The organism is Sphingobium sp., from assembly GCF_032153725.1.
GTDB lineage: Bacteria > Pseudomonadota > Alphaproteobacteria > Sphingomonadales > Sphingomonadaceae > Sphingobium.
This window is the reverse complement of record NZ_JALDYQ010000041.1, coordinates 1-43702: the sequence shown is the minus strand read 5'-3', so window position 1 is coordinate 43702 and position 43702 is coordinate 1. Positions and strand designations below refer to the sequence as shown.

At 64.7% G+C, this 43702-nt stretch carries 46 protein-coding genes; 29 read left to right on the top strand and 17 right to left on the bottom strand.

What is annotated here, in order from left to right; genetic code table 11:
- Window positions 1–62 precede the first annotated feature (62 nt).
- The 8 genes from RUH75_RS14170 to RUH75_RS14135 all read left to right on the top strand — a co-directional run bounded on the left by RUH75_RS14170 (window position 63) and on the right by RUH75_RS14135 (window position 8906).
- Entirely contained in the window at window positions 63–602 is a 540-nt protein-coding gene (locus tag RUH75_RS14170; RefSeq protein ID WP_313807021.1) for a tail tape measure protein, read from the top strand.
- On the top strand, window positions 602–2956 hold the full coding sequence (locus RUH75_RS14165; protein ID WP_409592363.1) for a DUF2460 domain-containing protein: 2355 nt from the start codon (window positions 602–604) through the stop codon (window positions 2954–2956). Before RUH75_RS14170 ends, RUH75_RS14165 begins: the two co-directional genes overlap by 1 nt.
- Window positions 2953–3771, top strand: coding sequence for a DUF2163 domain-containing protein (locus RUH75_RS14160; protein WP_313807017.1), 819 nt, complete (start codon window positions 2953–2955; stop codon window positions 3769–3771). Before RUH75_RS14165 ends, RUH75_RS14160 begins: the two co-directional genes overlap by 4 nt.
- Window positions 3768–4139 carry a peptidoglycan endopeptidase gene (locus RUH75_RS14155; RefSeq protein WP_313807016.1) on the top strand — a complete coding sequence of 124 codons (372 nt, stop codon included), beginning with the start codon at window positions 3768–3770 and terminating at the stop codon, window positions 4137–4139. Before RUH75_RS14160 ends, RUH75_RS14155 begins: the two co-directional genes overlap by 4 nt.
- 8 nt (window positions 4140–4147) lie before the next feature.
- Entirely contained in the window at window positions 4148–6346 is a 2199-nt protein-coding gene (locus RUH75_RS14150; RefSeq protein WP_313807014.1) for a phage tail protein, read from the top strand.
- Window positions 6347–6385: 39 nt separating this feature from the next.
- Window positions 6386–6889 (top strand): DUF2793 domain-containing protein, encoded by a 504-nt coding sequence (locus RUH75_RS14145; protein WP_313807012.1) that lies wholly within the window; start codon window positions 6386–6388, stop codon window positions 6887–6889.
- Window positions 6890–7067: 178 nt separating this feature from the next.
- Window positions 7068–8144 carry an OmpA family protein gene (locus tag RUH75_RS14140; protein WP_313807010.1) on the top strand — a complete coding sequence of 359 codons (1077 nt, stop codon included), beginning with the start codon at window positions 7068–7070 and terminating at the stop codon, window positions 8142–8144.
- A gap of 204 nt (window positions 8145–8348) precedes the next feature.
- Complete coding sequence (locus tag RUH75_RS14135; RefSeq protein ID WP_313807008.1) at window positions 8349–8906, top strand: superoxide dismutase family protein; 558 nt, start codon at window positions 8349–8351, stop codon at window positions 8904–8906.
- A 159-nt stretch (window positions 8907–9065) separates the two neighbouring features.
- Here the strand turns inward: RUH75_RS14135 and thpR are convergent, their stop codons facing one another.
- Complete coding sequence (gene thpR, locus RUH75_RS14130; protein WP_313807006.1) at window positions 9066–9599, bottom strand: RNA 2',3'-cyclic phosphodiesterase; 534 nt, start codon at window positions 9597–9599, stop codon at window positions 9066–9068.
- A 117-nt stretch (window positions 9600–9716) separates the two neighbouring features.
- Between thpR and RUH75_RS14125 the strand changes: the two genes are divergently transcribed.
- Window positions 9717–10460 (top strand): Bax inhibitor-1/YccA family protein, encoded by a 744-nt coding sequence (locus tag RUH75_RS14125; RefSeq protein WP_313807004.1) that lies wholly within the window; start codon window positions 9717–9719, stop codon window positions 10458–10460.
- 57 nt (window positions 10461–10517) lie between these two features.
- On the opposite strand, the gene RUH75_RS14120 is transcribed toward RUH75_RS14125, so the two are convergent.
- The 3 genes from RUH75_RS14120 to RUH75_RS14110 form a co-directional block, all read right to left on the bottom strand.
- Window positions 10518–11147: a glutathione S-transferase family protein gene (locus RUH75_RS14120; RefSeq protein WP_313807002.1), complete on the bottom strand. Its 630-nt coding sequence runs from the start codon at window positions 11145–11147 to the stop codon at window positions 10518–10520.
- Window positions 11148–11243: 96 nt separating this feature from the next.
- Window positions 11244–13565, bottom strand: coding sequence for an ATP-dependent Clp protease ATP-binding subunit ClpA (gene clpA / locus RUH75_RS14115; RefSeq protein ID WP_313807000.1), 2322 nt, complete (start codon window positions 13563–13565; stop codon window positions 11244–11246).
- Window positions 13566–13722: 157 nt separating this feature from the next.
- Window positions 13723–13920, bottom strand: a complete 198-nt coding sequence (locus tag RUH75_RS14110) for a DUF1192 domain-containing protein (RefSeq protein WP_313806998.1) — start codon at window positions 13918–13920, stop codon at window positions 13723–13725.
- 96 nt (window positions 13921–14016) lie between these two features.
- Here RUH75_RS14110 and RUH75_RS14105 point away from each other — a divergent pair, with 96 nt between their 5' ends.
- The 7 genes from RUH75_RS14105 to RUH75_RS14075 all read left to right on the top strand — a co-directional run bounded on the left by RUH75_RS14105 (window position 14017) and on the right by RUH75_RS14075 (window position 20788).
- Window positions 14017–15036, top strand: coding sequence for an NAD(P)H-quinone oxidoreductase (locus RUH75_RS14105; protein WP_313806996.1), 1020 nt, complete (start codon window positions 14017–14019; stop codon window positions 15034–15036).
- Between the two features lie 241 nt (window positions 15037–15277).
- Window positions 15278–16156: a UDP-2,3-diacylglucosamine diphosphatase gene (locus RUH75_RS14100; protein ID WP_313806994.1), complete on the top strand. Its 879-nt coding sequence runs from the start codon at window positions 15278–15280 to the stop codon at window positions 16154–16156.
- 29 nt (window positions 16157–16185) lie between these two features.
- Window positions 16186–17214, top strand: a complete 1029-nt coding sequence (locus RUH75_RS14095; RefSeq protein ID WP_313807031.1) for a glycosyltransferase family 1 protein — start codon at window positions 16186–16188, stop codon at window positions 17212–17214.
- Between the two features lie 114 nt (window positions 17215–17328).
- A complete protein-coding gene (locus RUH75_RS14090; protein WP_313807029.1) occupies window positions 17329–18012 on the top strand; it encodes a DUF1013 domain-containing protein in 684 nt (227 codons plus the stop codon).
- 137 nt (window positions 18013–18149) lie between these two features.
- Window positions 18150–19856 (top strand): long-chain fatty acid--CoA ligase, encoded by a 1707-nt coding sequence (locus RUH75_RS14085; protein WP_313806992.1) that lies wholly within the window; start codon window positions 18150–18152, stop codon window positions 19854–19856.
- Window positions 19857–19912: 56 nt separating this feature from the next.
- A complete protein-coding gene (msrA, locus tag RUH75_RS14080) occupies window positions 19913–20446 on the top strand; it encodes a peptide-methionine (S)-S-oxide reductase MsrA (RefSeq protein ID WP_313806990.1) in 534 nt (177 codons plus the stop codon).
- Between the two features lie 75 nt (window positions 20447–20521).
- Window positions 20522–20788 carry a hypothetical protein gene (locus RUH75_RS14075; RefSeq protein WP_313806988.1) on the top strand — a complete coding sequence of 89 codons (267 nt, stop codon included), beginning with the start codon at window positions 20522–20524 and terminating at the stop codon, window positions 20786–20788.
- Window positions 20789–21021: 233 nt separating this feature from the next.
- Here RUH75_RS14075 and RUH75_RS14070 read toward each other — a convergent pair whose 3' ends face one another.
- Complete coding sequence (locus RUH75_RS14070) at window positions 21022–21978, bottom strand: L-threonylcarbamoyladenylate synthase (RefSeq protein WP_313806986.1); 957 nt, start codon at window positions 21976–21978, stop codon at window positions 21022–21024.
- Window positions 21979–22086: 108 nt separating this feature from the next.
- On the opposite strand from RUH75_RS14070, the gene RUH75_RS14065 reads away from it, so the two are divergent.
- Window positions 22087–22905, top strand: coding sequence for an ATP-binding protein (locus tag RUH75_RS14065; RefSeq protein WP_313806984.1), 819 nt, complete (start codon window positions 22087–22089; stop codon window positions 22903–22905).
- A gap of 12 nt (window positions 22906–22917) precedes the next feature.
- On the opposite strand, the gene RUH75_RS14060 is transcribed toward RUH75_RS14065, so the two are convergent.
- On the bottom strand, window positions 22918–24246 hold the full coding sequence (locus tag RUH75_RS14060) for a sorbosone dehydrogenase family protein (protein WP_313806982.1): 1329 nt from the start codon (window positions 24244–24246) through the stop codon (window positions 22918–22920).
- 66 nt (window positions 24247–24312) lie between these two features.
- Entirely contained in the window at window positions 24313–24480 is a 168-nt protein-coding gene (locus tag RUH75_RS14055; protein WP_313806980.1) for a hypothetical protein, read from the bottom strand.
- A gap of 291 nt (window positions 24481–24771) precedes the next feature.
- Between RUH75_RS14055 and RUH75_RS14050 the strand changes: the two genes are divergently transcribed.
- On the top strand, window positions 24772–24975 hold the full coding sequence (locus RUH75_RS14050; protein ID WP_313807027.1) for a hypothetical protein: 204 nt from the start codon (window positions 24772–24774) through the stop codon (window positions 24973–24975).
- A 24-nt stretch (window positions 24976–24999) separates the two neighbouring features.
- On the opposite strand, the gene argC is transcribed toward RUH75_RS14050, so the two are convergent.
- The 4 genes from argC to RUH75_RS14030 all read right to left on the bottom strand — a co-directional run bounded on the left by argC (window position 25000) and on the right by RUH75_RS14030 (window position 28676).
- Window positions 25000–25944, bottom strand: coding sequence for an N-acetyl-gamma-glutamyl-phosphate reductase (gene argC / locus RUH75_RS14045; protein WP_313806978.1), 945 nt, complete (start codon window positions 25942–25944; stop codon window positions 25000–25002).
- Window positions 25941–26849: an NlpC/P60 family protein gene (locus tag RUH75_RS14040; RefSeq protein WP_313806976.1), complete on the bottom strand. Its 909-nt coding sequence runs from the start codon at window positions 26847–26849 to the stop codon at window positions 25941–25943. The genes argC and RUH75_RS14040 overlap by 4 nt, the downstream gene beginning before the upstream one ends.
- Window positions 26809–27216: a MarR family winged helix-turn-helix transcriptional regulator gene (locus tag RUH75_RS14035; protein WP_313806974.1), complete on the bottom strand. Its 408-nt coding sequence runs from the start codon at window positions 27214–27216 to the stop codon at window positions 26809–26811. Before RUH75_RS14035 ends, RUH75_RS14040 begins: the two co-directional genes overlap by 41 nt.
- Before the next feature lie 62 nt (window positions 27217–27278).
- Window positions 27279–28676, bottom strand: coding sequence for a leucyl aminopeptidase family protein (locus RUH75_RS14030; RefSeq protein ID WP_313806972.1), 1398 nt, complete (start codon window positions 28674–28676; stop codon window positions 27279–27281).
- Between the two features lie 143 nt (window positions 28677–28819).
- On the opposite strand from RUH75_RS14030, the gene RUH75_RS14025 reads away from it, so the two are divergent.
- Entirely contained in the window at window positions 28820–29023 is a 204-nt protein-coding gene (locus tag RUH75_RS14025; protein ID WP_313806970.1) for a hypothetical protein, read from the top strand.
- The gene (locus tag RUH75_RS14020; RefSeq protein WP_313806968.1) at window positions 29023–29883 is read left to right on the top strand and encodes a DUF4163 domain-containing protein; all 861 of its coding nucleotides are present in this window, start codon (window positions 29023–29025) and stop codon (window positions 29881–29883) included. The genes RUH75_RS14025 and RUH75_RS14020 overlap by 1 nt, the downstream gene beginning before the upstream one ends.
- Before the next feature lie 9 nt (window positions 29884–29892).
- On the opposite strand, the gene chrA is transcribed toward RUH75_RS14020, so the two are convergent.
- Window positions 29893–31284, bottom strand: coding sequence for a chromate efflux transporter (chrA, locus tag RUH75_RS14015; RefSeq protein WP_313806966.1), 1392 nt, complete (start codon window positions 31282–31284; stop codon window positions 29893–29895).
- Window positions 31281–32240: a chromate resistance protein ChrB domain-containing protein gene (locus RUH75_RS14010; RefSeq protein ID WP_313806964.1), complete on the bottom strand. Its 960-nt coding sequence runs from the start codon at window positions 32238–32240 to the stop codon at window positions 31281–31283. Before RUH75_RS14010 ends, chrA begins: the two co-directional genes overlap by 4 nt.
- 138 nt (window positions 32241–32378) lie before the next feature.
- On the opposite strand from RUH75_RS14010, the gene RUH75_RS14005 reads away from it, so the two are divergent.
- Both RUH75_RS14005 and RUH75_RS14000 read left to right on the top strand, forming a co-directional pair.
- Window positions 32379–33149, top strand: coding sequence for an NUDIX domain-containing protein (locus RUH75_RS14005; RefSeq protein ID WP_409592360.1), 771 nt, complete (start codon window positions 32379–32381; stop codon window positions 33147–33149).
- 137 nt (window positions 33150–33286) lie between these two features.
- Window positions 33287–33559 carry a DUF4242 domain-containing protein gene (locus RUH75_RS14000; RefSeq protein WP_313806962.1) on the top strand — a complete coding sequence of 91 codons (273 nt, stop codon included), beginning with the start codon at window positions 33287–33289 and terminating at the stop codon, window positions 33557–33559.
- Window positions 33560–33600: 41 nt separating this feature from the next.
- On the opposite strand, the gene trpE is transcribed toward RUH75_RS14000, so the two are convergent.
- Both trpE and RUH75_RS13990 read right to left on the bottom strand, forming a co-directional pair.
- Window positions 33601–35103 (bottom strand): anthranilate synthase component I, encoded by a 1503-nt coding sequence (gene trpE, locus RUH75_RS13995; protein WP_313806960.1) that lies wholly within the window; start codon window positions 35101–35103, stop codon window positions 33601–33603.
- A 28-nt stretch (window positions 35104–35131) separates the two neighbouring features.
- Window positions 35132–37081, bottom strand: coding sequence for a peptidylprolyl isomerase (locus RUH75_RS13990; RefSeq protein WP_313806958.1), 1950 nt, complete (start codon window positions 37079–37081; stop codon window positions 35132–35134).
- 217 nt (window positions 37082–37298) lie between these two features.
- On the opposite strand from RUH75_RS13990, the gene tpiA reads away from it, so the two are divergent.
- The 3 genes from tpiA to RUH75_RS13975 all read left to right on the top strand — a co-directional run bounded on the left by tpiA (window position 37299) and on the right by RUH75_RS13975 (window position 40251).
- A complete protein-coding gene (tpiA, locus tag RUH75_RS13985) occupies window positions 37299–38039 on the top strand; it encodes a triose-phosphate isomerase (RefSeq protein ID WP_313806956.1) in 741 nt (246 codons plus the stop codon).
- Between the two features lie 120 nt (window positions 38040–38159).
- Window positions 38160–38528, top strand: a complete 369-nt coding sequence (secG, locus tag RUH75_RS13980) for a preprotein translocase subunit SecG (RefSeq protein WP_313806954.1) — start codon at window positions 38160–38162, stop codon at window positions 38526–38528.
- 91 nt (window positions 38529–38619) lie between these two features.
- Window positions 38620–40251, top strand: a complete 1632-nt coding sequence (locus tag RUH75_RS13975; RefSeq protein ID WP_313806951.1) for a CTP synthase — start codon at window positions 38620–38622, stop codon at window positions 40249–40251.
- A 35-nt stretch (window positions 40252–40286) separates the two neighbouring features.
- Here RUH75_RS13975 and RUH75_RS13970 read toward each other — a convergent pair whose 3' ends face one another.
- Together RUH75_RS13970 and RUH75_RS13965 are read right to left on the bottom strand one after the other, a co-directional pair.
- Window positions 40287–41024 (bottom strand): hypothetical protein, encoded by a 738-nt coding sequence (locus RUH75_RS13970; RefSeq protein ID WP_313806949.1) that lies wholly within the window; start codon window positions 41022–41024, stop codon window positions 40287–40289.
- A 41-nt stretch (window positions 41025–41065) separates the two neighbouring features.
- Window positions 41066–41263, bottom strand: coding sequence for a hypothetical protein (locus RUH75_RS13965; protein WP_313807033.1), 198 nt, complete (start codon window positions 41261–41263; stop codon window positions 41066–41068).
- Between the two features lie 6 nt (window positions 41264–41269).
- Between RUH75_RS13965 and RUH75_RS13960 the strand changes: the two genes are divergently transcribed.
- From RUH75_RS13960 to RUH75_RS13945, 4 genes are all read left to right on the top strand, one after another.
- Window positions 41270–41470: a hypothetical protein gene (locus tag RUH75_RS13960; protein WP_313806947.1), complete on the top strand. Its 201-nt coding sequence runs from the start codon at window positions 41270–41272 to the stop codon at window positions 41468–41470.
- Window positions 41449–41973: a ribosome maturation protein RimP gene (rimP, locus tag RUH75_RS13955; protein ID WP_313806945.1), complete on the top strand. Its 525-nt coding sequence runs from the start codon at window positions 41449–41451 to the stop codon at window positions 41971–41973. Before RUH75_RS13960 ends, rimP begins: the two co-directional genes overlap by 22 nt.
- Before the next feature lie 13 nt (window positions 41974–41986).
- Window positions 41987–43558 carry a transcription termination factor NusA gene (gene nusA / locus RUH75_RS13950; protein ID WP_313806943.1) on the top strand — a complete coding sequence of 524 codons (1572 nt, stop codon included), beginning with the start codon at window positions 41987–41989 and terminating at the stop codon, window positions 43556–43558.
- Window positions 43559–43564: 6 nt separating this feature from the next.
- Window positions 43565–43702, top strand: a 138-nt coding sequence (locus RUH75_RS13945) for a tautomerase family protein (protein WP_313807023.1), incomplete at its 3' end; no start/stop codon positions are given.

Here is a 43702-nt window from a genome sequence, read left to right as displayed (position 1 = left end):
GGGTGATGCCGGATTGAGGCTGGGGTGTGGGGCTTTTTCTTTTCGGTTGTGAGGTGAGCGGGATGGACGAGGAGATCGACAATCTGGTCGTGCGGGTGCGGGCGGATACGCAGGGTTTTGCTCGTGATGTGGAGGCCATGCGGGGGGAGTTGGAAGGGCCGCTCGCCAGTGGGGCGGAGCGGGCGGGGCGGCGGATCGAGCAGGGATTGTTGCGGGCGGTTCGGACCGGGCAATTTGGGTTTGAGGAGCTGAAAAGCATCGCCTTGCGCGTGTTGGATGACATCGCGGCCAGTGCCATGCGCGCCGGGATGGGCAGTGTCGGCGGGGATGGGCTGATTGCGCTGGCGGCGTCGGCGCTGGGCTTGCCGGGGCGGGCTACCGGGGGGCCGGTGGCGCCGGGGCGGGCCTATGTCGTGGGAGAGCGGGGGCCGGAGGTCTTTGTGCCGACGGCGAGCGGGCAGGTCTTGCCGAACGGCAGTGGCGGCGCGCGGGATGTGCGGGTCAGCATCGCGGTGCAGGGGCAGGGCGCGGATAGCGCCCGGTTGCTGGCGCGCAGCGCGCGGCAGGTGGCTCGGGCAGTCAGGGGAGCGATTGGCGGATGATGTGCCAAAAACAAAAGCTCGGTTACTGGCTGGCGGATGCGCGGCGGGGGCAGGAGGCGCGGTTCATGAAGCGTTTTGCGCCGACGCATTGGACCGTCAATTTCCCCCGGCCGATGATGGCGAGCGTGGTGACGACGGCGGCGGATGCCCCCTCTGGACCTGGATTGCGGGTGGATGCGGTTTTCCATGGATCGGGCGATCTGGCGGGGCTGATCTGGGAGGCAGAGGACAAATGGAGTCATGCCCTGCTGGCCTATGAGACGGATCGCGATTTTCGGGATTGCGTGCTGCGCTTCCGCTGGCGGAGCGGGGGGCTGCGGCGGCTGGACGAGACGCATGGGCCGACGCTGACCATCGAGGGACGGGATGCGGAGGGCGCGCCGCGAAGCTGGTATGTACGGCTGTGGAACTATGCGAGCGGCGCGGCGGAAGATGCTGTCATCACGCTCGATTTTTCTGGTCTGGCGGGCGGGTTCCTGTTGCCGGGCGAGGCCGATCCCGTGTGGGCGGGCGATGTGGACCGGATGTTCATCTCACTCGCGCCGCCGGATTATGATGGGGGGAGTACGGCCTTTGCCGCAGGCGTGGAAGGGTGGTGCGAGCTGTCCGATCTGCGGTGCGATGGGGCGGGTTCCGTGCTGGCCGTGGGCGACGTGGTGCTGCCGGAACATGGCCTGTCGATGGCGACGGGTTATGACGATTGCTTCAACCAGACGCCGGAGCGGATCGTCGCGTCGATCCATGCGCTGGGTTATCGCGGGGACATCAATCATTATGTCGGGATGAGCCATTATTTCCGGCTCGAACCGCTAGGGGGCGGATTTTACATCAGTCTGGCGGGCGGGGTGCTGAATGCGCCTTGCGCGGCCTGGCATGCGGATTTCGCCCGCAGGGCCAAGGCGATGGGGCTGGGGGTGATCTGGTCGCTGTCCTATGAGCTGTTCGACGCGCATTGCTGGAACGACTGGAAGCAGCGGGCGGAGAATGGCGATCCGGCGCTGACCGGGTGGTCGCCGCCTTCGACCCTGCTGTCCCCGGCCCATGACGGGGCGATGAGCTATTTGCGGTTGGTGGCGGGGGCCTTTGTTTCCATCGGTTTGGCGGCGGGCCTGGAGATTGGCTTTCAGGTCGGGGAGCCATGGTGGTGGGTCATGCCCGCGGATGGGCGCATATGCCTGTATGATGATGCGGCGCGGGCGGCTTTGGGCGGGTCGCCGGTTTCCATTCCGGATGTGCGAGGGGTTTTGAGCGCGTCGCAAAAGGCGTTGCTGGATCAGGCGGGGGCCGTGCTGGCGGCGTCGACGGCGGCGCTGTGCGCCTGGGTGAAGGGGGTGGCGCCGGGGGCGGTGACGCATTTGCTGGCCTATCTGCCGACGGTGCTCGATCCGCTGGCGCCGGAGGCGAAGCGGGCGAACATGCCCTTGGGGTGGGCCTCGCCCGCCTTCGATGTGTTGCAGTTGGAAGATTATGACTGGGTGACGGAGGGGCGCAAGCGGTTGACGGCGCGGGGCGTGGCGCTGGCGGCGGAGCGACTGGGCTATCCGGTTGAAGAGCAGCATTATTTTTCGGGCTTCGTGCTGCGCGGCGAGGATGCCTTGCAGTGGCGGGAGATTGCCGCCGCGGCGGAGGCCGCGGTGAAGCGGGGGACGGCGGCGACCTTTATCTGGGCGCTGCCGCAAGTGGCGCGGGACGGCTTCACCTGCTTCAGGCTGGATGGGGAGAATGATGTGCAGGCCTTTGATGATGTGGCTTTTCCACTGGCGATCGGGCGGGAAGCGAGCGTGGCGCCCACCTTTTCGACGCAGATCGTGGAGAGCGTGTCCGGGCATGAGCAGCGGAGCAGCGACTGGGCGGATGCGCGGCTGTCCTTCGATGCGGGGCCGGGGGTGCGGTCGCAGGCGGACATGGCGGCGCTGATCGCCTTCTTTCGGGCGCGGCGCGGCGCGGCGCGGGGGTTCCGGTTCAGCGATCCCTATGATGACCGCAGTTGCGGCGTGGGCGAGGCGCCGGGACCGCTGGACCAGCATCTGGGCGTGGGGGATGGCGTGCAGGCGGAATTTGGCTTGCAGCGCTTTTACGGGCCTGGCGAGGAAGCGCAGGCGCGGCGGATCACGCGGCCGGTGGCGGGGACCATCCGGGTCGCCGTGAATGGGGTCGAGATGGTCGGAGGCTGGAGTCATTCCGGACTGGGGGTGATCGCCTTTGACGTGGCGCCGGTGGAGGGAGCGGTGCTGACGGCAGGCTTCCGGTTCGATGTGCCGGTGCGTTTTGCCGAGGATCGGCTGGAGATCAATCGTGCGACCTTCGCGGCCGGGGAGGCGCCTTCGGTGCCATTGGTGGAGATCAGGGAATGAGCGGGATGGAGGCTCTGGAGAAGCCGCTGGCGACGCTCGCCTTTTGCTGGCGGATCGAGCGGCGGGACGGGGTGGCGATTGGCCTTACCAGCCATGATCGCGATCTGGAGATCGGGCAGATGCTGTATCGCGCGGCGCCGGGGATGACGCCCTGCGCGGTGCGGAGCGGCATCGGCGTCGAGGGGAGCGATGCCGATGTCGAGGGCGCGCTGGTGGCCGATGCGATCAGCGAGGCCGATCTGGCGGCCGGGCGCTGGGACGGGGCTGCGCTGGAATTGCGGCTGACGGAGTGGGAGGAGCCGGGCGTCCTTTGGCTGCTGCTGGCGCGGGGGGGGATAGGGGCGGTCGCGCGCAGGGCGGGCGCTTTCACGGCGGAGTTGGTGGGGGCGATGGCCGCGCTGAAGGCGCCGGTTGCGCCCTCGACCTCGCCGGATTGCCGTGCGGTGCTGGGGGACCGGCAATGCCGGGTCGATCTGGCGGGGCGGCGGCGGGTGGTGGCTGTCGGGAGCGTCGACGACGCGGTCGTGACCCTGCCGGGGCTGGAGGCGGGAGCCTATGCCTTTGGGACGTTGCGGTGGTTGACGGGACGCAACGGGGGGATCGTGCAGGCGGTGATCGATAATGACGGGGATGGGGTGACTTTGGCCGATCCGCCAGCCTTTGCCGTGGAAGCAGGGACGCTGGCCTTGCTTACGGAGGGGTGCGACCGGCAGCTTGCGACCTGTGCCGATCGGTTCGGCAATGCCGTGAACTTTCGCGGCGAGCCTTATCTGCCGGGGACGGATTTGCTGACGCGCTATCCGGGGGCGGCTTGAGCGACGTCGTCGCGGCGGCGCGGGCGCTGGTAGGGGTGCGCTTTCGCCTGCACGGGCGGGTGCCGGAGCGGGGCCTGGATTGCGTGGGCCTGGCCGCACTGGCTTTGGGGCGGGTGGCGCCGGAGGGCTATGGGCTGCGGTCCGGGGATGAGGGGCGAGCGACGGACTGGTTGCGGGCGGCGGGCCTGCGGCGGGTTGAGGATGCGCGTGACGGTGATCTGGCGCTGGTGCGGCCGGGGCCTTTGCAGCTGCATCTGATGATCGTCGTGCCGGGCGGGCATGTCCATGCCCATGCGGGCGTCGGACGCGTGGTGGAGATGCCGGGGGATTCGCCCTGGCCGGTGCTTGGCCATTGGCGGGCGGAATAGGAGATGGCATGGCGACGATATTGTTGAGCGCCCTTGGCACGGCCATTGGCGGGCCGCTGGGTGGCGCCATTGGCGGGCTGATCGGCAATGCATTCGATCATGCGGTGTTGTTCAAGCCTAAAGGCGTCGAGGGGCGCCGGTTGACCGACGTGCAGGTGCAGACATCGACCTATGGGTCGCAAATGCCCAGGTTGTTCGGGACGTTGCGAGTGGCCGGGACGGTGATCTGGGCCACGGACCTCAAGGAAAGCAGGCACAGGAGCGGCGGAGGCAAGGGGCGACCCAGCGTCACGACCTACAGCTATTCGGCGAGCTTTGCCGTGGCCCTGTCCGCCCGGGCGGTCCGGTCGGTGCGGCGCATCTGGGCGGACGGGAAGCTGCTGCGCGGGGCGGCGGGGGACTTCAAGACGGAGTTGGGCGCTTTCCGGCTGCATTCGGGAGGGGAGGATCAGGCGATCGATCCGTTGATCGCCGCGGCGGAGGGCGTGGACCGGACGCCGGGGCATCGGGGGATTGCCTATGTCGTGTTCGAGGATCTGGCGTTGGCCGATTATGGCAATCGCATCCCCTCTCTGACGTTCGAGGTGGAGGCGGATGAGGACGCGGTGCCGATCGCCGGTCTGGCCGCCGATCTGAGCGCGGGGATGTTGGCCGGCGAGGGGCTGGGCACCGTCAATGGCATGGCGGCGGGCGGGACGGATGTGGGCGATGCGCTTTCGCCGCTGGCGGATGTGTTCGGCCTGGCCTTCGTGGCGGAGGAGGCGGGGTTGCGCCTGCGTGCCGCAGCGGCAGGGAGCGAGGGGATGGTCGAGGTTGCGGGATCGTGCCGGGCCGTCAATGGGCGACCGCTGGACGGGGTGGAGCAATCGGCCGCCGCCGCCGATGGCGTGCCGGTGGCCCTGTCGGTTCGCTATTACGACCCTGAGCGCGACTATCAGGCCGGCGTGCAACGCATCGGCAGGCCGGGGCCGGGGCGGCTGGAGCAGGGCGTGGACTTGCCCGTGGTCCTGTCGGGCGATGACGCGCGGGCTCTGGCGGCGCGGAAGATGGGCATGGCCTGGACGGGCCGCACGACGATGACGCTGCGTTGCGGCTGGAGCGCGCTGCGGCATGCGCCGGGCGATGTGGTGACGGTGGAGGGGGCGGCTGGTCTGTGGCGGATCGAGGAGCGTGAATGGGAAGCGATGGCGGTGCGGCTGACCCTGCGGCGCGTGCCGGGGGCCGGCGCGGCCATGCCGGGCGGCGCGTCTTCAGGCGTGGTCGTGCGGCAGGTGGACAGGCCGCATGGACCCACGACGCTGATGCTGGCGGACGTGCCCTCGATCGGAGGTGGTCTTGCGACGGCGCCAGCCATCGTGGCGGCGGCGAGCGGTGGCGAGGGGTGGCGGGGCGCGGCGCTGTTCGCGATGAGCGCGACCGGGGAAGCTTCCCCCATCGGGCGGTCTGCCGGCCGGGCAGTGATGGGCTCGACGGACACGGCCCTGCCTGCGGGCAGCACGACCCTGATCGACGGCATCAATGCCGTTCAGGTCACTCTGCTCGCGGAAGACATTGAATTGAACGGGACGGATGAAGCTGCCCTGGCGCTGGGGCGCAATCTGTGTCTGGTCGGGCAGGAGTTGATCCAGTTCACCCATGCCGTGCAGACCGGCGCGGCGAGCTTCCGGCTGGAAGGGCTGCGCAGGGGGCTGTTCGGAACCGAATGGGCCATGACGTCCCATGTTGAAGGGGAGGATTTCCTGCTGCTGGAAGAGGACCGGCTGACCGAACCGCTCGTCGCGCAGGGAAGCATGCCGGAAATTGGCGGCGGCATCCGCATCGCGGCGATCGGCGTGGGAGACGGCGAGCCGGCCGAAGCCCTGTTGACGGTTGCGGGGGAGGCCGTGACGCCGCCATCCCCGGTCCATGCGACGGCGCGGGCCGATGGGGCGGGCGGTTGGATCATCGGATGGACGAGACGGAGCAGAAACGGGTGGCGCTGGACCAGCGGGACCGATGTTCCGCTGGGTGAGGATCGCGAAAGTTACGAATTGCGCGTGGTGGCGGGGACGGACGAAGTGCGCCGGATCGTCACCGATCAGCCCGGCTGGACCTATGACGCGGCGTCGGTGGCCGAGGATATGGGGGATGCGGACGGGCTGGCGATCGAGGTCCGGCAGGTCGGCACCTATGCATTGGGCCGGCCCGCGCGCATCGTTCTTGCCTGATCACTCTCCCTTCTTCCAAGCGAAAAGGACAATCGAATCATGACGATGGATGCGACCATGCGCTGGGTTCTGCCCCAGATTTTCGCCGGGCAGGCGCAGAAGGAGCTTTTCCACAATGAGGCGCTGACCCGGATCGACATGCTGCTGCATGGCGCGGTGGAAAGCGCCGATGAGGGCACCCCACCGGTTTCCCCGGCGGTGGGAGAATGCTGGATCGTGGCGGCCGATGCCTCCGGGGCGTGGGAAGGACAGGATGGAGGGCTGGCATGCTGGACCGAAGGGGGGTGGCGTTTTGCCGCTCCGCGAGCGGGGCTCGTCCTGTGGGTTGCCGACAGGGGGCACGCCATGGAGCATGACGGCGCCAACTGGCGGAATTCTGCCGTTCGGGAAGATGGATTTTATGTCGGAGGCACGCGGGTCGTCGGTCCCCAGGCGGGGGCGATTGCCAGCCCTGCGGGGGGCACGACCGTCGACACGGAGGCACGCTCCACCCTTGCGGCGATCTTGAGCGCGCTGCGGGCACATGGCCTGATCGCCGCGTGACTTGCACAGGCTTAGCGTTTTACCAGAGGGCGATTTTCATTAGCCTCGCGCAAGCTGGTAACAGGGTTAACTGCGTTATTTTTGCAACAGTTTTGGCAAATGTGGACTTGCCATGAAACTTTCTAGCCGATACAGGGTTTCAGCAGTCCTTCGTGACATTTTTGAAAGGGGAATTCAGATGCGGAAGCTTGCCCTCGCGGCTGTGCTTGCGACCAGCGCCCTGGCCACCCCGGCCCTGGCGCGTGACAATAGCTGGTATGTCGGTATCGACTCCGGCGTTGTTCTCGTCGAAGATCAGGACATCACTTTCACCCCCGGGAATGCCGGTGCCGCCAGCAACACTGTTGCCGGCGTGGACTACCACAAGGGCTGGGATGGCGATGCCAATATCGGCTATGACTTCGGCGGTTTCCGTCTGGAAGCCGAGGCGGCCTACAAGCGCGCCAAGGTCGACCTCGACAAGAGCGGCTTCGGTGGCGCTGCTTCGGCCCTGTCGTTCATGCTGAACGGCTTGCTGGACTTCGGTCCCGATGACGGCCTGCAGGGCTTCGTCGGCGGCGGTGTCGGCGTGTCGCGCGGCAAGCTGGCCAACGACCTGGTCAACGATTCCGACACCGGCTTCGCCTGGCAGGCGATCGCGGGCGTCCGTTACCCGCTGACCAGCCATGTTGACGTTTCGCTGAAGTATCGCTTCTTCAACCAGGACGATATCAAGCTGGTTCCGGCCTACACCACCATCGGTGGCCCGGCTGGTTCGTCGGTTGACACCAAGCTGCGTACCCACAGCCTGCTGCTGGGCCTGAACTACAACTTCGGTGGTGAACCGGCTGCTCCCCCGCCGCCTCCCCCGCCGCCGCCTCCCCCGCCGCCGCCTCCCCCGCCGCCTCCGCCGCCGGTCGCCGAGTGCAGCCCTGGGCCGTACATCGTCTTCTTCGAGTGGGACAAGTCGGACATCACGCCTGATGCTGCCACCATTCTGGACAACGCGGTTTCGGCTTACAGCAACTGCGGCAGCGCCCAGGTCATGCTGGCGGGCTATGCGGACCGTTCGGGTTCGTCCTCGTACAATGTCGGCCTGTCGCAGCGTCGTGCTGACAGCGTGAAGGCTTACATGGCTTCGAAGGGCATCCCCGATGGCGTGATGACGACCCAGGCGTTCGGTGAATCGAACCCCCGCGTCGAAACCGCCGACGGCGTCCGCGAACTGCAGAACCGTCGCGTGGAAATCACCTACGGTCCGGGTTCGGGTCAGTAAGCTTTTCTCTCCTTCGGGAGGGAACAGGATATGGGGGCCGGTCGAAAGACCGGCCCCTTTTTCCATGGTCATGACGCGGGAATTTTGGGCGGGCCGTTGGTGCAAGGGGCGGGAATCGCGTGACAACCCGGCTCCGATGGGCAACAAAAATGTTTCTGTGGCGTTCGCCGTTGCGCCTTCTTCTGTCGGGAGTTCCCCATCGTGATGAAAATAGCCGCTGTCGCCATGGCGCTGCCTTTGGCCCTGCTTTCTCAGGCCTGTGCCACCCCTTCGGCATCGACGGGGGTTGGCCCCTCCGGTTCGGCAAGCGCGCCCACGGCCCATGCGAAGCTGCTGGCTGGCGATGGCGCTGCGCGGGGCGAGGCGATGGTGACGGAAGGGGCCGACGGCCTGCATGTCGTCGTGCGGGCGCAGGGGCTGAGCCCCGGCATGCATGCCGTGCATATCCATGCGACCGGCGTCTGCACCCCTCCGGACTTCGCCAGTGCCGGAGGGCACTGGAACCCGACGGGACACAAGCATGGGAAGGACAATCCGGACGGCATGCATATGGGCGATATGCCCAATATGATCGCAGGCACCGATGGCACGGGTGAGATGGAATATGTGATCCCCGGCGGTACGCTGAAGAGGGGTGCGATGCCCTTGTTCGATGCGGATGGGGCGGCGGTGGTGATTCACGCCCAGGCTGATGACAACAAGAGCGATCCTGCCGGCAATGCAGGCGGGCGGATCGCATGCGGCGTTTTGTCGGCAGGATGATCGTTTGAGGTGAGGGGAGTGGAGACTGCTCCCTTCCCTAGAGTCATTCCCGTTCAGATGGGACCGGAATGACTCTAGTTTGATTTGTTTTCAGTGATTTCCGAGTCGCCAGATGATTGGCTTCGCCGAACTGGCGTTTCCATCTGGCTCGAAATCGCTCTAGCCGGCGCTATAGCGATCCATCATGTGATAGGCGGCGCCTTCATGGCTCAGATGGCTTTCGAACAGGGCGAAGCCGTCAACGGTGAAGGGAGCGCTCGTCAGGCCGCCATGGCGCGTCATGAAATCCGCGGTCGACCCGGCCAGGCGCCCGAAGCGGGCGAGCGTGATATGAGGAAGATAGGCCCGCTCATCCGGTGGAAGGCCGACGCTGACACAGGCGCGGTCGACCCTCTGATGCAATTGAGTGAGCGGCTCGCGCGGCTGAACCCCGGCCCAGAGCGTGTCCACCCGTCCCTTTCGGTCGAACTGGCCAAGGCCCGCAAGCGCGATGTCGAAGGGGTGAAAGTGGATTTCGCTCAGGGCAGCCGCCAGATCGTTGGCGCAATGCCGCTCGATCTCTCCGACAAAGCGCAGGGTGATGTGCAGTTGCTCGTCATCCTGCCAGCGCGCGCCGATTATGCCGCCCATGCAGGCGTGCAGCGTCCTGCGTATCGCGATGGGAGGGCGAATGGCGACGAAAAGGCGATGCATGGCTCTTTATAGAATGTTTTTTGAAGCAAGTCAGTTCACGCTCTTCGCTTGAATTGACGGCGGGATGGGCCGATAATGGGAAAGCTGGCGAGAATGAGGCCGGCAAAGGAGATACTCATGGCCAATTGGTCCGATCCGCGTTCCGATATTGCGGGCTTTGGCGGCACGACCGTCGCGCGCGGGGAGGCGTTCGACGCCGGCCTGCGCAGCTACATGCTGTCGGTTTACAATTATATGGCGAGTGGGGTGCTGCTCACCGGCGTCGTTGCCCTGTTGTTTTCCCGTGGCGGGATGGCATCGCCGGCGGCGCAGATCCTGTTGCAGCCGGGTATATTGAAATATGTCATCATGTTCGCGCCGCTTGTTTTCGTGATGGTGTTGAGCTTCGGCATCGGCCGGCTGTCGACGGTTGCCGCTCAGGCGATCTACTGGGCCTATGCAGCGGTGATGGGGCTGTCGCTTTCCTCGATCTTCCTGATGTACACGCAAACGTCGATTGCGCAGACCTTTTTCGCGACGGCGGCGGCCTTTGCGGGGCTTAGCCTCTGGGGTTATACGACGAAGCGCGATCTGTCGGGTTTCGGGACGTTCCTGATCATGGGCGTCGTCGGTTTGCTGGTGGCGTCGCTCATCAATCTGTTCCTGCGGTCTAGCGCGATGGACATGGTCGTCAGCTTCATTGGCGTGCTGCTGTTCGCGGGCCTGACGGCCTATGACACGCAGAAGATCAAGAGCATCTATGTGCATGTCGCGGGCACGGAAATGGTGGGCAAGTCGGTGGTGATGGGGGCGCTGAACCTCTATCTCGACTTCATCAACATGTTCCTGTTCCTGCTGCGCTTCATGGGCAATCGCGACTGAGGGCAGTCTTGCCAAAATGGGAAAGGCCCGGCGGAACGATCCGCGGGGCCTTTTGCCTTATGAGGGCTTATGCATCTGAGCGATCAGGGCGCCGTCGAGTTCCTTCTGCCGCTTATAGGCCGGGCGTTCGCGCAGGCGGGCGGCATAGGCTTCGAAGGTGGGGCGGCTGGGGATGGTGCCGAAGCCGAGGCCCCAGTCGATCTGGGAGCCGACATAGACGTCGGCAGCGGTGAACTGATCCCCGCAAATCCATGCGGGGCCTGAGACGGCGCGTTCGAGCGCGTCGATCGCATGGTCGAATGTGCCATAACCCGCCATGCGTTCGCGGCCTTCGGGGACGATGAAGCCTAGCGCTTTGTTGGTGACGGCGGACTCGACCGGACCGGCGGCGAAGAAGAGCCAGCGATAATAGTCGGCGCGGCTGTTGGTGGAGGGGGCAAGGCCAGCGGCGGGAAAGGCATCGGCCAGATAGGCGCAGATGGCGGCGCATTCCGTTACCGTCTTGCCGGCATGGACGATCGCGGGAACCTTGCCCATCGGGTTGATCGCCAGATAATCGGCGGATTTAATGCCGCTCTCATAATCCAGTACCACCATTTCATAGGGCTGGCCGACTTCCTCCAGCATCCAGCGGGCGATCTGCCCGCGCGACATGGGGTTGGTGTAGAAGGTGATTTCAATCGGCATCGGAACTCTCCCGGGGTTTTGAGCTGCCATGGAAGAGCTTCAACGAAAAAGGGCGGCCTGACCAGACCGCCCTTCCGCATTTGGCCTTTCCCAGCGTTACTTGGCCGATTCCGCCGGCTTTGCCTTGCCACCCTTCTTGCCCTTCTTGGGGGCCGCCGGGGTGATCTCGAAGGCGAGGGCGTCGTCCTTCAGCCGGACATGGACCTCGCCGCCATGGACCAGCTTGCCGAACAGCAGTTCCTCGGCCAGCGGCTGCTTGATCTTCTCCTGCATCAGGCGGCCCATCGGGCGGGCGCCATAGAGCTTGTCATAGCCCTTTTTGGTGAGCCAGCCCTTCGCCTCGTCGTCCAGCGTGATGTGGACATCGCGGTCGGCCAGTTGCAGTTCGAGCTGGAGCACGAACTTGTCGATGACCCGCGCCACGATTTCCGGTGGCAGATAGCCGAAGGGCACGACGGCATCCAGGCGATTGCGGAATTCGGGGGTGAAGAGTTTCTTCACCGCGTCTTCCTGCACATCCTCGCGGGTGAGTTCGCCGAAGCCAATGCTTTCTTTCGCCATGTCCGAAGCGCCGGCGTTGGTGGTCATGATGAGGATGGTGTTGCGGAAATCCACCGTCTTGCCATGGTGATCGGTCAGGCGGCCATTGTCCATCACCTGCAACAATATGTTGAACAGGTCGGGATGCGCCTTCTCAATCTCGTCCAGCAGCAACACGCAATGCGGGTTCTGGTCGACCGCATCGGTCAGCAAACCGCCCTGGTCATAGCCGACATAGCCCGGAGGGGCGCCGATCAGGCGGCTGACCGAGTGGCGTTCCATATATTCCGACATGTCGAACCGCTGGAGCGGGATGCCGAGCAGATGGGCGAGCTGCCGGGCAACCTCTGTCTTGCCGACGCCGGTGGGGCCGGAGAAGAGATAGTTGCCGATCGGCTTGTCCGGATCGCGCAGGCCCGCCCGCGACAGCTTGATCGCGGAGGACAGTACTTCGATCGCCCGGTTCTGACCGAAGACGACGCGCTTGAGATCGGTATCGAGCGATCCCAGCACCGACTTGTCGTCCGCCGATACGGTCTTGGGAGGGATGCGGGCCATGGTCGCGATGACCTGCTCGATCTCCTTGGGTGTGATCGTCTTCTTGCGCTTGGACGGCACCACCAGCATCTGCATCGCGCCGACTTCATCGATCACGTCGATGGCCTTGTCCGGCAGCTTGCGGTCGTTGATGTAGCGCGCCGACAGTTCCACCGCCGCCTTGATCGCGTCGGGGGTATATTTGACGTGGTGATGCTCCTCGAAGGCGCTGCGCAGCCCGGCGAGAATCTTGATCGTGTCCTCGATGGTCGGTTCGTTGACGTCGATCTTCTGGAACCGGCGCAGCAGGGCGCGGTCCTTCTCGAAATGGTTGCGGAACTCCTTGTAGGTGGTGGAGCCGATGCAACGGATCGTGCCGCCCGACAGGGCGGGTTTCAGCAGGTTGGACGCATCCATCGCGCCGCCGCTGGTCGCGCCTGCGCCGATCACCGTGTGGATCTCATCGATGAAGAGCACCGCATGCGGCATTTTTTCCAGTTCGGTGACGACCGCCTTCAAGCGCTCCTCGAAATCGCCGCGATAGCGGGTGCCCGCGAGCAGCGCCCCCATGTCGAGCGAGTAGATCACGGCTTCCTTGAGCACGTCGGGCACCTCGCCCTCGACGATCTTGCGCGCCAGGCCTTCGGCGATGGCGGTCTTGCCCACGCCCGGATCACCCACATAGAGAGGGTTGTTCTTCGACCGGCGGCAGAGGATCTGGATCGTCCGGTCGACTTCGGCCGCGCGGCCGATCAGCGGGTCAACCTTGCCCCGCATCGCCTTCTCATTGAGGTTGACGGTGAACTGCTCCAAGGCACTGTCCTTCTTGCCCTTGCTGTCCTGCGCCTTCTTTTCCTCTTCGGCAGCGCCCTTCGTCTCGCGCTGCTGCTCAGGGGTGGCCGTGCCCTTGCCGACGCCGTGGCTGATGTAGCTGACGGCATCCAGACGGCTCATGTCCTGTTGCTGGAGGAAATAGACGGCGTAACTCTCCCGCTCGGAGAAAAGCGCGACGAGTACATTGGCTCCCGTCACTTCATCTTTTCCGGAGGACTGGACGTGCAGGATGGCCCGCTGGACCACGCGCTGAAAGCCGCTGGTGGGGGAGGGGTCACTGGCCCCTTCCACCTTCAGGCTGTCGAGTTCGGTGTCGAGATATTGCGTCACCGCATCGTTAAGCTCGCCCAGCTCCACGCCACAGGCCTGCATCACCTTCGACGCATGCTCATCATCGATCAGCGCGAGCAGCAGATGCTCCAGCGTCGCATATTCGTGACGACGCTCAGACGCGTGGGTCAGCGCATTATGCAGGGTGGTTTCAAGGGCGGGTGCGAAAGATGGCATGTCTTTTATACTCCTGACCCCAAAAAGGGGCTGTACTTGAACCATATGTCGGCATTGCTCGACGGTTGATCAAGATGGACATCCCGACCAATGGAATTACCAGACTGCCCATGTCCAGTGAAACTCCCGATGGAGTCGCAGCGGGCGGGGCGGGGGTTCATCGCTTGAATAACGCCTCGGCACTTGCTTTGTGGTTAACGGCGCTTTCAATCTTCGATCGGGTTCGGGCGATCTCGCCCTCCAGCGCGGTGATGCGCGCGTGAAGATCGGTCACGGAAAGCGGGCCCAGATCCTGTCGGAGCAGTTGGGCCAGCGGATCATCAGCCTTTCTGGGCAGATCGTCATCCATGTCCATGACGTGCAATGTTGACCCTGCGGATCAGTCTGTCAATAAGGCCTTCATTCCGCCCGTCGATTTAGGTGCGGTGCAACATTTGCCGCGGGGGCAGCGATGGCGATTAAAGGCCCAAAGCCGAGCGAAACAGTGCCGGGCGAGATGATGGCGATCGGCATAGCGGTCCCCGGCGGACCCGAAGCGCTGGTGCCCGAGCGGAGGCCGGTTCCCGTGCCCGGCCCCGACGAAGTGTTGATCAAGGTCGCCGCGGCCGGAGTCAATCGGCCGGACGTGATGCAGCGGCAGGGCAAATATCCGCCGCCGCCGGGTGCATCCGACATTCCGGGGCTGGAGGTGTCGGGCGTGATCATCGCCGCTGGGGGAAGCGCGGAATTGCTGGTCGGTCGGCGGGTATGCGCCTTGCTGTCGGGTGGAGGTTATGCCGAATATGCGGTGGCGCCGGCCGGGCAATGCCTGCCCGTGCCGGATGATTATGATCTGGTCGAGGCGGCGGCGCTGCCGGAGACGCTGTTCACCGTATGGAGCAATCTGTTCGAGCGCGCCTATGTGGTGGAGGGCGACACGGTGCTGGTTCATGGCGGCACGAGCGGCATCGGCACCATGGCGATCTCGCTTTGCAAGCTGTTCGGCATCGGCATCATCGTGACCTGTGGCAGCGATGGGAAATGCGAACAGGCGAAGGCCTGGGGCGCCGATCACGCCATCAATTACCGCACCCATGATTATGTCGAGGAGGTGAAGCGGATCACCGGCGGACAGGGGGTGCAGGCGGTGCTGGACATGGTCGGCGGCGATTATGTCCCGCGCAATCTCCAGTGCCTCGGCGAAGATGGCCGTCATGTATCGATCGCGGTAATGAGCGGGCCCAAGGCATCGGTTTTCATACCCGCAGTCATGAGCAAGCGGTTGACGCTGACCGGATCGACGCTGCGTCCGCGCTCCGTGGCGTTCAAGAGCCTGGTGGCGGATGAACTGATGCAGGTGGTCTGGACTTTCGTAGAGCAGGGCAAGCTGCGGCCCGCGATGGATATGCGCTTCCCTCTGGCGGAGGCGGCCCGGGCCCATGCGCGCATGGATGCCGGCGATCATTTCGGGAAGATCGTGCTGACGGTTTGAAGATTTGCTGCGGGTAGGTTCCAACCATGACAGCTTCTGAAAAGGCAGCGGGACCCCGGATCAAGTCCGGGGTGACGAGGGTGGTTATGTCAGCAAAATGGCCATCCCAGCCCTCCTCGCATCCGCATGGAACGGACCCGCGCACCCCAAAACCGTAGCATTTCCGTCACATTCGCTGCGGAGTTGTAACATAGACCCGCTAGAGATTCGCTTCTGAGGGAAACAGCTCAGGGGTCGCATCATGAACGCCATCACGCGCCTGCCCTTTCTGGCAGACGTTGGTTTGTCGGAGGGGGGTGACGCCACCGACGACAAATTCGCCATTCCCGAGCGGGAGGGCAAGCGTCGCCGCTATCGCACCATATGGATTTCGGACATTCACCTCGGCACGCGCGGCTGCAACGCGAAGATGCTGATCGATTTCCTCGACAGCGTCGACAGCGACACCATGTATCTGGTGGGTGACATCATCGATGGCTGGCGGCTCAAGCGGCGCTTCTATTGGCCCGCGGCGCATAATGACGTGGTCTGGCGCGTCATGAAGCGCGCCAAGCGCGGCACCCGCGTCGTCTACATCCCCGGCAATCATGACGAGATGTTCCGCCAGTTCACGGGCCTTAGCTTTGGCGGGGTGGAAATCCGGCGCAAGGCGATCCACGAAACCGCCGACGGCCGCAAGCTGCTGGTCCTGCATGGCGATGAGTTCGACACGATCATGCTCGCGCATCGCTGGCTCGCCTTCATCGGGGACGCCGCCTATACCATGCTGATGCGCGTCAACCTGGTCGTGAACGCGGTGCGTCAGCGCATGGGCCTGCCCTATTGGTCGCTCAGCAAAATGGCCAAGCACAAGGTCAAGAACGCCGTCGAGTTCATTTCCCGCTTCGAGGAAGTGGTGGCGCACGAGGCCGGATCGCGCGGCGTCGACGGCGTCGTCTGCGGCCACATCCATAATGCCGAGGTCCGCGAGATTGCCGGTGTCCAATATTATAATGACGGCGACTGGGTGGAAGGCTGCACCGCGCTGATAGAGCATTTCGACGGCCGGATGGAAGTGCTGCACTGGGCCGATGAGATCGCGAAGCGCGCCGCCGACGAACCGTCGCGGATCGCGGCCTGACGGGAGGGGAGCCGATGCGCGTCGCCTCCATGCGCATAGTCGTCGTCACCGACGCCTGGACCCCGCAGGTCAACGGCGTCGTCCGCACGCTCCAGACCATGCAGGCGGAACTGGAGAAGATGGGGCATCAGGTGAAGGTGATCTCGCCCGATCTCTTCGGGTCGATTCCTTGTCCGACCTATCCCGAAATCCGTCTGGCCTTCGCCCGCTCGACCGTCATGGGGCAGATGATCGCGTCTTTCCGGCCGGACGCGATCCACCTGGCGACCGAAGGTCCGCTCTGCCTCGCCGCGCGGCGCTGGTGCCTGCGCAGCGGCATCCGCTTCACCACCGCCTATCACACCCATTTCCCGGATTATGTCGCGCAGCGCACTGGCCTGCCCGCATCCTGGTTCTGGCGCTATATCCGGTGGTTCCACGGTCCGGCCGAAGCCGTGCTGGTGTCGACCGGCTCAGTCCGGCAGCAGCTTCGCGCCCATGGGCTGGCGCAGGTCCGCGCATGGGGCCGGGGGGTGGACCTGGGCGCCTTCACGCCGCAGGCCACGCCGCCCGCCGCCTTTGCCCGCCTGCCGCGCCCGATCCAGCTCTATGTCGGTCGCGTCGCGGTCGAAAAAAATCTCGAAGCCTTCCTCGCCAGCAACCATCCCGGCACGAAGCTTGTCGTCGGTGATGGCCCCGCCCGCGTCCTGCTGGAAAAGGCCTATCCGCAAGCCCGTTTCCTGGGCCCCATGTTCGGCGCGGACCTCGCGGGAGCCTATGCCGGCGCCGACGTCTTCGTCTTCCCGAGCCGCACCGACACGTTCGGCCTCGTCATGATAGAGGCGCTGGCCTGTGGCACGCCTGTCGCCGCCTATCCGGTCACCGGGCCGGTGGACATCGTAACGCCTGAAACCGGCGCGCTGTCCGACCGGCTGGAGCAGGCCATCGCCGCCGCGCTTTCCTGCGATCGCGCCGCCTGCGCCGCCTATGGCCAGAGCTTCAGCTGGGAACGCAGCGCGCAGGAATTCCTGGCTGGCCTCCACAATATCGATCCCGAAATACTGGATAGCGCCGCCTGACGCTTTTCCTTGCCCGATGGGGCGGGATGCATTATCTCAGGACGGGCGTGGCCGCCCTGCTTGGGCGGCCCTTGTTGTTTTCAGTGCCGGAGAATTCCCGTGTCCCAGCCTCTCATGCCCCATGCGACCGCCAGCTGGCTGGTCGACAACAGCGCTCTGAGCTTCGATCAGATCGCGGAATTTTGCGGGCTGCACATCCTGGAAGTCCAGGCGATCGCCGACGATACCGCCGGCACCAAATATACCGGCCGCGATCCGGTTCGCGCCCATGAAATCACCATGGAGGAAATCCACAAGGGCGAAGCGAACCCGGATTACCGCCTCAAGATGCTGAAAGGGCCCGAGCCGGTCCGCCGCACCAAGGGGCCGCGCTATACCCCGGTTTCCAAGCGTCAGGACAAGCCAGACGGCATTGCGTGGATTTTGCGCAACCATCCCGAAATCTCCGACGGCGCCATCGGCAAGCTGATCGGCACCACCCGCACCACCATCGCCGCGATCCGCGACCGCACGCACTGGAACATCTCCAACATCGTGCCGAAGGACCCGGTGACGCTGGGCCTCTGTTCGCAGCGGGAACTGGATGCGCTGGTGACGAAGGCGGCGAAGAAGGCAGGCATCGAGGCGCCGACCGATTCGCGCCTCGACGGCGATCGCGAAGCCCTGATCAACGAACTGCGCCGCGAGCGCGAGGACGCCACCCGTCGCGCGGAAGAGGCGTTGAAGAGCGAGTCCGACTTTATTTCGGGCGCCGCCAGAATACTCGATCCGTTCAGCGGCAATAAGGGTCACATCTGAAGCCGTAACGTCATTCCACTGCCAGCGGAGTGACCATTGCCAGGACCTGCAAGGGGCCGCGCCGGGACCATCCCGCGCGGCCCCTTTGCTGTGCTTTACGCTTGCGTAAAGGGAAGGGCTAACTTACATCTGTACAAATGGAGAGCAGCGAAAATATCTGGAAAACCCGCTACAACCACCCCTCCGCCTGGGAGCAGACATTCCCACCATTATCGATGGTGGACATGGTCGCGAACAGCGCCACGGCCAATCCGCACGCGGTGATGATCGACTTCATGGGGCGCAAGACGACCTATGGAGACATGCTCCTCACCATCAGGCGGATCGCCAGGGGATTGCAGGATCTGGGCGTCCGGAAGGGCGATCGCGTCGGTCTTTATCTCCCCAATGTCCCCCATTATGTCGCGGCCTATTATGGCGCGATGATGGCCGGGGCCACGGTCGTCAACTTCTCCCCCCTCTACACCGCCGCCGAACTGGAACATCAGGTCGAGGACAGCGGCACGAAAATCCTCTTCACTCTGTCGGCCAAGGCGTTGCTGCCAACGGCGCTGGAAGTGCTGGGCAACAGCAGTCTCGAACGGCTGGTCGTCGGTTGCGTGGCGGAGGTGCTGCCGCCTGCCAAATCGGTCCTCTTCCGCATCTTCAAGCGCAAGGAAACCGCGCCTGTTCCGCACGACCCGCGCCTCACCAACTATGCCGACCTGCTGCGTCATGGCGAGGACCCGGCCCCGGTCGCGATCGATCCGGAACAGGACATCGCGCTGCTGCAATACACAGGCGGCACTACCGGGCGGCCCAAGGGCGCGATGCTCACCCATCAGAACCTCACCGCCAATGCGCGGCAGGTCTTTCTGATCGATCCGCATCCCGAAGCGCCCGATCGCATCGTGGCGGTGCTGCCCTTCTTCCATGTCTTCGCCAATACTTGCGTCCTCAACCGCACGGTGCTGCACGGTGGGGAGATGGTCATGCTGCCCCGCTTCGACGGCACGCAGGTTCTGGCCGCGCTTCAGCGGACCAGGGCGACCTCGCTGCCCGGCGTGCCGACCATGTACCAGGCGCTGCTGGATCATCCCGCGACGCCCAATATAGACTTCTCCTCGCTGCGCCTCTGCATTTCCGGCGGCGCGCCCCTGCCGGTGGAGGTCAAGCAGCGGTTCGAGGCGGCGACGGGTGCCAAGCTGGTGGAAGGCTATGGCCTCACCGAAAGCAGCCCGGTGGTCTGCTCCAACCCCTATGAGGGGCTGAACAAGGCCGGCACAGTGGGTCAGCCCGTTCCGGGCACCCGCGTCAGGCTGGTCGACCGGGAGGACCCGACCCGTCCGCCGCCCGAAGGCGAACCGGGCGAGCTGGTCTTTGCCGGGCCGCAGATCATGAAGGGCTATTGGCAGCGCCCCGATGCGGACGCGGAGGTGTTCGTCGATGGCTGGCTGCGCACGGGCGATGTCGGCCTGATCGACGCGGACGGCTATGTGAAGATCGTCGATCGCCTGAAGGACATGATCGCGGTCGGCGGCTTCAAGGTCTTCCCCAGCCAGGTCGAAGCAGTCCTCTACCACCATCCGGCGGTCAAGGAAGCGCTGGTGATCGGCATCCCCGACAGCTATCGCGGCGAATGCCCCAAAGCCTTCGTGACGTTGCAGGAGGGGGCAACCATGGACGGCGCCGCGCTCAAGGACTGGCTCAATCCCCAATTGGGCAAGCATGAAAAGGTGTGCGAGGTCGAAGTGCGCCTGAACCTGCCCAAAACGCTGGTCGGCAAGCTGTCCCGCAAGGAACTGGTCGCGGAGGAGCGCGCCAAAGCGGAAGCGGCGCGGCAACAGACTGGAACCGCGGGCTGATCTTTCCTATCTGTGTTGGCCATGCATGATAGGCAGGGCAGTATAAGGACGCGCATATGGCCGAAGAGATCGCAACCCTGGCTGGCGGCTGCTTCTGGTGCACAGAGGCGGTATATCAGAATCTGAAAGGCGTGAAGGCCGTGGAAAGCGGCTATATCGGCGGCGCGCTGCCCGATCCGGGCTATGAACAGGTCTGCTCGGGCGCGACCGGCCATGCCGAGGCGATCCGCATCACCTATGATCCGGCGGTGATCGGCTATGGCGACCTGCTCGATATTTTCTTCGCCACCCATGACCCGACGACACTCAACCGTCAGGGCAATGACGTCGGCACCCAATATCGATCGGCCATCTTCCCCCATTCGCTCCGGCAGGCGGCGGAGGCGAGGGCGGGGATCGAACGCGCGCAGGCTGATCAGGCGAAGCCGATCGTCACCGCGATCGAATCCGATGCCCCCTGGTATCCCGCCGAGGACTATCACCAGAAATATTGGGAGCGGGTGGGGGATCGGAACCCCTATTGCATGGCGGTGATCCCGCCCAAGCTTGCCAAGCTGCGCAAGGGTTTTGCGGCGCGTATTGATGGCTGAACCGTTCGTCGCCCGCGACTTGCCCTTGTCGCCGGCGCCTCTAAGCTGGTCGAACCCGCAAGCCTGGGAATGGTTATGAACAAGATTGGATTGATGGCCGCGCCGGCCTTGTTGCTGTTCCTGCCGGGCTGCATCGCCCGGACCGCGGCGAATATCGTGACGATGCCGGTCCGCGCGGGCAGTCAGGTGGTCGACTGGAGCACGACCAGCCAGGAGGAGTCCGACCGCAATTACGGTCGCAAGATGCGCAAACAGGAAGCGCGCGAGGCCCGCGAACGCAAGAAAGAGGAAGAGCAGCGCCGCCGCGAATGCCGCAACGCGGGTTATGACAATTGCGGATGAGCGGCTTTAGCGGGCGGTTGGTCTGACCTGAAAATGGCCATTGCCGGTCATTAAGCGTAACGTGCTCCTGCGAAGGCAGGAGCCCAGTTCAGACGTTGCAATGATGAGGTGAGGGCGGGACTGGGTTCTCACGAGCCACTCGTCTCGTTCGAATGCCTGCGCAGGAACATGGTGCGCTTCAAGGAACGCGCAGCTAAGCGGCCCCCGTCCGCCTTCCACCCAATTTCGCGTCCCTAAGCCGCAGCCCGCCTCAGCCGATCGTTGATCGCCACTCCAATCCCTTCATTCGGGACCGGCGCGACCGCGATACGGGCCTCCGCACTTGCATCCGCCATGTGCAGCGCCGCGAAAAGATGCGCCGCGGCCTCCCGCATATCCGCGTCCGGGCTCAAATTCACATGACAGGGCATCAGCCCGAAGCCGATCAGATACTCATCCTTCTCGGCCTTCAGCGCGTTCAGTCGAACCGGCTTGGACGGCGCATAATGGCTTTCCAGCTGCCCCGGCGCCTCGATCTTCCCATTGTCCGCGCCCGCCACCACCGGCAGCCGTGTCGCCTCTTCCAGCATCGCCGCTGTCACCGGCCCCGGTCGCAGCAGCCGGATGCAATCGGTTTCCGGCGCGACGATGGTCGATTCCAGCCCTTCGCTGGTCGGTCCTTCGTCCAGGATCATGCGGATCTTGCCGTTAAGGCTCGCCAGCACATGCTCCGCCCGTGTCGGGCTGATCGCCCCGCTGCGATTGGCCGAGGGCGCGGCGAGCGGCCGTCCGCTTTCCCGGATCAGCGCCCGCATCGCCGGATGCGCGGGCAGACGCAGCGCCACCGTCGGCAGCCCGGCCATCACCAGCGGCGACAATCCGCTATCGGCGCGTACCGGCAGCACCATGGTCAGCGCGCCGGGCCAGAAGCGCTCCGCCAGCTTCTCCGCCACTGGAGAAAATTCCGCCAGCCGCGCCGCCATCTCCCTGTCCGCGACATGCACGATCAAGGGATTGAAGCTGGGCCGCCCCTTGGCGCTGTAGATGGCCGCCACCGCATGGGAATCCGTGGCGTCCGCGGCCAAGCCATAGACCGTCTCGGTCGGCACGGCGACTGGCTCGCCCGCACGGATCAGCAACGCCGCCTCGCGCAGCGCTTCGCTGCCATAGCGGCAAATTCGGGTGGAAAAGACTGGATTTGGGATGGTCACGACCCCCGCGCTATAAACCCCGGCGGCTCCAAGTAAAAGGCCATTGCTACAGACGCGTGACATGCGCGTCCGCTTGCCCGCCGGGCGGGGGAGGGCTAAGCGGACGCCATGAACGACGCTCTTCTCACCCGCATCGCCGAAGCGCTGGAACGGATCGCGCCGCCGCTCGCTTCTTCCGCCGATCTTGCCGCAGCGCCCGCTTATGTGTGGAATGGCGCCTCGATCCGCCCGGTGGAAGCCTTTGCGCCGGTGGATTACGACCTGCTGACCGGCATCGATGCGCAGAAGAGTGCGCTCCTTGAAAACAGCCGCCGCCATGCCGCCGGCCACGCGGCGCATGACGTGCTGCTGTGGGGCGCGCGCGGCACGGGCAAATCCGCCGCCGTTGCCGCCGTCGTCGGCAAGCTCCAGGCCGGGGGGCAGGACATCGCCCTGCTGCAATGTGCGATCGACGAACTGGCCAGCCTGCCGCAGCTTTTCACCATCCTGCGCGACACGCAGCGGCCCTTCATCCTCTTTCTCGACGATCTCGGCTTCGATGAAAATGGCACTGGCGACGCCCGCGCGCTGCGTTCGCTGCTGCAAGGGGGCACCGCCGCGCGCCCGGCCAATGTCCGCCTCTATGTGACCTCCAATCGCCGGCATATCGTGCCCCGCCACCTGTCGGAGCAGGACGACCCCGTCAATCCACGCGACGTGGTGGACGACAAGATGGCCCTGTCGGACCGCTTCGGCCTCAGCCTTGGCTTCCACGCGATCGATCAGGACGCCTATGTCGCGATCGTCAGCGGCTATGCGGCGGACCTCGGCCTCAACTTCGAGCCGCTCGACGCGATCCAGTGGGCGACCCAGCGCGGCAGCCGCTCCGGTCGCGTCGCCTGGCAATATGTGGTGGAACTGGCAGGGCGGAACGGGCTGACGATCTGAGGGGAACGCGCCTTATTTCGCAGCGCTCACCCGCCAGATAACCCCACCCACATCATCGCTCACCAACAGCGCGCCCCTGGCATCCCCGGTCACATCCACCGGCCGTCCATGCGCCTCGCCCTTGGACCCCAGAAAGCCCGTCAGCACGTCAATCGGCTTGGCCTTGCCTGCCTCGCCATCGTCGGCAAAGGGCACGAACACGACCTTATAACCCGCCAGCGGCTTGCGGTTCCAACTGCCATGCAGCCCGACAAAAGCACCGTTGGCGAAGGGCGCCCCCAGCGTCACCTTGTCGGCAAAGCTCAATCCCAGCGGCGCCACATGATTGCCCAGCGAATAGTCGGGCCGTTTGGTATATTCGCGGATTTCCGGCCGCTGCGGCTGGACCCGCCGATCCTCATAGCCGCCCCAATAATTCCATGGCCAGCCATAGAAAGCGCCAAACTCCACCCGCGTCAGAAAATCGGGCACCAGATCGCCGCCCAGCATGTCGCGTTCATTGACGACACCCCACAGCACCCCGCTTTTCGGTTCGAAAGCCAGTCCCACCGGGTTGCGCAGCCCTGAAGCATAGATGCGATAGGCGCTGGTCCGGGGATTGACCTCCAGCACGGCGGCGCGATTGTCCTCCGTCGTCAGATCATTTTCCCCGATATTGCTGTTGGACCCGACGCCCACGTAAAGCAGTCCCTGCGGGCTGGCGACCAGGCTGCGCGTCCAGTGCATATTGGGTGCCTGCGCCGGCAGGTTCAGGATCTTGCGCCCTTTGGCGGTGATCTTCGTCTCGCCCTCCTTATAGGGAAAGGCCATCAGCGCATCGGTGTTGGCGACATACAGCGTGTCCCCGACCAGCGCCATGCCATAGGGTGAATGCAGCCCCGTCAGGAAAATGGTCTTCGTCTCCGCCCGCCCATCGCCATCGGCGTCGCGCAGCAGGGTGATCCGGTTCGCGGACGGCACGCCGGCCCCCGCCTTGTCCATCAGATGGTTCATCACCCGGTTGACGATGCCGCCGGTCGGGCGCGTCGGGCTGTTGGTTTCCGCCACCAGCACATCGCCATTGGGCAGGCGCAGCAGCGAGCGGGGATGGTTCAGCCCGTCGGCAAATCGATCGACGCTGAGCCCCTTGGCCGCGACCGGCTTCTCGCCACCCTTCCACGGCACCGCATCGGCGACGTTCATCGTCGGGATCGTCTCACTGCGAGGGCTGGTGAAGACCGGCTCCCTGCCGACGTCGGCGCCGACGGGAAGTTCCGCCGTATCGCCCTGCGCGAAATAGAAGAACAGGCCGCCGAGGATGACCAGCGTGAGGAGGGTGAGCGCGATCAGATGCTTCTTCATGACCCCTCGTTTATGCTGACAAGACCGGCCCGGCAAGGCGCGCAAGTGTCGGGCGCGAAGCTATTCTCACCGCTCGCGCAGCCACAGCAGCACGGCGATGATGATGCCCAGCGCCGTCCCTGCCAACAGGCCCGCGCTCGGCTGGCCGATCAGGCCGCCCACGATCGTCCCGCCCAATATGGTGACCGCCAATATGGCGCCTGCGCCGGTCGGATTTTTCCTGGGGATGTTCATCGGCGGTTCCTTGCCACGCGTCGCCACGCATGGCCAGAGCGATTTCCAAAAGGGTCGGACCGATCGCTGGTCAGCCAATCGCGGCGACAAGGGCATGGGAGCCCTTTCCCGCCTGCGCCGTTTCGGGACGCGCCTGTCCCGTCATGGGATGGATTGTGTCAAGGCAGGACTTGGCTAACCAGCCGTTCACCCTTGGACCCCACGTCTCTCCGTGAAAGGGCAGAACTGGCATGGAGATTGAACCGCTTCGCCCACCGTCAGGGTGGGGACTTTGGGGGGCCGATCATGAACATGCCATATCTTGCGAATCGCAAGAGCTATGATGATGCTGCCGAATTAATGTCGCTGTTCGGCGATAATGCGGGCTATGAAGCCGCAGCGCGCGCCGATCGCAGCCGGGATCTGGGCAACCATATCCGCTTCTGCCACTGGCGGCAGATCGAGCGGCTTATCGTGCTGCTCACGCACGACGCGCCGCTCGGCACCATTCATTGAGCATGGGGCTTAGAGCGCGATGCTCTAAAGCCGGAGGCCTGAAGTCTCCGGCAGTCCCGCCAATATGTTGAGATTCTGCACCGCCGCGCCGGCCGCACCCTTGCCCAGATTGTCGAGCGCCGCGACCAGACGCAGCTGACCGGTCGCTTCATTGCCGAAGGCGAACAGGGCCAGCCGATCGGTCGCGCCAACATGCTCCAGCCGGACCTGCCCCATGGCCGCACTCTCCTCCGCCGAGGCGACGCTGACGACCGGCGAGCCGGCATAGGCCGCCTCCAGCGCGCCCTGCACATCCGCCACCGAAGGCGCGCCCGGCATCGCCCGCAGCTGCAACGGCACTTCAACGATCATCCCGCGATAGGCATTGGCGACTGCCGGTGCGAACAGGGGAGGGTGCTGCAAGCCTGAATAGCGCGTCATTTCCGGCCCATGCTTGTGCGCCATCCCCAGCCCATAAGGCCGAAATGCGCTCGGCGCGCCTTCCGCGCCTTCATATTCCGCGATCATGGACTTGCCGCCGCCTGAATAGCCCGATGCGCCCGATACCGTCACCGGCCAGTCGGCAGGCAGCAATCCGGCCAGCACCAGCGGCCGCACCAGCGCCAGAAACCCCGTCGGCCAGCAGCCCGGATTGGCGACGAAGCGCGAATTGGCGAGCTTTTCCCGATGGCCCGGCTCCAATTCGGCAAAGCCATAGGCCCACCCCTCGGCCACGCGATGCGCCGTCGATGCATCGATCACACGGGTCCGATCATTGTCGATCAGCGAAACCGCTTCGCGCGCGGCGTCGTCCGGCAGGCACAGGATCACGATGTCCGCCGCGTTCAATGCGTCCCGCCGCGCCGCCGCATCCTTGCGCCTGTCCTCATCCAGCGTGATGAGCGACAATTCCGGGCGGCCCGCCAGCCGCTCGCCAATTTCCAATCCAGTCGTTCCGACGCCGCCGTCGATGAATATCCTATGTGTCATGCGCTGATTCTCCGCCGCGCCAATATGGGTTCCGCATGATCCGCCGCCAACCGCCCGACGACGTCGGCCAGAGGCTCGATCACCACGCTCATCCAATGGGCGTTGGCATGTAATATATGGTCGCCGTCGGTCATGATGCCGACATGGCCCGGAAAGAAGATGAAGTCCCCTCGTCGGAGCGGCGCATCGGGCGCGATCGGGGAACCGATCCCCTCTCGCTGCAAATCGGTGTCGCGCGGCACCTTGATCCCGCACAGCCCCAGCGCGACCTGAACCAGGCCGGAGCAATCCACGCCGCGATGTCCGCGCCCGCCCCAGACATAGGGCTGGCCCAGATAACGCTCCGCAACCTTGACCCAATCGCCGTCCAGCGCGCCAATCGCCGCGACATGGCGCCCGTGCACATAACCCTCGGCGCAGGCGAAGAAATCGCCCTCCGCCTCGGCCGCGAACTGCGCGCCGCGCGGCCAGTAGTCGACGATGGGCGACTTGATATCGGCCGAACTGAACAGCGGCGCCGTGCCGGTGATGATGCGGCTGTTCACCGCCTCGCGCATGTCCAGCGCGTCCCGCCGGACATAGCCGACATAGCCGTCATGCCCGCAAAAACCCCAGGCCCAGTCCGTCGTCACATCCAGCGCATGAAAGCTTTCGCCCCGCAGCAATTCGCTCACCGCCTGCGCCTTGGGCGTGTCGCTGGCCAGCACCGGCGCGCCGGCCGCCACGCAGGTCAGCTCGACCGCGCGCGCATAATGGGCGGAAAACAGCACGCCGGCCAGCGCCAGATCGGCCAGGTCGCCACGGGCCGCATGGATGCGCGTGTCGAGTTTGACTGAACGGCCGTCCAGCTTGAATCGGAAACGTTCAGGCGGAGCGTTCCGCGGAGGAGAGGTTGAGGCGTTCATCGCGGCCGGTTCCTGCGATGAAATGGTGAAAGGCGTCAAGAAATTCCGCCCCTTTTGGCGTCCGGGTGATGAAAATATTGCGTCGGTCGGTGGAGTCCCGTTCCCGCCGCAGATAACCGAGCGCCGATAACTTGTTGAGCGCGCGCGTAATCACCGGCTTGGAGACGTTGAGCGCCTCCGCGAGTCCCCGCACCGTATGCGGTCCCGTGCCGATATAGACCGTCAGCATCAACGCCATCTGCCGGTTGGTGAGGTCAGGCTTGCCCGACCGCACATAATCAACCAGCGTGCGCATCCATTGGCTGAGCGGTTTCAGGCCGGGGCGGTTCAGCTCTGCGGCGCTATCCTGGGCAGAATGGGCATCCATGCCCCCCCTAACGCACAATAGCCAATCCGGTTGCGTAACGGCCCCTCAAAACCGCTTTCTTTTTACTTTTTATGGCCATAGCGGGTTTGCAGCACATGGAATGCCGCCCGCAACCCCAGCGCTTCGCCGCCCTTGGGCCGCCCCGGTCGCGAAGCGGGCCGCCAGGCGAAGGTGTCCAGATGCATCCAGAGGGTATTTTCAGGCACGAAGCGTTTGAGAAACAGCGCCGCCGTGATCGCGCCTGCAAAGCCGCCTTCGCCGGCATTGTTGATGTCCGCGACATCCGACTTCAGCATCTCGGCATAGCCGTCCCACAGCGGCAGGCGCCAGCTTGGGTCGTCGAGCGCGCTTCCCGCCTTGTCCATCTCCCCGGCCAGCGCATCGTCATTGGTGAAGAGGGCAGGCAGATCCGGCCCTACCGCGACCCGCGCCGCGCCGGTCAGCGTGGCATAGTCGATGATCAGTTCCGGTTTGTCCTCGCCCGCCAGCGTCAGCGCGTCACCCAGCACCAGCCGCCCTTCGGCATCGGTATTGCCGATTTCGACCGTCAGCCCCTTGCGCGACCGCAATATGTCGCCCGGCCGGAAAGCATTGCCCGAAATCGCATTTTCCGCCGCCGGGATCAGCAGATGCAGCCTCACCGGCAGCCGCGCGCCCATGATCAGCTGCGCCAGCGCCAGCGCATGGGCCGCGCCGCCCATGTCCTTCTTCATCAGCCGCATGGCCGAGGACGGCTTGATATCCAGCCCGCCGCTGTCGAAGCAGATGCCCTTGCCGACAAGGGCGACCTTCGGATGCGCCGGATCGCCCCAGCGCAGTTCGATCAGCCGCGGCGCGAAGCCCTTGTCCGCCGCCTTGCCTACCGCGTGGATCATCGGGAAACCGCGCTCCAGCGAATCGCCCTTGATGACCGCGCACTCGGCGTCGAAACGCTCCGCCACCTTGCGCGCCGCCGCTTCCAGATCGCCCGGCCCCATGTCGGCCGCTGGCGTGTTGACCAGATCGCGCACCAGCGACACGGCCTGTGCCAGCCGCACGGTCGCTTCGATCTGCGCGACCTCCCCGGTCAGCAGGACGCGGGCGCCCGCCGGGTTTTCATCCTTCCGATAACGGTCGAAACGATATTGCGCGGTCAGCCATCCCAGCATCGCAGCCCCCGCCGCGCCCTCCGCCAGTCGATATGTTCCACCGGGCAGGGCTTCTGCCAGCCTGGCGAGGCACCATGGCCCCAGCTTCTCGCGCGCGGCCACGCCCGCCACCACGGACCACTCTGCCGGATCATCTCCCGGCAGCACCGCGAATTCATGGGCCCTGCCTTTGAACTTCTGGGCCGCGACAAGCGCGCGCACCCGCTCGGGCTGGCTCTCCAGCCAGGTTTCAAGTCCCTGCGCATCGACGATCCGGATCGAACAGGCGGGTTGATTGTTATCGGCTTTGAGCAGGTCGGAAAAATCGGTCATGGCGCGGATGTTCTGGGACAAGCCGGCAAGGATGGAAAGCGCAAATTTTTCGTCGTCGCGGCGGCTCGGCCGGCCTTGCTATCATTTGCCACGGACGGCCCGCAGGCCTAGATTGAACCCGGCTTCACAGAAGGAGAGACATCATGATGCACACCGATGACGGCCGGCTCCAGGCCCTTCGCGCCCGTGCTTATGCTCTGGCGGAAAGCGGGCGCTTCGATGGAGCGCATGCAGTGGAACAGGCATTGATCGCGGAAGGCTGGTCCAATGCGGGCGCCGCGCTCCAGAGCAGCTACACGCGCAAGGCGATCAGCGAACGGTGCATGGCGGCAGCCAAGGCACACTGATGCGCCAGCCCATGGGGAGGGGACAGGCGGGGCCGCTGGTCATGGCGGCCCTGCTGTTGGGGGCCTGCGCCGCGTCCAGGGATGCGGACAAGGCGGCGCCGGGCGACAATGACATTGCGGCCAGCAATTTCGCCAACCGGATGTCCGGCCAGCCCGAGCCCCAGCCCCAGTTCCAGTCATCGCCGCCCACAAGGCCGTTCGAGCAGAAGGAAAAGACAGACCTGCTGGAATTCGCCTATGGCTATCCCGCGCAGGCGGCGCGGATTTCCGTGCTGGCGGAAAAATTCAGCCAGGCATTGAAAGTCATGAAGGCCGACGCGCTGAAAATGGCGCGGGAAGACCAGAAGGCAGCCATGGCTTCGGGCTTCCCCTTCCACGCCCATGCCCTTGAAACCCATTGGGCGGTTGCCGCCGATACCCCCCGCTTCCTCGCGCTGAAATCGGAAAGCTACGCCTATACGGGCGGCGCGCATGGGATGACGGGCTATGACGCCCTGCTCTGGGACAAGGAACGCGCGCGCGAAACCGCGATCGAGGCGTTGATGACCTCGCCCGCTGCCTTCGCCGCCGCCATCCACGACCGCTTCTGCGACGCGCTGGACAAGGCCCGCGCGGAAAAGCGGGGCGAACCGGTCAGGCGCAGCGATGATGATGACTTCACCAAATGCATCGACCCCATGAAGCAGGTGCTGGTGCCGACCTCAAAAGACGGCAAGCTGATCGACGGCGTCACGGTCATTCTCGGTCCCTACAGTGCGGGCCCCTATGCGGAAGGCAGTTACGACATCGCGCTGCCCGTGGACGCCGCCATGCGCAAGGCGATCAAGACCGAATATCAGGACGCCTTCATCGCGGCGTGATGAGGTGCTTCAGGCGAGGAGGACATAGGCCGCGCCGAACGCTGCGCATGCGCCCAGCACGGGCAGAACGCCGATCCTGAACCGGAACACCGCGATCATCGCGCCGATCGACAGCAGCAGCGCCGGAATGTTGACGCTTGAGAGCACCGGCAGATCGACCCCGCCAATCCGCTGAACCTGCCCGAACAGGGTGTGGATGGCGAACCATATGGCGAGGTTCAGGATCACGCCGACCACGGCGGCGGTGATCGCGGTCAGCGCCGCCGACAGCGCCGGGTTGCCGCGCAGCCGCTCGATGAAGGGGGCGCCTGCGAAAATCCAGAGGAAGCAGGGGACGAAGGTGACCCACGTCGTCAGGATCGCGCCCAGCGTCGCCGCGACCAGCGGATGCAGCACCCCGGAAGCGCGGAAGGCGGCGAGGAAGCCGACAAACTGCGTCACCATGATGAGGGGCCCCGGCGTCGTTTCCGCCATGCCAAGGCCGTCCAGCATCTCGCCCGGCCGCAGCCAGCCAAAGCTGCCCACTGCCTCCTGCGCGACATAGGCGAGTACCGCGTAGGCGCCGCCGAAGGTGACGACCGCCATCTGACTGAAGAAGCTGGCGATATGCGTGAACACATTGTCCGGCCCCAGGATGAGGAACAGCGCCAGCACCGGCCCCAGCCACAATATGAGGAACAGCGCCGAAATGCGCAGCGACCAGCCGGGATGCGGTCGGGCATGATCGGGCAGTTCCTCGCCCAGCGCGGTGTCGCGGTCATGGATGACATTGCCGCCCGCCGGGCCATGACCGCCGCCGCCCTTGAACGCGGGCAGGCCGCTGCGTCCGCCGATAAAGCCGCCCAGGCCCGCCGCCAGCACGATCAGCGGAAAGGGCGCGCCCAGGAAGAAGATCGCAACGAAGGCAGCCGCGGCGATCCCGCGCATGACGTTGTTCCTGAGCGCGCGCCCGCCGACCCTGACCACGGCCTGCACCACGATCGCCAGCACCGCCGCCTTCAGGCCGAAGAACAGCCCTTCGACAAGCTGCACATGACCGAGCAGGACATAGATGTAACTCAGGCCCAAAATCGCAAGGAAACCGGGCAGCACGAACAATATGCCCGCGATCAGCCCGCCCCTGGTCCGGTGCAGCAGCCAGCCGATATAGATGGCCAGCTGCTGCGCCTCCGGTCCCGGCAGCAGCATGCAATAGTTGAGCGCGTGCAGGAACCGCTCCTCCCCGATCCAGCGCTTCTCCTCGACCAGCAGGCGGTGCATGACCGCGATCTGCCCGGCCGGGCCGCCGAAGCTGAGCGCCGCGATCCGCGCCCAGACGCGGGTGGCGTCGCCCAGCGATATGCCATGATCGTAGGTGGAAGGGGCCTTCGCAGGCGTGATGGAGGAGCCGCTGGCCGTCATCGATCCGTTTTCCTGTTGCTGAAAAAGGCATGGAACTGGTTGAGCGCCTCGCTTGCCGAGGCGATGCGTTGAAGGTCATCATCGGTCGAGGCGCAGACGCCTGACAGCATCGCCCCGACGCCGGGCGTTTCGGGGCGCGCGAACCTGCCGTCGCCAATGTCCAGCTCGTGGATGATCTCACCGATCGCGACCAGCGCCGGATCGTCGGTCAGGCCCGCGCGCAGCAGCAGGGTTTCGAAGCTGCACCGATCGCCCTCATGGGTGAATTCGGCATCGACCATGTCGAAGCGCAATTCGCCCTCCGCCGGTTCATGGTTGCGGCTATCGACGAATTTGAATCGCGCCTCCGGGTCGATGAAGCGGCGGATCAGCCAGGCGCATGCGATGCGGTCGACATGGACGCCGCTGCGCGTGATCCAGATGCGGCCGGTGAGGTCGAGCGGCTCGGATGGGTCGGAAGACGGCTCGGTGCGGCGGACATCGGGATGGCGATAGCGCTGGCGCTCCAGCTCCGCGAGCGCGGCCTCCGCCTCCTGTCGCCCATGCGCGCCGAAGAAATCGATCCTGCCGATTTCCTCCAGCCGCTTGTGCAGCCGGGCGATGTCGGGGCCGCTCGCAGGCCCGGTGTCCAGCAGGCGACGCGCCGACTGCGCGATCTCGTCATAATCGGCGTCCCGCGCGGTATCGAACAGTAGCCGCACATCACCGTCGGACTGGCCGGCCAGCAGATGCGCTTCGATCAATGTCGCTTCGCCACCGCTGGCCGTGATCTCTTTCATGAGATCGCGGAAAGCGGCTTCGGCTTCCGGCGCGCGCGGCAAGAGGTGGACAGCATTTTTGAGCGGCACCGCGCCGATCGCCTGCAACCGCCGCCAGAGCTTCACCCGAAGATAGGGTGGCTTCGCGGGAAGCTGATGAAGCAGCGCAAGCCAGAGGGTGGCGTCGTCATTTGACATGATGCATATGTATCATCTTATTTCGTGATAAGAAATAGGCATATCAAATTCCGCCTGCGTCCTTCTGCGACGATCACCCGGCCCTGATTGAGGGGAAGGGACTTTACCGCTGGCGCCTGCAAAGCCTATGGCGGTTTCATGACGGAAATGCTCATCCCGGGCCGTGCTGCCGCCACGGTCATCATTTTGCGCGATCGGCTCGCTGCCTCGCCCGAGATATTGATGATGGAAAGGGCGTCCAGCATGGCTTTTGCCGCCGGCGCGCTGGTTTTCCCCGGCGGCGCGGTGGACGAGGGCGATCATGCGCTGGCTGCGATGATTGGCGGCGATCTTGAGCGGGACGAGGCGGCCGCCCGTATCGCCGCCATCCGGGAAACATTGGAGGAAAGCGGGCTCGCGGTTGCCCTTGATCGTCCCGTCGGGATGGAGCAGGCCGGGGCCATGCGCGACGCGCTGGCGCAGGGGGCTTCCATGGCCGCGGTGCTGGATGTGCATGGGCTGCAACCCGATCTTGGCCAGCTGCTTCCCTTCGCGCGCTGGCACCCCGCCGTGAAGGAACCGGTCCACAAGGTTTTCGACACGCGCTTCTACCTCGTTCGCGCGCCGGATGAACAGGAAGCGACGGTCGACCGCACGGAAAATGTGCGGTTGTTCTGGAGCGGGGCGGCCGACACCCTTGTCCGGTGCGACAATGGGGACGGGCACGTCATCTTTCCGACCCGTTGCAATCTGGAGCGATTGGCCCAATTCGCCAGTTTCGATGAAATCGCCGCCCATGCCGCATCCATCCCGGTGGAGAAGGTGACGCCCAGGATTGAGGAACGGGATGGCCAGCATCATCTCTGCATTCCCGCGCATCTGGGTTATCCGGTGACGTCCCATCCCATGACGGGAATGGCGCGCGGTTGAGGGCCGGGGGGACGGGTACGCGTTCTCGGTCGGGCCCGGCGTGTCATGTGACCCACTGACGCCTGCCCGGATATCGCCTCTCGAACCCGTGGCGTGAAAGGCGTAATGTCCCACGATCTTCAGCAGAGGAGGAGGCTATGCCGCAATATGTGATCGAACGGGATATGCCCGGCGTGGGCCAGTTGTCGGGCGAGCAACTCAGGGGCGCGTCACAGGGGTCCTGCAATGTCCTGCGCGAGCTTGGCCCGGACATCCAGTGGGTCCACAGCTATGTGACGGACGACAAAATCTACTGCATCTATCGCGCGCCCAGCGAAGAGATGATTCGCCAGCATGCGGAGATGGCCGGTTTTCCGGCCAACAGCATTGCGCGGATACGCGCGACGATCGATCCGACGACGGCTGACTGAGTTCGGGCAGCGTGGCTCTGTTCGGGCAAGCCAAGCCTGCCCTACTGCCCGAACCCCGCCTCGCGGGCCAGCGCCACCGCTTCCCGCGCGGCGGCGAGCAGCGCGCCGCTCTTTGCCTCGCATTCGCGCTGTTCATATTCCGGCGTCGAATCCGCCACGATTCCGGCGCCTGCCTGAACATGCATCACGCCGTCCTTGAGGACAGCCGTGCGCAGGACGATGCAACTGTCCATATTGCCGTCCGGCCCGAAATAACCGACGCCGCCGGCATAGGCGCCGCGCGTCTCCGGTTCCAGCTCCGCAATGATTTCGCAGGCCCGCACCTTGGGCGCGCCCGAGACGGTGCCCGCCGGAAAGCCCGCGAACAGGGCGTCCAGCGCATCCTTGCCCGGTGCCAGCCGTCCCACCACGTTGGAAACGATGTGCATGACATGGCTGTAGAATTCGACAGTATAGCTGTCCGTCACGGTGACACTGCCCGCCGCTGCGACCCGGCCCACATCGTTACGACCCAGATCGAGCAGCATCAGATGCTCTGCCCGTTCCTTGGGATCGGCAAGCAGGCTTTCGCGATTGGCGGCATCCTCGACCGCGTTTTTGCCGCGCGGGCGAGTGCCGGCGATCGGCCGGATCGTGACTTCGCCGTCGCGAGCCCGCACCAATATTTCCGGACTTGATCCGATCAGCGCGAAGCCGGGCAGGTCGAGATAATAAAGGAAGGGCGAGGGGTTGATCCGCCGCAGCGCGCGATAGAGCGCGATCGGAGGCAGGGTGAAGGGGCTGGTGAAGCGCTGCGCCAGCACCACCTGAAAAATATCGCCCGCGACGATATAATCCTTCGCCCTGTCGACCATGGCGGCATAGCGGCCCGGCTCCAGCACCGGCGTTACCGCAACATCGGTAATTTCCGCCGGGGCAGTCTGGACCGGGAGCGGCGCCGCCAGCCGCGCGGCGACCGCGTCGATCCGCTCCAGCGCCTGTTCAACGGCGCGGTCGGCATCGGCAAAGCTGCCCTTCCACACCGGCGCGACGAGATAGAGCGCGTCGGCCAGCCGGTCGAAGACCAGAATCACCGTCGGCCGCACGAACAGCATGTCGGGCACGCCGATCGGATTGTCGGCGGGGCGCGGCAGTTTTTCGACCAGTCCGACCGTTTCATAGCCGAAATAACCGACCAGGCAGGCAAGGGCGGGGGGCAGCGCAGCATCCTGTTCCGCCCGGCATTCCGCGACGAGCGCCCGCAACGCATCGAGCGCGTCCATGCCTTCTGGCTGGAACGCGTTCCGGTCGGTGGCCCATCGGCGGTTGATCTCCGCCGCGTGACCCTGCGCCCGGAACACCAGGTCCGGGGCAAGCCCGATCAGGCTGTAGCGGCCCCGCACCGCGCCGCCTTCGACCGATTCCAGCAGGAAGTCGCCGCGATCGGCCTCGAACAATTTGAGCGCGGCGGAAATCGGCGTGTCGGTGTCGGCGATCTGGCGCCGCCACACCAGCGCGGATTGCCCCGCCGCCAGCGCCTTGCGCGCGCTGTCGATGCCGTCCATCCTGGGCGCTCCCGCAGCAACCGTCACCTTATTGGCCGCCATTATTGGCGTTGGCGAGAGCGCGCTGGACGCTGGCGACGGCAGCGGCATTGCGCTTGACGCCCAGCTCCTTCTCGACGGCGCGCTCGAACTGCTGGCCATATTCCTGACCGACGACATCGCTCAGCTGATCGCGGACCTGATTGAGCAGCGCCTTGTCGCTGCCCGCGTCACCGCGTTTGATACCGTTCAACTGCACCACGAAATAGCCACGGTCCTGCCCGGCGGGCACGGCCTTGACGCTGCCCTGCGCCATGGCGAACAGCATGGCGACCTCGGCCGGCGGCCGCTGCCCGTCTCGCAGGATATCGGCGCGGCGGCCGCCCACGACCTGCGGCTTGGGCAGCGCGATGCCGGCAGTGGCGATCGCTTCATCCAGCTTCACTCCCTTGGCGACCTTCGCGCGGATCTGTTCGGCCAGTGCCTTCGCCTTCTCATTGCCCTGGGCGAGCTTGTACTGCATCACCACCAACGCCCTGATCTTGGCGAGCGGCGGCGGCGCGGCCGCCTGGATGTCGCCTGGCGCAGCCAGCGCATAACGCTTGTCGGCGGCAATCGGGATCAGCTGCGCATCATCATCCTGACTCATCGCAAAAACCGGAGTCAGCAAGGGCTTTACATCGGCGGACGCCTCATAGGCGGCATTTTCGACCTGCTTGCCGGACGCCAGCAGGAAGGGCGTGGTTTCCAGCTTCAGGCCGTTGTCCTTGACGACTTCCTCGAAGCTGCCGCCATTGGCGATCTGATCCTCGATCTTGCCGGTGAAGTCATTGAGCAGCCGCTTTTCCTTCTGCGCCCGCAGCGTGGTGACGATTTCGTCCCGCACCGCCGTCAGCGCCCGGGCGGGCGTGGTCCTGACCGCCGTGACGCGCAGCAGCACCCAGCCCAGCGCCCCGCGCATCGGTCCGACCAGTTCGCCCTGTCCGGCGGAAAAGCCTGCATTGGCGACGGCAGCCGACGATGATGCGGTCAGTCCCTCGCGGCTTTGGTCGGCCAGTTGGGAAACGGACAGGCCAGCGCCCTGGGCAGCGGCGGCAAGCGACTTTCCGCCCTTCACCTGATCGGCGATCGCCTTGGCGCCGGCTTGCGTCGGCAGGATCAGCTGTTCGAAGCTGCGGCTGTCCCTGGCGGCATAGGCGGCCTTGTTCTGGTTGTAATATGTGGCGATCTCCGCATCGGTCGGCTGGGCCGCCTGGGCAAAGCGCTCGGCATCGATCACGGCATAGCGGATGCGACGCTGCTCCGGAATCGTGTAGCGCGCGGCGTTCGCCTTGTAGAAATCATTGAGCTGCGCGTCGGTCGGGTCCTTGATGTCCTGGAACGCGCTGGCCGGGATCGCCGCGATCGTTCCCTGACGCGCCTCCAGCAGCAGCGAAGCATAGGGCAACACCATGGAGTCGGTCAGCTTCACGCCCAGGCCCAGGGGGGCCAGCATCTGCCGTTCCAATATTTCGCGGCTGATATCGTCGCGCAGCGCCTGTTCGGTGATCCGCTCGCGCAGCAGGAGCTGGCGGAAATTGTCCTGGCTGAAATTGCCGGCCGCATCCTGAAAGGCGGGAATTTGCGCGATCTGGGCATCGACCAGACGCTTGGAGATATGCACCTTCTGATCGCCCGCATATTCCTTCAGCGTCATCGATGCGACCAGCTGGTCATAGACCTGCGCCGCGCCGCCCTGCGCCAGGAAACTGCCGATCTGCAGGCCTGGATTGGAGCGGCGCGCATTTTCGAACACGCGCTGCACCCGGTCCTGAAATTCCGTCATCGTCAGGCGCGATCCGCCCGCTTTCGCCGCCGTTTCCCCAGCGCCGAGCGAGGTGCCGAACTTGCCGCTGGTGATGTCCCCCATGATGAAGGCCGCCGCGACGATCCCCAGGAAGATCAGGGCCGCGAAAGCGCCGAATTTGGAATGGATGAAACGGCGAAAGACTGAAAGCATGGAGGAAAGTCCGTATGATGCGGCTTTGATGGCGGCCCGCTTTAAGGGCGGATCGTCGCGCGGGCAAGGGGCGCGAGGGGGCCAAGGCTGGACAAATGACCGTGCGCCGTTCATCGGCTCCGCCAACCCGACAGCGCAACCCAAGGAGAGTGGCCTTGCGGCCATGGGCGGTGCCGGAGGGCTACGTGCAGCAATAACCATAAGGGGAAACCTCTCGATGAGCAGGCGAAAGCTGGTTGTCGGCAACTGGAAGATGAACGGCCTCCGCGCCCAATTGGCCGAAGTGGAGGCCATTGGCGCCCTCGCGCGCGAATATCCGGCGGTGGAGATCGGGCTGTGCCTGCCCGCGACGCTGATCGCGGCGGCGGACGGCGTGAAGGGCGCGGCCTTCGTGGGCGCTCAGGATTGCCACATGCAGGACAGCGGGGCGCATACCGGCTGCCTTTCCGCGGCCATGCTGGCGGAGGCAGGTGCAAGCTGGACCATCGTCGGCCATAGCGAGCGGCGGCAGGATCAGGGCGAAACCGACGCCGATGTCGCGGCCAAGGCGCTGGCGGCGAAGGCGGCGGGGCTGAAGGTCATCCTTTGCGTGGGCGAAAGCCTGGACGTCCGCGATGCGGGCAATGCCGAAGCGGTGGTGTCGGCGCAATTGCTGGCCTCGCTTCCCGAAGGCGCGGCGGCGGACTGGCTGTCGATCGCCTATGAACCGATCTGGGCGATCGGCACGGGGCGAATCCCGACCATGGAAGCGGTCGCCGCCATGCATGCTGCGCTACGCGCCGCGCTGGCCAGCCGGATCGGGGCTGAGGCGGATGCGATGCGAATCCTCTACGGTGGATCGATGAACGGCGACAATGCGGCGGAGCTTCTGGCGCTGGCCGATGTCGACGGCGGCCTGATCGGCGGCGCGAGCCTGACGGCGGAGAAATTCGCCCCTGTCATCGCGGCGGCGGCGTAACCGGAATTACCCCCTCCCGCTTGCGGGAGGGGAGAAGATAGGTCCGCCCCCGGTTGCCCCCGCGCCCTATCGTCGCTATGTGCGCGGCAACGCACCCCATTACCGGACAGAGTTCGCCCCATGTTCACCTTCCTTCTCGTCGTGCAGGCCATCGTCGCTGCTCTGCTCGTCACCGTCATCCTGATGCAGAAGTCGGAAGGCGGCGGCCTGGGCGTCGGCGGCAGCCCGGCGGGGTTCATGTCGGCGCGCGGCGCGGCGGATTTCCTGACCCGCTCGACCACGATTCTCGCCAGCATCTTCGTGACTTTGTCGGTCGTTCTGGCCGTCATCGCCTCGGTCCAGCATCGTCCGAGCGACATCGACACCTCGCTCGTCAAGCAGGCTCCGGCATCGCCTGCAAGCGCTCCGGCGCCCGCGACCAGCAATGATCCGCTGGCTGGCGCGGCGAGCAGCAACGCTGCAAACGGCGCGGTTCCGCTCGCGAACTAAGCCGCTTAACGGTCATTTCGATCTTTTTTAGCACGCGCGATGATTCGCGCGCTTGCCCAACTCGTTTGTAAAAGGCTAAGCCTCTTCTCCCATGGCGCGGTATATTTTCATCACCGGCGGCGTGGTTTCCTCGCTTGGCAAGGGCCTGATGGCCGCTTCGCTTGCAGCTCTGTTGCAGGCGCGAGGTTTCCGTGTGCGCATTCGGAAATTCGATCCCTATCTCAACGTCGATCCGGGCACGATGAGCCCGTATCAGCATGGCGAAGTCTATGTGACCGATGACGGGGCGGAAACCGACCTCGATCTGGGCCATTATGAACGCTTCACCGGCGTTTCGGCGCGCCAGTCGGACAATGTGACTCAAGGACGGGTCTATCAGACCATCATCCAGCGCGAGCGGCGCGGCGACTATCTGGGCGCGACGGTGCAGGTGATCCCGCACGTTACTGATGAGATCAAGGCCTTCGCCCTGGCGGACACCGAAGACCTCGACTTCGTCCTGTGCGAGATTGGCGGCACGGTCGGCGACATCGAATCGCTGCCCTTCATGGAGGCGATCCGCCAGCTGCATAACGACCTCGATCGCGGCCAGTCGATCTTCGTCCATGTGACGCTGGTGCCCTATATCGCGGCGGCGGGCGAGCTGAAGACCAAGCCGACCCAGCACAGCGTGCGCGAACTGACCTCGCTCGGCATCCAGCCCGACATATTGCTCTGCCGCTGCGAACATCCGCTGCCGGAGAGCGAGCGCGGGAAGATCGCGCTCTTCTGCAACGTCCGCCCCGAAGCAGTGATTCCCGCGCTCGACGCCAGCAGCATCTATGCCGTGCCCCAGCAATATCATGACGAAGGGCTGGATGAGGAGGTGCTGCGCGCCTTCGGCATCAAGGATGCGCCTGCGCCCAGGCTGGAACGTTGGGACGACATCATGGACCGCCAGCTCAATCCCGAGGGCGAAGTGACGATCGGCGTGGTCGGCAAATATGTCGGCCTGCTTGACGCTTATAAGTCGCTGCATGAGGCGCTGCACCATGGCGGCCTTGCCAACCGGGTGAAGGTCAACATCAAGTGGATCGACGCCGAGCTGTTCGAGAAGGGCGAAGACCTTGTCGCCAGCCTCGAACCGATGCACGGCATCCTCGTCCCCGGCGGCTTCGGCGTGCGCGGGTCGGAGGGCAAGATCGCCTCGGTCAAGTTCGCCCGTGAACGCAATGTGCCCTTTTTCGGCATCTGCCTCGGCATGCAGATGGCCTGCATCGAAGGCGCGCGGAACACGGCGGGGATAGAGCATGCCTCGACCACCGAATTTGGCGAAACCAGCGCGCCGGTCGTCGGCCTCATCACCGAATGGATGAGCAAGGAAGGCCTGCAAAAGCGCACCGCCGAAACGGACCTTGGCGGCACGATGCGGCTTGGCGCCTATCCGGCGAAGCTCACCGGCAACAGCGTGGTTGCGGGCATCTATAACGCGACCGACATCAGCGAACGGCACCGCCATCGTTATGAGGTGAACGCGGGCTATCGTGAATCGCTGGAGAAGGGCGGCCTGATCTTCTCGGGCATGTCGCCGGACGGCACGCTGCCGGAAATTATCGAGCGGCCGGACCATCCCTGGTTTGTCGGCGTGCAGTTCCATCCGGAACTCAAGTCCAAGCCCTTCGATCCGCATCCGCTGTTCGCCAGCTTCATCGAAGCGGCGGTCAAGCAGAGCCGGCTGGTATAAGAGAAGCGGGGCCGGGGAGGCCCCGTTTTTTCGTTTCAGTGAACAGTCGGATCGATCATCGGCTTGCCCGGTTCGAACTGAACCTCGTCACGGCGAGAGGCGCCATCCTGCGTGGTCGCTGGTCCCATCGTATCGGACACTGCCATCGGCGCGTTCTGCGGACGCTGCGCAGGATCGCAGCCCGCGCTGCGCAGCTTGGTGTCGAATGCGCCGATCCGCATGATGTTGCCTGCCGTTGCGCCGATCGCGCTGCCCAATGTCGAGCGATCGTCCGATCGGGCTGGGCCGCCCTGGACGAATTCCTCCATCAGCTTGTCGCATTGCGGTCCCCAGCCGAGCGTCAGTTTGTTGATCTGCGTTTCCAACGCGGCGGCAAACAGGCCCAAAATAATCTTCTCGGATCGGAAGGCGGGGGACACAATATCATCCGGTGCGTCGCCGCGCTCGACTGAAGCACGAATGCGCGTCGCCGCGCCATCCTTGAGCGGTTCGAGCGTGGCGATCATGCGGGTCGCGACCTTGTCCCCGGCCATGATCATCCATGTCATCTTACCCGGTTCGCGTTCCAGTTTAAAATTGGGTGTAACGCCGCCAGATCGCGACGGATCGGTGCCGGGCGAACCCGGTTCTTTTCTCACGTCCAACCCTTCGAGCGTATTCATCACATCCGCGACGGGGCGTTCCACATCGCGCGAATAACCGGGGCTGAGAAAGCCACCGAAATAAATGATCGCGGGGACCAGAAGACCGACCGGCAGCAAGATACGCAGCATGAAAATTCCCCCTGTAACCCTATGGCGGTAGGCGACAGAGGTTAATGGAATTTGAAAGGCCGATCGTGGCTTGCGCGTTGGAATTGCGCAGGCATCAGCTTCAACAACTGTCCATGCGACCCGTCTTCATCATCCTCCAGCAGCCAGCGCGCGTCATCAGGCACTTGCTCCACCTCCCGGATTCGCGCGCCCACGTCCCGCAGGTCGGCCTTCAGATTGAGCCATAACACCTTACGCATGGCAAAATGGCGCATATCGTCTCCTTCCGTTTCGGGCATGAAAATGCTCTGGAACAAATGTTGTTGCAGCTTTGCCGCATCGCCCCTATATCGCCCTTGCTTCCTTACATCGTCAAACATGTCGGGGTCGCGGGCGGGAACGCCTGCGGCGGCCGGAAGCTGCATATTTGTGTTTTGGAGAATCCATGGCGGACATCGCCGAATTGACAGCCCTGATCGAGCCGGAGGTGAAGGCCCTTGGCTTCGACCTCGTGCGCATCAAGCTCTTCGGTTCGGGTGATGAATATACGCTCCAGATCATGGCCGAGCGTCCGGAAACGAAGCAGCTGGTGATCGAGGATTGCGCCACCATCTCCCGCCGCCTGTCGGACGTGCTGGACGAAGCCGACCCCATCGAGGAAGCCTATCGCCTGGAAGTCAGCTCGCCCGGCATCGACCGCCCGCTGACCCGCCTCACCGATTTCCTCGAATGGGCCGGACATGAGGCGAAGATCGCCGCCACCGAAACCGTCTCGGGCCGCAAGAGCTTCCGCGGCGTGCTGAACGGCATCGAGGGCGAGGATATCCTCTTCACCGACGCCAAGGCCGGCGATGTCGTCATCCCCTTTGCGCTGGTCGGGGATGCCAAGCTGATACTGACCGATGCACTGATTTCTGCTAGCATGCCGCTTTCCTCCGAAGGGGCGGACGAGTTCGACACCGAAGAATAAGGGTTTAACTGTCATGGCCAACGCCATTTCCGCCAACAAGGCCGAGCTGCTCGCGATTGCCAACAGCGTCGCCAGCGAGAAGATGATCGACAAGGCGATCGTCATCGAGGCGATGGAAGACGCGATCCAGCGCGCTGCCCGTGCGCGCTACGGCGCCGAAAACGATATCCGCGCCAAGCTGGACCCGGACACCGGCGACCTGCGTCTGTGGCGCGTGGTCGAAGTGGTCGAGGCGGTCGACGATTATTTCAAGCAGGTCGATCTGCGTCAGGGCCAGAAGCTCAAGAAGGACGCCGTGATCGGCGACTTCATCGTCGACCCGCTGCCCCCGATTGACCTCGGCCGCATCGACGCCCAGTCGGCCAAGCAGGTGATCTTCCAGAAGGTCCGCGACGCCGAGCGGGAGCGCCAGCATGAGGAATTCAAGGACCGAGTGGGTGAGATCATCACTGGCGTCGTGAAATCGGTCGAGTTCGGTCATGTCGTGGTGAACCTGGGCCGCGCCGAAGGCGTCATCCGCCGCGACCAGCAGATTCCCCGTGAAGTGGTGCGCGTCGGCGACCGCATCCGCTCGGTGATCCTGAACGTGCGCCGCGAGAACCGTGGTCCGCAGATTTTCCTCAGCCGCGCGCATCCCGAATTCATGAAGAAGCTGTTCGCGCAGGAAGTGCCCGAAATCTATGACGGCGTGATCGAGATCAAGGCCGCCGCCCGCGATCCGGGCAGCCGCGCCAAGATCGGCGTCATCAGCCGCGATAGCAGCATCGATCCCGTCGGCGCCTGCGTCGGCATGAAGGGCAGCCGCGTGCAGGCCGTCGTGCAGGAAATGCAGGGCGAGAAGATCGACATCATCCCCTGGTCGGAAGATACCGCAACCTTCGTCGTCAACGCGCTTCAGCCCGCGCAGGTCGCCCGCGTCGTCATCGACGAGGAAGAGGAACGCATCGAAGTCGTCGTCCCCGACGATCAGCTGTCGCTCGCCATTGGCCGTCGCGGCCAGAATGTCCGTCTGGCCTCGCAGCTGACCGGCAAGGCCATAGACATCATGACCGAGGCTGACGCGAGCGAGAAGCGCCAGAAGGAATTCGTCACCCGCTCCGAACTGTTCCAGAATGAGCTGGATGTGGACGAAACCCTCTCGCAGCTGCTGGTGGCCGAAGGCTTTGGCGAGCTGGAAGAAGTCGCCTATGTCGGCGTCGAGGAACTGGCCGCGATTGAGGGCTTCGACGAAGACCTCGCCGCCGAATTGCAGAGCCGCGCGCAGGAAGCGCTCGACCGCCGCGAAGCTGCCGCTCGCGAGGAGCGTCAGGCTTTGGGCGTCGAGGATGCGCTCGCTGACATGCCACACCTCACCGAAGCCATGCTGGTGACGCTGGGCAAGGCGGGCATCAAGACGCTGGACGATCTGGCCGACCTCGCCACCGACGAGCTGATCGCCAAGAAGCGCGTCGACCAACGCCGTCGCCGTGAGAACAAGGAAGAGGATAAGGGCGGGATTCTCGCCGAATATGGCCTCAATGAAGAGCAGGGCAATGAGATCATCATGGCCGCCCGCGCTCACTGGTTCGAAGACGAGGAAGCGTAAGAACAGATGCCCTTTGTCGACATCCGTCTGGCCGGAAACGCCACCCGTGAGCAGAAGGCGGCCATCGTCGCCGACGTCACCCAGTCGCTTGTCGAGCGGCTGGGGAAGCCGGCGGCTGCGGTGCAGATCAACATCACCGAATTG

Bases quoted from the DNA above. Each gene is read 5' to 3' on its own strand.
- RUH75_RS13970 (WP_313806949.1), bottom strand. From the start codon at position 41,024: ATGCTGCGTATCTTGCTGCCGGTCGGTCTTCTGGTCCCCGCGATCATT.
- nusA (WP_313806943.1), top strand. From the start codon at position 41,987: ATGGCCAACGCCATTTCCGCCAACAAGGCCGAGCTGCTCGCGATTGCC.
- RUH75_RS13960 (WP_313806947.1), top strand. From the start codon at position 41,270: ATGGCGCATATCGTCTCCTTCCGTTTCGGGCATGAAAATGCTCTGGAA.
- RUH75_RS14100 (WP_313806994.1), top strand. From the start codon at position 15,278: ATGAACGCCATCACGCGCCTGCCCTTTCTGGCAGACGTTGGTTTGTCG.
- RUH75_RS14060 (WP_313806982.1), bottom strand. From the start codon at position 24,246: ATGAAGAAGCATCTGATCGCGCTCACCCTCCTCACGCTGGTCATCCTC.
- RUH75_RS14125 (WP_313807004.1), top strand. From the start codon at position 9,717: ATGGCCAATTGGTCCGATCCGCGTTCCGATATTGCGGGCTTTGGCGGC.
- RUH75_RS14150 (WP_313807014.1), top strand. From the start codon at position 4,148: ATGGCGACGATATTGTTGAGCGCCCTTGGCACGGCCATTGGCGGGCCG.
- chrA (WP_313806966.1), bottom strand. From the start codon at position 31,284: ATGACGGCCAGCGGCTCCTCCATCACGCCTGCGAAGGCCCCTTCCACC.
- msrA (WP_313806990.1), top strand. From the start codon at position 19,913: ATGGCCGAAGAGATCGCAACCCTGGCTGGCGGCTGCTTCTGGTGCACA.
- RUH75_RS14170 (WP_313807021.1), top strand. From the start codon at position 63: ATGGACGAGGAGATCGACAATCTGGTCGTGCGGGTGCGGGCGGATACG.
- RUH75_RS13975 (WP_313806951.1), top strand. From the start codon at position 38,620: ATGGCGCGGTATATTTTCATCACCGGCGGCGTGGTTTCCTCGCTTGGC.
- RUH75_RS14055 (WP_313806980.1), bottom strand. From the start codon at position 24,480: ATGAACATCCCCAGGAAAAATCCGACCGGCGCAGGCGCCATATTGGCG.
- RUH75_RS14160 (WP_313807017.1), top strand. From the start codon at position 2,953: ATGAGCGGGATGGAGGCTCTGGAGAAGCCGCTGGCGACGCTCGCCTTT.
- RUH75_RS14085 (WP_313806992.1), top strand. From the start codon at position 18,150: ATGGAGAGCAGCGAAAATATCTGGAAAACCCGCTACAACCACCCCTCC.
- RUH75_RS14030 (WP_313806972.1), bottom strand. From the start codon at position 28,676: ATGACCGATTTTTCCGACCTGCTCAAAGCCGATAACAATCAACCCGCC.
- RUH75_RS14105 (WP_313806996.1), top strand. From the start codon at position 14,017: ATGGCGATTAAAGGCCCAAAGCCGAGCGAAACAGTGCCGGGCGAGATG.
- RUH75_RS14090 (WP_313807029.1), top strand. From the start codon at position 17,329: ATGCCCCATGCGACCGCCAGCTGGCTGGTCGACAACAGCGCTCTGAGC.
- RUH75_RS14050 (WP_313807027.1), top strand. From the start codon at position 24,772: ATGCCATATCTTGCGAATCGCAAGAGCTATGATGATGCTGCCGAATTA.
- RUH75_RS14020 (WP_313806968.1), top strand. From the start codon at position 29,023: ATGCGCCAGCCCATGGGGAGGGGACAGGCGGGGCCGCTGGTCATGGCG.
- RUH75_RS14135 (WP_313807008.1), top strand. From the start codon at position 8,349: ATGAAAATAGCCGCTGTCGCCATGGCGCTGCCTTTGGCCCTGCTTTCT.
- RUH75_RS14025 (WP_313806970.1), top strand. From the start codon at position 28,820: ATGATGCACACCGATGACGGCCGGCTCCAGGCCCTTCGCGCCCGTGCT.
- argC (WP_313806978.1), bottom strand. From the start codon at position 25,944: ATGACACATAGGATATTCATCGACGGCGGCGTCGGAACGACTGGATTG.
- RUH75_RS14095 (WP_313807031.1), top strand. From the start codon at position 16,186: ATGCGCATAGTCGTCGTCACCGACGCCTGGACCCCGCAGGTCAACGGC.
- RUH75_RS14110 (WP_313806998.1), bottom strand. From the start codon at position 13,920: ATGGACATGGATGACGATCTGCCCAGAAAGGCTGATGATCCGCTGGCC.
- RUH75_RS13990 (WP_313806958.1), bottom strand. From the start codon at position 37,081: ATGCTTTCAGTCTTTCGCCGTTTCATCCATTCCAAATTCGGCGCTTTC.
- rimP (WP_313806945.1), top strand. From the start codon at position 41,449: ATGGCGGACATCGCCGAATTGACAGCCCTGATCGAGCCGGAGGTGAAG.
- secG (WP_313806954.1), top strand. From the start codon at position 38,160: ATGTTCACCTTCCTTCTCGTCGTGCAGGCCATCGTCGCTGCTCTGCTC.
- RUH75_RS14165 (WP_409592363.1), top strand. From the start codon at position 602: ATGTGCCAAAAACAAAAGCTCGGTTACTGGCTGGCGGATGCGCGGCGG.
- thpR (WP_313807006.1), bottom strand. From the start codon at position 9,599: ATGCATCGCCTTTTCGTCGCCATTCGCCCTCCCATCGCGATACGCAGG.
- RUH75_RS14005 (WP_409592360.1), top strand. From the start codon at position 32,379: ATGACGGAAATGCTCATCCCGGGCCGTGCTGCCGCCACGGTCATCATT.
- RUH75_RS14010 (WP_313806964.1), bottom strand. From the start codon at position 32,240: ATGTCAAATGACGACGCCACCCTCTGGCTTGCGCTGCTTCATCAGCTT.
- RUH75_RS14120 (WP_313807002.1), bottom strand. From the start codon at position 11,147: ATGCCGATTGAAATCACCTTCTACACCAACCCCATGTCGCGCGGGCAG.
- RUH75_RS14145 (WP_313807012.1), top strand. From the start codon at position 6,386: ATGACGATGGATGCGACCATGCGCTGGGTTCTGCCCCAGATTTTCGCC.
- trpE (WP_313806960.1), bottom strand. From the start codon at position 35,103: ATGGACGGCATCGACAGCGCGCGCAAGGCGCTGGCGGCGGGGCAATCC.
- RUH75_RS14140 (WP_313807010.1), top strand. From the start codon at position 7,068: ATGCGGAAGCTTGCCCTCGCGGCTGTGCTTGCGACCAGCGCCCTGGCC.
- RUH75_RS14035 (WP_313806974.1), bottom strand. From the start codon at position 27,216: ATGGATGCCCATTCTGCCCAGGATAGCGCCGCAGAGCTGAACCGCCCC.
- RUH75_RS14065 (WP_313806984.1), top strand. From the start codon at position 22,087: ATGAACGACGCTCTTCTCACCCGCATCGCCGAAGCGCTGGAACGGATC.
- RUH75_RS14000 (WP_313806962.1), top strand. From the start codon at position 33,287: ATGCCGCAATATGTGATCGAACGGGATATGCCCGGCGTGGGCCAGTTG.
- RUH75_RS14075 (WP_313806988.1), top strand. From the start codon at position 20,522: ATGAACAAGATTGGATTGATGGCCGCGCCGGCCTTGTTGCTGTTCCTG.
- RUH75_RS13965 (WP_313807033.1), bottom strand. From the start codon at position 41,263: ATGCGTAAGGTGTTATGGCTCAATCTGAAGGCCGACCTGCGGGACGTG.
- RUH75_RS14040 (WP_313806976.1), bottom strand. From the start codon at position 26,849: ATGAACGCCTCAACCTCTCCTCCGCGGAACGCTCCGCCTGAACGTTTC.
- clpA (WP_313807000.1), bottom strand. From the start codon at position 13,565: ATGCCATCTTTCGCACCCGCCCTTGAAACCACCCTGCATAATGCGCTG.
- tpiA (WP_313806956.1), top strand. From the start codon at position 37,299: ATGAGCAGGCGAAAGCTGGTTGTCGGCAACTGGAAGATGAACGGCCTC.